The following is a 57,671-nucleotide window of genomic DNA, read 5'->3' on the forward strand; positions in this document are numbered from 1 at the left end:
AATCCGCAAAGAGCGGGTGCTTTGATATGAACGTGTAAATGATAAAGCTCAGAAGATCCACCATACAGCAAAAGACACTGACCGCAGGCCAGTGTCTTCTTCATGTTCTGAAGCAGGAACATACTTATTAATGCATCAAGTCGTTAGGAACAGCGCTAGCAAAAACACTCTGGTTGATCCGGAGGTTCATTTTGCTGCACGTCGTCTGGGGAAGCTGTTGTGGTGTCATATGCAACTACTGCATGGGTGGCGTGACTGAGGATGGCACCTGCGCGAGTAGTCGTTGCTACGAATACAGCTTCAAGGATTTCTTCTCGTGTACCGCCTAATTGTTTGAATTTCTTCACATGAACGTCGATGCAATAAGGGCAACCTGTAACATGGGCGATGGCCACGGCAATCAGTTCTTTTGTCTTTAGCGGGATGTGATTGAGTGTCTGGTAGACGTCTTTTTCAAAGGCTAGAAAAGAGGCGGAGGCCTCGGGGGCAAGCTGCATAAGCTCGGGAATTTTCTTTAAGTTGGAAGAGTCGTAATAATGGGTCATAGCGGTCTCTCACCTGTCCCTCTCTTTATCCGGCAGGAATTGATCCCGAAAATACGGTTGATGAAGCAGATTCGAGTCAGGACATTAAACAATAAAACTAGCCCGATCAGACCGATGTACCTCCAGTTACTATCTAGATAAAAAAGAACAAACAGAAGAGGGAAACTCAGAATGAACCGGAATAACCGGTCGATACCACCGACATTTTTCATATCATACCTCCGCATCATTGGAATTAATTCCATCTTAGCGGGATATCGAATCCTTTTCCGTGACTAAGTCACGATAAGTATTGCTGGATGATCTCCTCTAGAGCCAATCGATCGGTAAGACGGATATTCCCTCTGGATAGCGACAGGATTCCTTGGTTTTGAAAGTCCTTTAGCATTCGACTAATGACTTCCCGGGCTGTTCCTAGCTCTACGGCTAACTGTTCATGCGTGATCTTCAATGCTGTTAGATCGTCATTCGTATTCGTATATAAAAAATGGGCAAGTCGATAGTTCATCGGTTTAAATGCAATGTCCTCGAGAAGGTTCGTAACGGCCGTTATTCTCTGCACAAATTGCTGATAAATAAATTGTCTAAGAGGTTTGTTATGATCCATCCATTCTCTAAATACGCCTACCGAAATAAGCAAAATTTCGCTTTCCACTTCAATTGAAGCCGAGGCTTCATATTCCGATTCTCCCAGAATACTTGCCATCATGAGCACGCAGCTTTGCCCGCCTTGGACTCGGTATAAGGTAATTTCTCTTCCTTGCTCACTAATCTTATGAATTCGGACGCTTCCCTTCACCATAAACATCGCATGCTGCAGCATATGGCCCTCTTGAATCCTATGCGGAGTAGAAGGGTCTATGGACACGAGCTCAGCGTGTTGCCAATCACGATGCGGAATCGTGGACAGGAAAGGGAGAACAGCGGTTATTCGATCAATTTCAGAGGGATTCATAGGGGGCTCCTTTTACAATTGAATTCAGCGTCGTAAACCTGGAAGTGTTAATTCTCATTATAGGCCTAATTAATATTAGATGGTGATTATATGTGATTTCAGGGAAAGTGAAAGGGTGTAACGCAGGCTAAGGCTTTGGCTTGTCGGGGCTGAGCTGTGGAATAGTGAAATGATCCCCAAACCTGTCGTTTGGGGATTCTTAATGAGGGGCATATGTAATGGAGGGTGTTTGAGGGCTGCAGGATGATTAGATAAACGACCCATGAAGTTCACGATTACTCACTTATGGTATCTAAGACCAGGGCCGTTAGCTGGTGCACGGTATGTTCGTTTAATGGACGTTGAATCTGGTACATAGCCATACTGCCGGACATGCGGGCCGTAATGTCAAAATGCCACTTCGTTAATCCGCTGCCGGATAGAAGTTGGTTTCGATAGGTATGACGATGCAACAGTGGCAGCTTCTCTAATTTATCAACCGCACGTATATGCAGTTGACGGCAATCCGTTTTAACGAGCTCAAAGATGCCAGCCAGCGGCAGGGGCTTGTTGGAGAATTGGGATGTAACGGGGATGGCGAACTTGGTTTCACGGTCGAACAAGGGCCGGAAATGACGGGAGTCCATTCCAAAAACTTCGAGGCTTTCCTGCCAAAGCTTTTGTTGAGGGTAAGCTGGCGTTACATAAGGAGTATTTTGCTGATCCAGCGTCACAGCGATGACATCATCCGTTACCAATTGATATCCTTTCTGCAGAAAGGCAGAGGCCAGCGTCGACTTCCCGTGTCCCGAGTGGCCGATGAAGGCATAGGCTTTATGGTCAATGACTACCGCACTGCCGTGCAGGGGGAGTATTTTACGCTGCAGTAAAAGGGCACCCATACAAGATCCAAGCACGTACAGCCGGATTTTATCCTCTGCAGCGCCCTTCTCTGGGGAGACAGAAATGGTCGTCCCGCCCTCTATTGCAAAAACAGCGAGTTCAGGTACTCTGAACATGACCCTATCTTCGGTACATAAGAATGTTTTATTTGACTTATCAGGTCTTCCAAGCCATCTTTCGGTCAGATCAGCATAACGGATGACAATATCGGCAAAAGCATCCGGGAGGACGACGGGCTGTAACTCAGGCAGGGGAATGTCACTATGGATGGAAAACCCGAAGGCCTTATATGCGGTTGGCTTATACGTTTGAAGCATGGTCCTCACTCCAATGATTAATATGCGAAAAAAAAGATAGCCCATATACCCGATCAGGCGTATAGGGGCTCTTTTTATCAGAACATGATGACTTTATATGTTAGCTGGTGTGAACCATTTCATCCGGATCCGGTTGCACTGCATCCGGAATCGCACTACCAGGACCAGCCATGGTCATTTTGATGTCAAGAACCTCCAAAGCAGGTACGCTCCATTCCTTTTTCATATAGATTCACCTCCTTTCAGAAATTTTTTTGTAGGAATCGATACAAAATTACGCTGCGCATAAGCAGTTTAATGGCGGGATTGTAGGCTTGATTCGGGCTGATCCCTTGGCGGGCTTCTGCTAAGGCATCGTGTATGACAGGCATGTTGATGATCTGCTGCATTCGGGAATCGTGGGATACACGGTCCAGTTCTGCTAAAAACACAGGCCAGTCACTTAGCATTCGGTGGATTGAATCTGCTGCTTGAATCCCTCTTGTTCGATGGTTGAGACGGATGGAATCAGGGAGCCAGCCTTTAGTAGAACGACGAATTAAAGCACGGTCCATCCCTTTCTGAACGAATTGCTCCATGGGAGTTGATAAACAGAAGCGGATAACCCTTAGATCATTCGAGGGATCATGGCTCCATAAAGAGTAACGAAGAGAAAGTTTACAATTACTTGTACCGGTTGCACTCCACATGTTGACTCTTTCGAAATGCACTCTTCTCGCTTCCAAGGGGTCGTCAGGCAGATCGTCTGTCGAGCCGATTCCCGTAAACGTAAGGTCATGGAGTTTCTCATAAATACCCACTCGTTTGGCGTAGTCGGAATTGATTAATTGTGGGAAATCGCCGGAAGCGATTGAAGAGCTTCGCTGTTTCAATACCGGGATAGCTTTACGACCGACAATGGAATATAGCCGTCTGCGACCCACTCCGACGTACCTGCTATATCGTTTAATTTCCTGCGTTAGCTGAAGCCACTTGAGGTTCTTCAGGAGTTTGGTGTAATATTCGATCGCAGGTCCCCAAGAGATGCTGTAATTTCCTCTGGCTCCATTAAGCAGAATCCCGATATCTCGTTGTTCTGCATGCTCGAAAATGCCCCTAAGCCAAAACGAATTATCAAAAAACTTATATGGAGACTCCAGGATGTCAATCCAATCATCGATTTCCGTGAAAGCACTTCTTCCGGAGAAATCCAAATAGTGGTCGTTAATGTTCCCCACGAATTGTACCGTTTGCTTAATGAGAGGTCTCTCGTCTGCAAGTCTGTGCTTCGGCGTCCAATCCACAAATCCGGTTTCTGGCACGTAACTGAAGGTATGTAACGAACGTTTTTCATGCTCTAACGCTCTGGCCGCAAAACTAACCACCGAACCTGAATCCAATCCTCCGCTGAGATGAGCTCCGACGTTTCGCTTCGTTCGCCGAAGCCGTGCGGTTACGGCATTGTTGAATATTTCCCGGAAAGCCTCCTCATACTCTTCTGATGATGCCAGTTGCAAAGGAATGACATCCGAGAGGCTATGGTATCGGCTAATCGATACGTTATCATTCTTAATGATGATTTTATGAGATGGCGGTAGCTGAAGGATGTTTTTGTAAATCGTAGTGGATACATCCGGTGGTTCAAAAACGCCATGGATTGCCAGAAACTCAGCCAGCCATGTTTCATTGATTTCTTTATGTATAAAAGGTAATGAAAATAAAGGATTAATGGCCGTACAGAAGCAGATCTGCTGCTCATTATGATGGTAATAGAGCGTCCTTGCGCCTGAGAAGTCCCTGGCTCCGAAAAGGAGCTGCTTTCTCTCGTCCCAAATGATGAAAGCAAAGTCCCCGACCAACCGTTCCGGCATTCGTTCGGACCATTTCTCATAAGCAAGGAGCAGAACTTCACTGTCTGTCATATGTTGCCTCGAGTGATGCGGCACTTGCAATTGATCCATTAATTCATCGCGGTTGTCGATAATGGCGTCAGCCGTTATGGCAAGCCCCCGGTTCGAATCGTAGTAAGGTAAACATTCCTGGACGGATTGCTCCGTAATCCACTGTGCATGACAACCCAACATGACGTGATCCATGTTCCATAACCTGCTTTGGTTGGCCGGATATTGCCTCAAAGCCTCCATGATAAGTCCGCCATGTTCCGACTGGACCGCTTCCCCATTAAAACGATAAATACCGGCAATAGCACTCATTTGAATTTCCTCCAATTGGACCAGAACAATCACTGCTTGATACCTATTGTATCGTAGTCATTATATAACATGATACAATACGTATCAATGTTTTTTTTATTTATTATTTTTCTTGCTTGGAAAAGGATGTACAACCTCGATTAAAATTCTTTTATGTCTTGAGCTAGTGTTGAACAGGATTAAACAAAATAGATAAGCCAGTAGAACACCGAAGGAGTCGTTAATCACATCATAGATCCGGCCTCCCCGAAAAAAGAAAAGCTGAAGAATCTCCGTTAAAGCAGCGTAGATAATAGCCCAATAAAAAGCCGATTTATATTTCCCGAAATTTGAAGCGAGCAAGGCAAGAATAAAGAATCCGATAAGATGGCCTATTTTCCGTAAAATCCAGTCCTGGCTAGCCCATTGGAAATCAAGCCTTAACAACTCCGACCAATCGGGATTCGGATTGAGTTGGAAATCAATAATATGATATTGGATTAACAGATTGAAGTTAACGGAGCAAGTGAAGATAAACAGGGCAAGAGCCCAGATGATCGTAAGAACGATGCGCATAGCAGAGCCTCTTTTCATAAAAGCGCTTCAATATTGGGTGCATTCTTATAAAATGCAGGAACAGGAATGGCCGTTGATACATAATGTATCTAACTAAGGTTGTATATTATAGCAGCTCTACACTTATTTCAAGTTTAAAAACAGCTTTTTTGATAACAAGACAAGATGAATGCCTTCTATTCATCTTAGTTAAGCGTTTACAGAATGCATGTTTACCACTTGAAGCAAGGAGGATATCAGCATGGCTGACAAGTATACCCATTACATGAAGATGAATACATGGTCATCTAGCGATGAGATGCTCTTGGAAGACTTAAGCTTCAACTTTAACTTGCTTGATGAGGAAATGATGAGCCGGGGTATTAACGTTAAGTGGTTTGGGGCTGTAGGTGATGGTAAAACAGATGATACTGCGGCATTCCAGGCAGCGATGGCAATGTGTGATAAGCGTTATAAGCTGTTTGTGCCGGCAGGCAATTATCGGATCCGACAAACGATAGAGAACAATAGTCGTGGGATCTATGGAATTGCTCCTTATGTGGATAGCGGACAAATGGGGACTCGAATTATCTGGGATCCCCTCGACACTACAACGGATTTGCTCCCTTGTATTAGAATTGCAAATGCTGGAGTAAGAGCAGTTTTTGAGGATTTTGGAGTTTATGGGGTCTCGCAATATAACTCAAGACAACTCATCAACTGGATTAATAAGGAGTTATTTGAACAAAGTTTGTACGATATGTTTGCCGTAGGTCCAGCTGCGTTCGAAGTAGCAGGATCAGCGACACCGATATTTAGAAATATTGCTACATCCGGAGTAAAGGTTGGACAGCTTCTTAACAGTAACAATGGGCATGTATCCTCATACGAATGTTCCTGGAACGGATTAATTGGCGTATATTGCCGTATCAACACGGGGGATTATTTTTATCAAGGCGGCAGTATAACAGGAGCATTCTGCGGCATCATGTTCGGTACGATATTAGCGGCTGGACATCGCGGGGGGTTCAATGCCAATATTCATAGAACGCATCTTGGATTTTCACCGTACGCTATTTATCAGTGCATTGACAGTGGACTTGATGACTATAAGGCAGCTCCTGTAGTTATAGGATTAAGCGGCATCTACATGAATGCTCAGTTTGAGCAATGTGGAGAAGCTGCAATCAAACTATTGAGTAAATCTTTGACTTCGAATTTAAGAATATTCGGCTTCGGCTTTACTTGGTCAGTAACAAGTTATACAGGAAATCCTTCAAAGTGGGAGTACTCGATGCCGGATGAACTGATACCTGCTGGTGAAAAACAAAAATATGCAGCTTGGTTTGGAACCGTTACAGCTCCGGCGACATTTAATGACGAACTTGGAGTATTAAAGAAATCGAATGCTCAGGGTGCCATTGGAACAGCATATATTGATATTCTAACCGGGGATAAGGAATCCGATTTGACTGGTTTAGGAGCAGAGGATACGGTGATTCGCAGAAAGATTACTCCTTTATACAAAAGCGCTGACTTACAAGCTCGTATGAAGGAAAGAGAGCATCGCACGTTAATGCCGGTATCAGCGCCGAACCTGCTCAAAAATCCAGAAGTACTATCGAACTGGACGATAGTAAATGGAGGCGTACTTAGTCTTGTCACAGCAGACCAAGTGCCGATCCCTATTAGTAATGAGATGAAGCAGGTCATCGGTCCGCATCCGGTCATTTTAAAAATCACGCCAGATGGAGTACGGTCACCGATGATGGCGATCAAGTTCAATAGCCAGACACTGCCGTATCGTGGAGATGCAAACAGAAACTTGGCCATGCAATATTTCATTTTGCAAACGGAGTATGAAAGCGGCTCGTTATATAAATCAATGGGCCGAGTAGCTGCCCAGAATGCGGAGTATATTTTTAACGATGCCATCACTTGGCGTGAAAAAGGTTGGAAGCATCTTCGTGGGAGAGAGCTTGCAAGTCAAACAGGTTTATTGAATGAATTCAGCATATCTTTCATCCCCAAAGTGGGAGAAACCTATATTGCTGGGGTGATGGTGACGTGGGATCATATAGGGGCGTATTCTCCGTATCCACATAGCTATATGACCGATTCCCTGGAAATCGAGGGCCCAGGAAACGGAATTATACTGACGGACTCCGTAACAAGAGCCAGATATCAATTATCCATTGTCAACGGCAGTTTGCAGATTACCCCAAAATGATAACTGCTTCGTTAACAGATCCTCTTCGGTGAATCAGCTTTGTTGATCTTGTACATCAACATGGCTGATTTTTTTGTTGGATTAGAACGAAAAGTAGGTGATATATATGATACAAACTGTGTCATTTTTATGTAAATTCATGAAAATTAGCCTTGACATGATACAAAATGTATCGTAAATTATGGAATGTAAAATATACAGATTGTATCGAAGAGTTTGGAAATTCAAGGCATGTTTTTTAATCCAGAAATAAGCGGAGGTTTGCAGCCGAATGGAACTCAAACAATATTTTCGAGTTGTTCAGAAAAAATGGTGGGTGATTGTGGTCATTGTCATTATTGCGATGGTAGCAGCCGCTTTAAAAAGCTTTTATTTTACGACACCTGTCTACGCAGCGAACGCTAAGTTAATTGTAAACCAATTCTCGGGCGACAGAGCGGCATCACTCAATGCAAGCACGATCCAAACCAGTATTTTTTTGATCAATTCGTATAAAGAAATTATTAGATCCTCGGCCGTGATGAACAAAGTGGTTGAGCAGTACCCCGAGCTGGGGCAAAGCCCCTCACAAATTGCCGCGAAAATATCCGTTACCTCGGCGAACAATTCGCAAGTGATGAATTTGGTGTACGAGGATGTCTCTTATGCAAAGGCCGCGAGTGTCGTAAATGCTGTCTCCACGGTATTTAAAGAGCAAATTCCGAACATTATGAATGTGGACAATATAACCATTCTGAGCGAAGCGGATACAACCATATCTCCTGCACCTATTAATATTAATCCGGTGATGAACATGTTTATTAGTTTTGTTATCTCACTCCTTCTGGCGATCGGCTTTATCTTTCTGCTCGATTATTTGGACGATACGCTCAAGACCGAAGTGGAGATTGCAGAAATCATGGAAGTACCCGTGCTTGCCGTCGTAGGGAGGATAAGCCGAAAAGAGCTGAAGAAGTCCACAAGAGCGAAAACTATTCCAAAACAGGAGGCAGGTGACAGTCAATATGCGTCGATCCATCAATAACCATAATCTGATCGTGTCGGCCAATCCTAAATCGCCAATTTCAGAGATTTATCGACTGCTTCGAACCAAGATCCAATTTTTTTATAAGGAACAGGAATTGAAGACCGTTATGGTCACATCGTCGCAACCCGGAGAAGGCAAAAGTACCGCGATAGGCAACTTGGCGGTAGCTTATGCTCAGGAAGGCAAGAGTGTGCTTCTGATTGATGCAGACTTGCGCAAGCCCTCACTGCACCGGATGTTCTCGCTGCTAAACTCCCAAGGCTTAAGCACTCTGCTTGCGGGAGAAACAAATCTTCAGGAATCAGTTCAGGAAACGGCTGTTGAACGATTATCACTGTTGCCATCCGGACCGGTCCCCGCAAATCCATCGGAATTGATCGATTCACCGGCTATGCGGGAGCTGCTGGAGCTGTCAAAACTGCAATATGACGTCATTCTTATCGATACGCCATCGGTGCTTTCCGTATCGGACTCCGTGATTGTCAGTGCATTATGCGATGGAGTCATTATGGTAGCTGCTGTCGGGAAGGTAAAGAAGGATCATCTTAGAAAGGCGAAGGAGCAACTGGACCATGTGAATGCCCGAATGTTGGGGATTGTGCTGAATTAATCGAAGAGATCACCTATAAGGAACGGCTTTCAGGCTGGGATGATATTAGGCGAAGAAATGAGTAAGAAAAGGTAATGTCTGCTGCACCTCTATCACTGCAGACACTCGGTTACGCTGTGGGTCGTATCGACCTTAGACATGATTGTCGAGGGTGTAATGTGAGGACGGGTTCAATGCCCTTTTTTCATGAAAGGCTTAGCTATGTGCTTTTCTACAGGGAAGAGTATATAGCTGAGCGTTTCTGCTAAACGGACAATGAGCCTACCCGTTGTCTACATAAAAATAAGAGTTGGAGAGTGAATGGGTGATGAGGAGAGTAAAGAAAGCCATTATTCCTGCAGCGGGTCTTGGTACACGTTTTCTGCCTGCAACAAAAGCAATGCCAAAGGAAATGCTTCCGATCGTGGATAAACCCACCATCCAATACATTGTGGAGGAGGCCGTGGCATCGGGAATTGAGGATATTATCATAGTGACGGGTAAAGGCAAGCGTTCCATTGAAGACCATTTCGATCATGCGTTTGAACTGGAGCATAATTTGCTCAGCAAGGGGAAGTATGAATTGCTTAATGAGGTTCGGCGCGCTTCGAATGTTGAAATCCATTACATACGCCAGAAAGAAGCCCGGGGTCTAGGCCATGCCGTTTGGTGTGCACGTAATTTTATAGGAAACGAGCCGTTTGCTGTCCTGCTAGGGGATGATATTGTCCAATCCGATACACCGTGTACTCGGCAATTGGCGCAGCAGTTCGAACGCTTGCAGAAGTCCGTGATAGGTGTTCAAACCGTACCCGATGATCAAACGCATCGCTATGGTATCGTGGCTCCGCTGGGTAAAATGAACCGCTTGTATGAAGTGGATTATTTTGTAGAGAAGCCTCCTGCCGGTCAAGAACCGTCGAAACTAGCCATCATGGGCCGCTACATATTAACTCCTGAAATTTTTGATTTTTTGGAGCATCAAGAGGAGGGCGCTGGTGGAGAAATTCAGTTGACGGACGCGATCCAGAAGCTGAATGAAAGTCAGGGCGTATACGCCTATGATTTCGAAGGCACCCGATATGATGTAGGTGAAAAGCTTGGATTTATTATGACAACTCTTGATTTTGCACTTCAAAATGAGGAGCTCCGCAAACCCCTTCTACAAGGTATGGAGACGATTCTTGAAAGAGAGTATTCAAATTCAAATAAAAATTAATAGCTGAAGAGGTGTATCATCCATGTCTCCCAATCCGCAACGTAATGAAGTAGACGTTGTGTTCGAAGTAAATAAACGATATGCAAACGATTTGGCATTAGAGGCGGAACCTAGAGTTATGTATCTGGCAATAAAACGTGTCATGGATTGTGTATTGGCCTTCATCGGTCTTGTTCTGTTGTCGCCACTCTTTGTGATTGTGTCCATTCTTATAAAACTGGAGGACCCGAAAGGGTCTGTTTTTTTCTACCAGACACGCATCGGTAAGGATGAGAAGCCATTCCGAATGTACAAATTTCGCTCCATGGTATCGAATGCAGAAGAACTGCTTGAGGAGCTATTGGATCAAAATGAAGTCAGTGGTGCGATGTTCAAGATGAAGAATGATCCTCGTATTACGAAGCTTGGGAAATGGATTCGAAAGACGAGCATTGACGAGTTGCCTCAGCTTTGGAATGTTCTCTGCGGCGAGATGTCTCTGGTCGGTCCAAGACCGGCATTACCAAGAGAAGTTCAATTATACAGCAATTACGACAGGTTGCGATTGAGGGTAAGCCCTGGCTGCACGGGATTGTGGCAGGTGAGCGGTCGTAACAATTTAAGTTTTGATGAGATGTTGGAGCTGGATCTGGAGTATATCGAACGAAGAGGCTTGTGGATGGATCTGAAATTGATACTTCAAACCGTCAAGATCATGATCCTTCCGAATTCAGCCTATTAACTGAGGCGTGCTATTGGAATTTTTGAGGAAGATAGGGTGATTGGAAAATATGGAGAGGATCGCTGGATTAAGCTCTTGGAGAAGGAACGCCGCACGAACGATTCGTGGGTCGATACAGGTCGGGGTCATTATAGCGAGCGGTACTTTGATTGGATTGCTCAGTTCCATTGACACTCTGCATATTAAACTGCTGGAATTGGTATTCCTGGTCTTATGTATGCTGATCGGGCTGTATATCCAGTTTAAGAGCCCCCATGTTCTTATTCCATACTCACTTTTGATATGGACGATCAGCCCTGAGGTAAGACGCTTGCTCGACTGGTCGTTTCAGTCGTACAGCGATACATCGATTATCATGCTGACTCCGTATTCTGTTTCATTGATATTACTTATAACAACGCTCAAACACTTTAATCGGATCGATTCGAGAATAAGACTGATCATAAAAATCATTGGCGTGGCATTGATATATGGGTTTATCCTCGGTTTCATGAAATATGGGCTGTCTTCTGTATATGACTTGATAAGCTTATTTGTTCCATTCTTAGTGCTGCTATACGTGAGTGCCAGTCAGTTCGATAAGGAAGTTTGGGACAAATGGCTGAGAAGCTTTGCTTATCTTGCGGTCCTTGTTGGAGTTTACGGCATTTATCAATACTTGGTTTTGCCTCCTTGGGATCATTTCTGGATGACAACCGCGGATATGAACTCAGTCGGAATACCGGAACCTCAGAAATTCCGGGTATTCTCTCTGCTGAATTCACCGGGACCAGCAGGCATGTTTCTTGGGTTTGCACTAGCCATTATGATTGTGCAAAAAAAGTGGAGAGCGTTTGGCATTGTAGGCATCATGATCGTCGCGTTTGCGCTTCTGCTCACTCTGGTTCGGGTTGGATGGATTACGTGTGTAATAATGATCGTTGCCTATTTTGCCCGTTCCCGATTAAAGAGCAAAGTGCAGTTGGTAGCCTTAGGTGTCATTATGGTGCTGGCGTATACCTTTATTCTTCCGCTCTTGCCGGGGGCCAATCAGGTATCCTCGCGCATTAGCACGTTCGAGTCATTGGAGGAGGATCACTCTTTTAATGAGCGGTTGGACTTTGCTAAATATATTATCTCGGATGTGATATCCAATCCCATTGGAAGAGGACTGGGCAGTTCGGGACTGGGGGTCAAGCTAACCCAGAGTTCGAATACAGTGGCTGTATTTGATAATGGGTATTTAAATTTGTTTTATTCATTTGGTTTACCCCTGGGACTGGCCGTTATTTTTTTATTAGGATATCTGTTCGTGATTCTCTTCAAGATCAGCAAAACAGAGAAGGGTTATGCTCCGATTTCCTTTGCAGCTATCAGTGCGATTCTATTTCTGTTATTAGGAAGCAATGTATTGAGCGGATTAAGCGGATATATTCTGCTGCTGATTATCTCACTCGCATTTCCATATGCGTCTACAAATCGGAGGGAATTATAGCATGTTAATCGTTTTTTTAGGCGACTCCATTACGGAAGGATTAGGTGTCATTCGCTCCAATACCAATTATGCCAACTTGTTGCAGGCACAGCTCAAGTCACTGCTTTCCCAGCCTGTTGATATCATGAATTTCGGCTCCAGCGCCATGCAGGTAAACGAATCAAGGGCGAAGTATGAACAGCGTATTATGGAGCTGCAGCCGGATTTCATCGTGTTTGCCCACGGCATTACGGAATCCATTGTACGGGAACAGAAACAGTATTTGAATTGGCTGCCCAGACGGTGGCGAAGGCCCGGTTGGATGGACCCAAGACCTTATTTTTCGACTCGAACAACGCGGAGACTTATGGAAAAGGTGGAATCGGCGATTCGATGGAGAGTAAAGGTGACCCTGATTAAAGTGTTCGGCGGCAGACCATGGATGAGTCTCGAGGAATTTAGACAGCATACGACCGAACTTATTCTGAACATTCTGAATAACAGCCCGAAGACCAAGGTGGTGCTGCTTACTCCCAGTGATATCGAGGAGAAATATTTTCCGGGATCTGTAGAATCAATGAAGCGGTACAGAGGTATATTGCACGATATTTGCGAGAACAGCCAAGATTCAAACCGGGTATATCTGTGCGACACATCCCAAGTCTTAAATAAATGGAGTGATTACTTGGAAGATCGGTTTCATCCGAATGAACTGGGACACAGTAAAATTGCTAAAGCGTTGCTCAGTGCCATTCGTGAGGATTCCCTTGCTGCACAACCATGGATGAAAGAGGTACAACGATGAGAATCTGTTTTGTTACGCACAAGGTGAAGAAGGGAGACGGACAAGGCAGAGTCAATTATGAAGTTATTGTGGAGGCCTTAAAGCAAGGGCACGAAGTGATCGTGATATCCTCAGAGCTGTCGGAAGACCTCCGAAATCATTCCCAAGTGGAGTGGATTAGGATCAATGTTAGCAAAGTCCCGATCGCCTTGCTGCGAAATCAGTTATTTGCTATCGTTTCCGCATGCTCAATCTGGCTTCGTCGAGCCCGTATTCAGCTAGTTGTGGTCAATGGATTCATAACTTATGCCCGGTCTGATATCAATTGTGTGCACTTAGTTCATAGCGCGTGGGTGAAATCGAAGTATCATCCGTTTCGGGAAAAGAAAACGATAAGAACGTTTTACCACTTCGTCTATAACGGGATCAATGCCGTTCTGGAGCGAATCGCACTGAAGAAAACCCGGCACATTATTTCCGTATCTGAGCAGGTGAAGCAGGAGCTTGTCCGGGATGCAAAATTAGGCGGTCGGCGCATTTCAGTCGTTCATAATGGCGTTGACACGAGTGAATTCTATCCATGGCCGATCAATAGAGCCGATTATAAGCTGGATGAGCATACAGTCTATGCCTTGTTTGCAGGAGATTTGAACTCAGGCATAAAAAATCTGGATACAGTGCTTCGTGCGTTATCCGAAGTGGAGCATGTTCATCTGCTGGTTCTAGGAAATGCAGAAAGGAGCCCATATCCGAACTTGGCCGAACAATTAGGAATTTCGAACCGTGTTCATTTCCTCGGGTATCGGAAGAATATCGCAGATTTTATGGCGCTAGCCGACTTGTTTGTTTTTCCTTCAAGGTATGAGTCGTTCTCGCTTGTCATTTTAGAAGCGATGGCATCAGGCCTGCCTGTGATCATGAGCAACCGCTGCGGCGTGGTTGAGCTTCTGTCTGACGATGCAGCCATAGTCTTGGACAATCCGGATGATGTCCAGACTCTGACCAATGCAATCAGAGAACTATCCTCCAATCCGGAACAATTAAGAAGGATGGCACGAAGAGCGAGGGAACATGCGCTCCAAAACGACTGGGAGGCCATGGCGATCAAATACATGGAAATATTCAGAGAGACGATGAACGCTCAGTCAGGCATCCTGCCGATCGACAGGCTTGAAGGGAAAGAACGGTATGTTGAAAATACATATACTCAAAAATAAAAGAAGTTGGGGCAGTCTTGGCAATGTGATGCAAACATTTGCATCCAATGTGTTAATCCTCGGTGTCAACGTATTGACAGGTATTATTATCGCGAGGACTTTAGGCCCTGAGGGCCGTGGAGAACAGGCAGCCATGATTATGTGGCCGCAATTCTTGGCGTACTGTTTAACTTTAGGCATTCCGTCAGCGCTGGTCTATTATATGACAAGAAAAGATGGGAACCAGGGCTCGCTCTATATCACCGCGTTGATTATGTCGTTGATTCTTGGATGCGTGGCCATAGCGATCGGTGCTGCACTCATCCCGTTCTGGATGAAGGAATACTCACCGGAAGTCATTGAATTTGCCGTGTGGGCACTGGCAGTTTCGCCGCTTGCCATACTAGGCACCATTAATATAGCAGCCTTACAGTCTAGGGAAGAATACCTCTTGTATAATTTCATGCGATATATTCCGGTCCTGGGTACACTGATTCTGCTCTGTGTTCTCGTTGCAACCGGGAATGTTACGTCATTTTATACATCGATCGTATATCTTTTTCCCGCTATCCCAATCACCATATGGATAACAATCAAGCTGGTCTTGCATTATAAAATGAAGCAGAGGAACAAGTTGGAATCCGCCAAAAAGCTGCTCAGTTATGGGGTCCGTTCCTATGGAACCGATGTGGCCGGGACCTTTTCCGGTTATATTGATCAGATTTTGGTAGTAGGGTTACTATCGCCGGCCAGTCTTGGCCTATATGTTGTATCGCTGAGCCTGTCAAAAATTTTAAATACGATTCAGACTGCGATTACCTCAGTGTTGTTTCCCAAGGCGTCCGGACTTCAACAGGCGGAAGCCATTCGACTCACGTTCAAAGTTTACCGCGTTAGTATGCTGGTGACCCTTCTTGTAGGTGCCTCGGTATTTCTTATTGCACCGTATCTGTTAATTCTCCTGTATGGACAGTCATTCACGGATGCTGTTCCGATATTCCGAATTTTAATCTTCCAAACGGGGATTGCGAGTCTTTCATGGATTCTTTCACAAGGCTTTATGTCTACTGGCAAGCCGGGGGTAGTTACCATCATTAGAGTATCAACCCTTGGGCTTAATATTGTGCTGCTGAATATTCTTATCCCGATGCTGGGAATTGAAGGTGCGGCAATTTCGCTGTTGATTACATCCGTCGTGGAATTTGTTCTGATCTTCCTGCTCTATACGCTGAAGCATCATATTAAACCACGGGACTTTATCTTGACGAAGAAGGATATCGTATGGCTGCTTCAGCGTATTCGTATTCAATTGAGCGGCTAAGGAGTCATACTGTGCCAATTGAGCTAGCTTTACCGTTAAATCTTATTGAAGAAAAGAGAGATTATGATGAATATACTTACAACTGGAATGGGTTGGATCGATATTCAGCATGGCGGGTTAAACCGTTATTTTGCGGATTATATGAAAGCTATGAAGGAGTATGGCCATACCGAGCTTGGACTTGTCGTGGGTCCACAGGGGGCTAGTATACAGACTGATCTTAATATTATCAATACTACGGAAGGAACAACAAATCACGATCTCCTATCTCGAATGAGATCTGTACAGAAGCGCTCCTTTCAAGCGGTAGGCAGCTTCCAGCCGGATGTGTATAATCCGCATTTTGCACTCTATTCGGCTATGGTTACTAGGAGGAAAATTCCGCCGCATGTCCCGATCGTTACTCATTTTCAAGGGCCTTGGGCGCTGGAATCCAAGATTGAGGAGAAGAAGCAGAGCGGAGTCATGACAGAGGTGAAGTGTTGGCTGAAGAAACAAGTAGAACAAATAAGCTATCGTCGTTCCGACAGCTTCATTGTTTTGAGCCAATATTTTAAACAGATGCTTGCAGAGAACTATGATGTGAACGAGCGGGACGTTCATGTTATACCAGCAGCCGTGGATCATGAACGCTTTCGTCCTCATCCCAATCGGGAGCAATTAAGAAAACAGCTGGGTATGTCAGCTAATCAACCTATACTCTTCTGTATAAGAAGATTAGTCCGCAGGATGGGAATTGACAGGCTGATTCATGCCATGGTAGATGTGATCAAGATACATCCTGAATCTCGCCTGTTCATTGGTGGAGATGGACCCATGCGTGCGGAATATGAAGCGTTAATCGGTCGGCTTGGACTCTCTTGGCATGTTAAATTGCTTGGAAGAATTTCCAACGAAGAGCTTGTTCAATACTATCAAGCTGCGGATATCAGTGTTGTTCCGACACTTACCTTAGAGGGATTTGGTCTTATTACTGTTGAGTCTCTTGCATGTGGAACGCCTGTGTTAGGAACTCCATATGGGGGGACCAAAGAGATTTTGCAGCAATTGTCGAATGACTTACTGTTCAAAGACGGGACATCTGAAGCCATGAGCGAAAAAATTATTGATGTACTCAATAACAATTCATTTTTGCCAACCCGGGAAACATGCAGGCAGCATGTGATGAATCGGTATACATGGAACAGGGTGGCTGAGGCTGTGACCGGGTTATTTACAGAAGAAATCGAGAAGAGAAAGGTACTTAGAACATGAAGATTGCCTTCTACAATCATACGAGTACCGTGAGCGGGGCCGAGATTAGCTTATTATTGACCGCCAGGCATTTAACCAAAGCCCATCCGATATTGTTCGCGCCAGAGGGGGAGCTTCTTCAGAGGGCCCGCAGTCAAGGGCTTGAAGCAGTCGGTATACCAAGCTTTCGTGCAAGGTTAACTAAGAATCCCCTTCTTCTTGTTATATACGTTTTCGGTATGTTATGGGCAGGTTGGAGGCTAGCTCTTCTTATGAAGCGAAGCCAGGTAGATCTTATTCATGCCAATTCGATTCGTGCTGGTATGATGGCATCATTATTCGGTTGGTATCATAGGCTTCCTGTCGTATGGCATTTGCGAGATATGCCGCCTAAGGGACTCATTGGAAAACTTATTCAAAAATTAGCCGTTCATACGACGCAGGCCCTCATCGGTATTTCAGAATCGGTTATTCATAGCATGGATCATCCCTCCTTACAAGAGAGGTGCCATCTCGTGCATAACGGAGTAGAACTGGTTCATTTTAATGCGGGGGAAAAAGACGAGATAAGAGCACGTTTAAGGTCGGAGTTCCAAACACCGCGGGATGCGAAAGTGCTAGCCATAATTGGTCAGATTGCCCCATGGAAGAGGCAGGAAGATGCGATTGAAGCATTTTCAAGGTTTGCGGTTGAAGAACCGGAAGCGGTTCTATGGATCGTTGGTGAGGCTAAATTCAGGCTGGAGAATGAACGCTATCTTGAACGTTTAAAGGCCAGAGCTAGAACGTTAAAGCTCGAAGATAAGGTTAGGTTTACTGGATTTAGAGATGATGTACTGGAGATCTGCTGTGCAGCAGATCTCCTTTTATTATGCTCAGAGAATGAACCGTTTGGGCGCGTAATTATTGAAGCTATGTCACAAGGTATGCCGGTTGTTGGCAGTCTTGGAGGCGGTGTGCCTGAAATTATCCAGAGCGGTGAAAGTGGGCTGCTGTATGAGACGGGAAACATCGAAGAGCTTACACGCTGTATCCGGCAGGTACTAAAAGATAAACGAATGTGGTTGGCACTTAGCCATAACGGGCAAGAACGCGTCCGAGATCACTTCTCGATTAAGCAGACATCTCAAAAAATTGAGCTGATCTATCAACAGCTGTTGTCTAAGCCAGGAATGAAGCAGGTGGAGCAACAGCATGCAAGGGAGCTGGTATAATGCGGGATTTGAAAATAGCCATTGTGCATGATTACCTCAATCAAATGGGGGGAGCCGAACGTGTGGTGGCTGTATTACACAAAATGTTTCCCGAGGCACCAATCTACACAACCATCGTCGATCGTAACAAACTACTGCCTGAGTTACAGGACGCCGTTATCCATACGACTTGGATGCAGCGAATCCCGGGGATATTGAATAAATTCAAGCTTTATTTCTGGCTGTACCCATTCTCAATAAGGTCTATAAACGTGAAGAGCTACGATCTTATTCTTAGTTCCAGTAGTGCTTATGCGAAGGGGGTTCGGAAGGGTAGGCAGAGTCTTCATGTCTGTTATTGCTATACACCGATGCGCTTTGTCTGGGATTTCGATACGTATATGGAAAGCATTCAGGTACCCCGTTTGGTTAAAAGAATTGCGAAATGGCTGATCTATCCTTTGAAGAGATGGGATAAGAATAACTCTGAACACGTGGATCGTTTGATCGCTATTTCCACAATCGTGAAGGAGCGAATTAAACAGTGTTATGGAGTAAATGCTCCAATCATATTTCCTCCGGTAGAAGTTAGCCGGTTTAGCGTCAAGGAAGGGGTGCCGGAGGATTATTTTCTTGTCGTCTCTCGATTGGTGTCTTACAAAAAAATAGACTTGGCGATTGAGGCGTGCACACAGAGTGGTAAGCGTCTGATCGTAATTGGAGATGGACCGGATCGGAAAAGGCTGGAGCAGCTTGCTGGAGACACGATCACTTTTCTTGGAAGAAAAAGTGACGAGGATGTTGTCCGCTATATGCAAAATTGCAAGGCATTGATATTTCCCGGTATTGAGGATTTTGGCATAACTCCTCTTGAAGCCAATGCGTGTGGCAGACCGATTATTGCCTACTATGGAGGCGGAGCGCTGGATACCATTATAGCTGAACAGACAGGATTATATTTCGAGGAGCAGTCGATAAACTCCTTGGTGAATACGATTAACCGGTTCGATCAATATCATTGGGACCCACAGTATATAAGGCAGCATGCAGAACAATTCAGCGAACACGTATTTATCGAACGGATGCAGTCCATCATTGAATCTTCGCTGAAATCAAGAGAGATCAAATCGACTATTCCAGAACCGGAGGGGAGTTATTAGCAAATGCATATTGTTCTATTGTCAGGAGGTAGCGGAAACCGATTGTGGCCGCTGTCTAATGAGACACGCTCCAAACAGTTTCTTAAAATACTGAATAACGCAGCTGGCCAACGTGAATCGATGGTACAGAGGGTATGGAATCAGCTTGGCAAGATGAACTTGACTCAGACCGCTGTTGTCGCAACCGGAAGATCGCAAGTTGAACTGCTTCAAAATCAGCTTGGACACGAGGTGGAAATCGTTGTTGAACCTGAACGAAGAGATACTTTCCCGGCAATTGCCTTAACTGCTGGTTATTTATACTCCGTGAAGGGTGTCAGTCTGAATGACGTTGTCATTGTGCTCCCCGTTGATCCTTTTGTAGAGGATCACTTCTTTGAGAAAGTAATGGAACTGGAAGCATTAATGCTTGAAACGGAAGCGGATCTTGGATTAATGGGGGTTTCGCCAGATCATCCCTCCTCGAAATTTGGTTATATCGTACCGCAGTCTGTATCGCAGTTAAGCAATGGGGTGGAATTCTACAAGGTTAGCCATTTCGTTGAGAAGCCTGAAGAACAACACGCTCTTCAGCTGCTGGAGCAATCCGCCCTCTGGAATTGCGGCGTATTTGCCTTTCGGCTCGGTTATCTCATCAATCATCTTATAGAGCAGTCTCTTCCCATTCAATATGATGAATTACTTCTGCAGTATAATCGAATGCAAAAAACGAGCTTTGATTACGCTGTGGTGGAGAAAACAAATAATATTGTGGTTATGCCTTATAGCGGCTTGTGGAAAGACTTAGGCACATGGAATGTGCTGACAGAGGAAATCAAAAACCCCTTAGTGGGGCGGGGCACATTGAGCGAGGATTCTTCCAACACACATGTTATTAATGAGCTGGATATTCCAATAACCGTCATAGGTGCTCGGAATTTGATCGTTGCTGCTAGTCCAGACGGGATTCTTGTATCTGAGAAGAATGCCAGTATGCGACTTAAAGAGGTGGTCAAATTTGGAGATCAACGGCCCATGCATGAAGAGCGCCGCTGGGGACGCTACCGTGTACTTGACTATACTAAATATCCGAATGGCTGCGAGGTATTAACGAAACGTATCTGTATTCATGAAGGGCAAAACTTAAGCTATCAATACCATATGCTGCGCAGAGAAGTGTGGACGGTAATATCCGGAGAAGGTGAAATGATACTAAATGATGATGTCCGTCATATTAAAGCTGGCGATGTCATTGTCATTCCGATCGAAGCGAAGCATAGCATAAGAGCGATAACAGAGCTAGAAATTATTGAGGTTCAGACGGGTAGTGAGCTCATTGAAGACGATATTGTGAGACTGGCCACCAGGTGGGAGGAAATCATTCATATTGTTTCTGTGTAACAGAGATTTTCACTACTCATGGGAGTGATAAGAGATGAAATTAACGGTAGTTGGAACCGGGTATGTCGGATTGGTCTCGGGCGTATGTTTTGCTGAGCTTGGGAATGAAGTTATATGCGTCGATAAAATCGAACAGAAGATCATGCAGCTTAATCGTGGAGAGGTCCCCATATATGAACCAGAGCTTCAACAATTAATCGTTACGAACCAAGCAGCAGGCAGATTAAACTTTACAACAGACCTAAATGAATCGGTCAAGAGCTCGGATATTGTAATTATCGCAGTGGGAACGCCATCCTTGCCTAATGGTCATGCCAATCTGAGCTACATCGAACAGGCGGCCAAAGAGATCGGGCGAGCCATGAATAGTTACAAAATTATCGTAACGAAGAGCACGGTTCCGGTTGGAACCAACGAGAAGGTCCGGGAGATCATTTCGGAATATACGAATGAATCGTTTGATATCGCATCGGTTCCTGAATTTTTACGTGAAGGAACAGCGGTCTATGATACGTTGAATCCTGATCGTATCATCATTGGAACCGACAGCGAGAGAGCGGAGAGACAACTGGTTGATCTTCATAAAACGTTGACCTCGGATATCATCGTAACCGATATTCGAAGTGCCGAGATGATTAAATACGCCTCGAATGCTTTTCTGGCAACCAAAATATCTTTTATAAATGAAATTGCGAATATATGTGAAAAAGTTGGAGCTGATGTGACGAAGGTAGCCTCTGGTATGGGCTATGACAGACGCATCGGCTCTTCATTTTTGAAAGCGGGCATTGGTTATGGCGGGTCCTGCTTCCCTAAAGATACACAAGCACTTATTCAAATAGCGGGACAGATGGATTATGATTTCAAGCTCTTGAAGTCCGTTGTTGAGGTTAATCGTGATCAACGATTTAATGTGGTCCGCAAGCTCGAGACTTTACTGGGTAATTTATCCGGGGCGACAATCGGCATTTGGGGGTTAGCGTTCAAGCCAGAGACTGATGATGTTCGCGACTCTCCCGCGTTCGAAATTATTGCTGCCTTGCAGGAGCGGGGGGCCAGAATTAGAGCTTATGATCCTATTGCATCCGGCAATTTCAAAAATCACTCAGATTTCAAACAGATCGTTTACTGTCAAGAAGCGAAGGAAGCGGCTTGGCAGGCAGACGCACTGTGCATTCTGACCGAATGGAAGGAATTCGAGCGTATCTCGTTAACCGACATTGCCGAATGGTTGAATTCACCTTATCTGATTGATGGAAGGAATATATACACAGAGGAGCAGTTGGCTAATACCCAGCTTGTTTATTACTCGGTTGGCAGGCCCAATATGCGGGGCGGGATTAAGGAAAAGGCACCATCTCTTGCCTTGTAGGTCAATGATTGTATGTAAAACATGTACTCACCATCAGTATTATAAATTATGGATAAAGGGGAAAATTTATCGTGACTAAGAATGCACTCGTTACTGGAATAACTGGACAGGACGGCTCTTATTTAGCGGAATTACTGCTGGAGAAGGGCTATAAGGTTTATGGACTGCGTAGAAGAACTAGTACTCCAATCATGGAGAATATCGAACATATTCAGAATGAAATTGAATTTATCGATGGTGATTTACTGGATCAGGGTTCACTGTTTAATGCGGTGCGCATTTCGAATCCAGACGAGGTGTATAATCTGGCAGCCCAATCTTTCGTAGGCACTTCATGGATTCAGCCTATACTGACAGGACAATCAACAGCGATTGGTGTCACCAACATGCTCGAGGCTGTACGCTATGCAAAGCCAGATGCAAGATACTATCAGGCATCGAGCAGTGAGATGTTTGGTAAAGTGGTGGAAACGCCTCAGAAGGAGACAACCCCATTCTATCCGCGCAGTCCTTACGGTGTAGCCAAGGTTTACGGGCACTGGATAACCGTTAATTATCGCGAAAGCTATGATATGTATGCTTGCTCCGGCATTCTGTTCAACCATGAGTCTCCTCGCAGAGGCGTGGAATTTGTGACCAGAAAGGTAACGGACGCGGTGGCAAGAATTAAATTGGGACTCCAAACAGAGTTGCGTTTGGGCAACCTGGATGCCAAACGTGATTGGGGATTTGCAGGCGATTATGTAAAGGCCATGTGGCTCATGCTGCAGCAAGACAAGGCAGAAGATTTTGTTATTTCAACAGGAGAAACCCATACCGTAGAGGAACTTGTCGCCATTGCCTTTGGTCATGTGGACCTCAACTGGAGAGATTATGTTGTTATTGATGAAAAGTTCGTTCGTCCAGCTGAGGTGGACTTATTGCTAGGGGATTGTTCAAAAGCGAAAGAGAAGCTCGGATGGAAGTTGGAGGTTGGATTTGAGCAAATGGTTAAGATGATGGTCGATAACGATTTGCAGAAAATCTCCAGCAATAATAATTATTTGGTACACCAATGAAAGCCTTAGTTACCGGAGTTAGTGGTTTTGTTGGCAGGCACCTAGCTCAAAACTTAGTTGATCATAGTTATGAAGTATGGGGCGCATCACGTGGGGCGCCTTCTTCCATGCTAGAAGGAGTGCATATCCTTAAAATTGACTTCTATGATAAAGAAACGATAACGAATGTTATAGAAGCAGTAAAACCGGATGTTATCTTTCATCTATCGGGTCAAAGCTCAGTTCAGTATTCATGGGGTCATATTAATGAAACCTTTCAATCAAATGTAATGGATGCTATCGGACTATTTGAGGCTGTCAAGGACTCCTCCATAAAAAGCAGCGTAAGAATTATATCGATAGGCTCGTCGGAAGAGTATGGATTAGTTAAAGATTTACCGATCGTGGAGGACGCAGATACGAATCCAGGCAACCCTTACGGGTTGTCCAAACTTACTTTGAGTAAGTTGATACTCTCATATTGTAGTGTTTATCAAATAAATATCATTCACGCCCGAGCCTTTAATCATATAGGCCCGGGCCAAGCCCTGGGTTTCGTAACAAGTGACTTTGCCAACCAACTGATTAAGATAGAGTTGGGTAAAGCTGAGCCGGTAATCTCTGTTGGGGATTTAAGCAGTAAACGAGATTTTACAGATGTGAGAGATATCGTAGAGGCGTACCGGTTGCTTTTTGAAAAAGGTAAATCGGGAGAAGTCTATAACGTGTGCTCCGGTAAATGTGTCTCCATCCAAGACATCCTTACGCTGCTCGTATCCTTTTCATCCAAGCCAATCGAGGTTGTGATAGACAAAGACAAATTAAGACCAAATAATGTTCCTGAGTATTATGGCTCGAATGGTAAGTTGACGGAGGCGACCGGGTGGACCCCTTCAATCTCTTTAGAAAATAGCTTGAGGGATATTTACATGTATTGGAAGGAGCGGCACTTATATATATCTTCTGAGGAAGTGCAACTGACATTAGAAAGTCAGCAGATCTGATTGGAGGACTTTTACGCTTACCAATTTATATAGATAGGGGGTGGATACCTTGATTATTGAAGATGCCGTTAAGCTGGACCTGAGTGATATCTCCAAAGAGCTGTCTTTTTTACTCTATCTTCTCCGCAATAACACGCATGAAGAAATTCTCATAAAGCAATATGCATCGGATATCGATTGGGATATGTTCATGAAACTCGCGCTGCACCACCGGGTTTATCCGCTTGTATATCTGCGACTTAAAGGGGTGGATGCATCCCTCATTCCATCCGAGGTTATGGCGTCTCTCCAGCAGCATTATCATAGTAACGTGATGAAAATGCTTCATTTAAGCAGGGAAATGAGCCAGCTTTGTGAGGCGCTCAAGGATACTGGGGTGCGTACACTTTTGCTTAAAGGCCCTATACTAGCTACGCAGCTCTATGGGGATCTGGCACATAGGACTTCGAAGGATTTGGATATCTTGGTGGATGCGGATGACGTGGAAAGAGTTGAACGGGTGCTGGTACAGCTTGGGTACGAATTGCAGGATGAACGTATCTTGGGAAATTGGAAGAAAACAAGCCATCATTTGTCCTACGAGCATAAGAAAAATTCAGCGCAGATCGAAGTTCACTGGCGTCTGAATCCTCATTATAACAAGTCATTTTCCTTTGATTTATTGTGGGAGCGCAGGAATGATGTGATGCTGTCCCATCAGATTTATCATTATCTGGGAAATGAGGATTTGCTAAACTATTTGGCCGACCATGGTGCCAGGCATGGTTGGTTCCGGCTGCGTTGGCTGATGGATATTGCAAGGCTGCTTCCCATGATAAACAGCAACGATATGAAGGCCCACTTTGAGCGATATGGGGGACAGCAATATGTAGGGCAGGCCTTTATTCTTTTATCGCGACTGTTCTCAGTCGACATTCCGCACGATATGACTGTATTAACGATAAACTCCAAAGCCCACCGCCTTGCACAAAGTGCACTCTACTATATTAAAAGGATCGTCAAATTGAACCCGGTGCCGGAGAAAAGCGTGGCATGGCGTTATAACCGTTACCTATTCTCGTTAATGACGGGAAAACAGAAAGTTTTGTATATATTGAATAAGTTTCTGCCCAATTCGCGGGACGCTTCGGTACTGCCATTACCCAAATCACTGCACTTTCTGTATTATCCGCTCCGGCCATTTCTCTGGTTCTGGCGGCGTATGAAACAACCATCGATTTAAGGGTGCATCATCGCTTTTATCATTGGATCACAATCACAATCCATTTTGTAGAAGCGGGTATCATCAGAATATTCTCAGGCCAGTTTATATAGCTGAAAAAAGGGGGGTTCTATCCATGACTACTGAATTAATCACGACAGACGCTCTCGTTGTACAATCCGAAGGTTTCTTGGTCAGTGATATGGATGGCGAGAAGGTGATGCTGAGCATCGAAAACGGCAAGTATTATAATCTGGGACGGATTGGCGGGCGGATATGGGAACTTATTTCGTCTCCCGTCACGATCTCCAATATGGTGGATCAATTGGTATTGGAATATGAGATCGAACCGGAGCTCTGTGAGCAGCAGGTACGATTATTCCTCAAGCAGTTAGCCACAGAAGGCCTTGTTCAGGTGGATAAATAGCAATGAGCCTGTACCGGAAAGCACGCCGATTCATGTCTTATCCTGTAAGCATGAAGCTTATGTTGGCAGAAGCTTACTTGTATCTGGCTTGGGGAAGAGTGTTCAAGCTGTTCCCTTTTCAAAAGGTATCTCCGTCTCTGGGAGAACCTATGAAGGAGACACCGTATGTGGGCTATACGGAGGAGGAGCTTTCGCTTGTCCGCCAAATCTCCAGAGCCGTCCATACCATGAGCCGTGTCACATGGTGGGAAAGCCAATGCCTGGTTAAAGCCGTTGCCGCGATGAAGATGCTGGAGCGAAGAGGGATTCCGAGTACACTTTATCTGGGAAGCGGTCGGGACGATAACGGAATGATGGTTGCCCATGCCTGGCTCCGCTTCGGCTCTTATATTGTAACGGGAAGAGAAGGGCATGAAAGGTATGCCGTTGTCGGGATATTCGGTAAGGATATGGGGACCGAAGGTTTGAACTTGAAGCGGTCATCCGATAAGGAGTTTTTACATTGAAGGATCTCTTTTATTTTATCCGTAAAATGCATGGGATGGCCGGGTTTAAGCTCTACCTCAATATGGGTATGATCCTGTTCATCAGTGTTCTGGACGGCATCGGCATCTATTTGATCGTCCCTCTGCTCGGTGTCATTGGTGTATTCCAGACCGATTTGAGCGGGGTGCCGCTTGTCTCAACCTTGATGGATCTAGCTGGTTCATGGTCATTGCAGTTCAATTTGCCGATGGTGCTGGTCCTCTATGTGGTGATTGTGGGCGGGCAAGCCCTGCTGCAGCGCAGTCAGAACCTGTTGAATGCAAAAATATTGCAGCGATTCATTCGCAAACTGCGCATGGAAACGTATCAGGGGTTGCTGCATGCCAAGTGGGAGTTCTTCCTGCGCCACCGCAAGTCGGATTTCAACCATGTCATGACCAATGAACTCGGGCGCGTGAATCAAGGCACGTTTCTGTTCTTGCAGATGGTTTCGTCTTTCTTGTTCACGATAATTCAGATTGGGCTTGCTCTATGGCTTGCCCCGATGCTGACCCTCATCGTCCTGATGAGCGGTGGGCTCCTTGCCCTGTTTGGACGCCGATTCATCCGGCGGTCGAAGCGGATCGGCGAGCAGACGACAGAGCTTTCGAAATATTATTTTGCGGGCATCAGCGAACATTTCAACGGCATAAAGGATATTAAGAGCAACCGGTTGGAGCCATTTCATATGAACTGGTTTGACAGGCTGTCGCGAAAAATGGAGCATAATTTTATCCAATTTGGCAAGATCAATTCCTTGTCCCAGCTGATCTATCGGCTCTCGTCTGTATTGCTGGTTGCCGGATTTGTGTATTTGGCGCTGGAAGTGCTGCGTACGCCTGCTGAACAGCTGCTGATGATCGTTCTTATCTTTTCGCGCCTATGGCCTAGATTTATCAGCATTCAATCGAGCACCGAGCAGCTCGTGTCGAATTTCCCGGCCTTCCGGGCGATACGCGAGCTGCAAGCGGAATACGAGGTAGACAGGGAGATCGCCGGATCGATTTCGATGACAGGGGGCGAGCGACTTCAGCTGCAGCATGGAATCGATTGTACTCATGTGGACTATCGGTACGATGGCGCTTCCCCCGTCTATGCTTTGCGAAATATCAACTTACATATTCCTGCTAATCGCATGACGGCCATCGTCGGCAAATCAGGGGCGGGCAAGAGCACCCTTATCGATCTTCTTATGGGACTGATCCAACCGGAGAGCGGGCAAGTTCTTGTGGACGGCGTGTCTATGGAGGACGAACGTCAGTTGATGTCGCTCCGAGGGGGTATCGGATATGTGGCGCAGGATCCTTTTCTCTTCAATGAGAGCATCCGGGATAATCTGAAGCTGGTTGCTCCCGATGCCTCGGATAACGAGCTGTGGGAAGCGCTGAGGTTTTCAGCCTCCGACGAATTCGTACATGGGCTTCCGCTAGGCCTCGACACCGTCATTGGTGACCGCGGTATCCGCCTGTCCGGTGGAGAACGTCAGCGGATTGTGCTGGCGAGAGCTATCTTGAAAAAGCCTTCGATTCTGGTGTTGGACGAAGCGACAAGCGCACTCGACAGTGAGAACGAGCAGCGGATACAGGAAGCGTTGGAACAGCTGAAAGGGAGCATGACGATCATCGTGATCGCCCACCGACTGTCCACCATTCGCCATGCCGATCAGGTCATCGTGATGGAGCAAGGGCGGGTTATCCAGCAGGGGGGGTATCAGCAGCTTTCCCAAGATCACAAAGGCACTTTCCGGCAGCTGCTGAGTTATCAGACAGGTGCTCAGATGTAACCTCTGATTGGATCGCATAACACTGCTGTATGTGCAAGACGTGTTGTTTAAAGCTGCAACCCTACGGCCATTTCCCGGTATTTCACCGGGAAATGGCCGTTTTTTTTTGCGGAAGCATTTCTTGAGCTAGCAGATTATACTTACACCGGGCCTCCTTATCAACATCCCTTTAGCGGCCATTTGTTTACATTCAGCTTACCCTTGTCTTTTTATGAATTGTACATAAGAAATAAGACGTTTGCTATTTTGGAACGGTTGGGGTATAATAAGTTTATTGGGATTTTGACCTGAGATTCACATATTGCAGAGGGTTATTATTTTGATCAGGAACCTTGTGCAATATGTGAATTTTTTGTTTTTAACCAAAAATGAGAAAATCATATAAATTTAGGAGGTGTTTCTATGCAAACAGGAACAGTGAAATGGTTTAACGCAGAAAAAGGATTTGGTTTCATCGAGGTTGAAGGTGGCGAAGACGTATTCGTACACTTTAGTGCAATCACAGGTGACGGCTTCAAGTCGCTTGATGAAGGACAACGTGTTGAATTTAACGTAGTCCAAGGCAACCGCGGTCAACAAGCTGAGAACGTTGTAAAACTGTAGATTTTTGAAAAGATCCCCAAACGTACCGTTTGGGGTTTTTTTTATAATAGAGCTCAAAACAGCATGAAGGCGTTAAAAATGTAGCTAAGGGGGAAGTTCATTGTCTTATTCTTGGAATAAACCACTGGAAAATCTGCCGGAAGAGATGACTGCGATCTGGTCTTGTACGAAGGAAGGGTGTAACGGTTGGATTCGAGATAGCTTCTCGTTCAAGGAAGTTCCCGTTTGTTCACAGTGCGCGTCGTCCATGGTCAGCAGCAATAAAGTCTTGCCGATCCTTGTTTCGTCGGATCAGCAAATCAAGCTTTACCGTAAGAATCAGCGCAAGGACACCAAATCGTAAGGGGCTGCTCTCACGGCTCCTTAACCATTTTGTTTTAGTCGTTGCGTTAAAGAAAGGTTGAGATCTCATGCAGGTGTTCGAAGATTGGAATTTAAAGGTGAAAAAAACGTTTAATGCAACCAGTAATGAAGAAGTATTAACCGTTTCTGAGGCAGGTCAATTGTTAGGTCTGTCCAAAGATCAAATGAAAAGATATGTCGATCAGAATAAGCTGACCAAAGTTCCGATCATGAGAAGCGTGCATCGATACCTTTTGTTGAAGAGTGAAATCGATCATATTGTGAAAAACGGTAGGTCTGCTCACCCCAATATATAACTGAAACGGGCACCCATTCGGGTGTCTTTTTTATCGTGCTAAATTTCGCGTGAACATAGTTTTATTGGGAAGCATGGAAACGAAACAGTTTGAAGGTCAAAAAAGGTCAAATCGAAAGATCGAAACCAATTCATGCGAAAAATCGGCTGAAAATACGATATTTTAGTCCTGTTTTCTTTATAATCGGTTTTGGCATTTATGCGTGCAAGGCATATAATAAAGGCGTAAGGTCAAAAAAGGTCAAACAAGAAAGGGGAAATCTATGATGTTTGATTTGATGCCATTTGGAAAGCGCAGAGAGGATGCCTTCGGGCAGTTGGTGAAGTCATTTCACGATGTCTTTAACGATGCGTTTCAAGATGAGGTGTTTGCACCGTTCAAAGGTTCGATGATGTCTTTCAAAACAGACGTTAAAGAGACGGAGCGCGCTTATCTGGTTGAGGCGGAGCTTCCAGGTTTTCAAAAAGACGACATCGAAATCAGCTACGCTGACCCTTACTTAACGATCAAAGCCGTTCGCAAGGAAGATAACAGCGTGGAGGATACGAAGCAGCAAATCGTCCGGAAGGAACGTCGTTATGGCGAGTATGTGCGCAGATTCTACGTTCAGAATATAGCAGAGGACCAAATTGCCGCTTCCCTGAAGGATGGGGTCCTCAAGCTTGAAATACCGAAACAGCCGGACTCTGGTAAGAAACGCATCCAGATCCGGGATGATATCTAATAAACGTACCCTCCGATCTATATGGTCGGGGGGATTTTTTTGCCTAGCATTAGTTATATTTTTACATATATTCCATCAAATTTCGGCATTTGAAACCTTTTAGCGGTATGTAGGGTATTATAGGTTAAATGTAAACTTTTCGAGGGGGAAACTCATGGTGGGAATCTTATCGAGGTTTAAGGATGTTATGAAGGTGAATGTGAACGCACTGTTGGATCGGACGGAAGATCCGGAGAAAACAGTTGACACGTATATGCGTAGCTTGAATACGGACTTGGGTCAGGTGAAAGCGGAGACGGCTTCCGTGCTTTCGGATGAGCGAAGAGCGAAGCGGGCCCTTGATGAGTGTGGTGCCGAGATCAAGAAGTTGCAGCGATATGCAGAGAAGGCCGTAGAAGCGGGAAATGAGGATAATGCCCTGAAGTTTCTGGAGAGAAAAGCAACCCAGGCCCAGAAGCTGAACGAACTGCAGGCAGCATACGAATCGGCATCCGCAAACGCCATTAGGATGAAACAAATGCAGGATAAGCTGGTGTCGGACATGAGCCAATTGGAGGCTCGCTATGCCGAGTTGAAAGGGAAGATGGCGGCTGCCAAAGCCCAGCAGGATTTAAACGCCAGCCATTCATCCTCGGGCGGTGCGAATGCGGCATTCAACACGATGGAAGAGAAGGCAAACCGTGCCTTGGATGAAGCGCTGGCCCTGGCTGAGCTTCGCTCCGGAGCGAAGGAAGACGATCTGGACGATCTGATCGCTGAATTGGAGAAGAATATGAGGAAGGACGGAGCTGCTCCAATGGAGACTCTCCCTGCCCAGGATGAACTGGAAGCAATCAAAGAAAAGCTGAAAGAGAAGGAATAATCATTTCATTGTTATCGAGGTGAGGAAATGCCGGTTATCGAATACAAGTGCCCGAACTGCGGCAGCAGCATGGTTTTTGACGGCGATACAGGAATGTTGTCTTGCCTGAGCTGCGGAAGAAAAGATAATATCGAGGAAATTCCCGACCCGCTGAAAAAGCAGGTTTTCGTCGAAAACGAAGTGAAGGAGTATCACTGCAACAGCTGCGGGGCCGTCATCGTGACAGAGCCGGAGACCAGCGCCACGACCTGCAGCTTCTGCGGATCCGCCGTTGTACTCAGCGACCGACTGAGCGGCGATCTGGCTCCGGTCATGGTTATCCCTTTTTCGATTACCAAGGAAGAAGCGATGAAGGCTTTCAAGAAATGGTGCAGAAATGGCCTCCTGACACCAAGCGGATTTATGACAGCAAACCGGATCAAGGAAATTACCGGGATATATGTACCTTTTTGGCTATATGAGTTACATAATCGGGTTGAAGTTCATGGCCACGCCACCAAGGTGAGAACCTACACACAAGGAGATTACCAGTACACGGAGACCCAGCATTTTGACATCTACCGGAAGATTCGCTTGAACTATATGAAGGTGCCGATCGATGCTTCGGAGAAAATGAACGATGAGTTGATGGATAAGCTGGAGCCTTTTCCCTATCAGCAGCTGAAGGAATTCAAGACGCCTTATCTCGCCGGGTACATTGCCGAAAAATACAGCAATGATGAGCAGCAGCTCCTTCCGCGTGCCAAAGATAAGATCAGCTCCTACATTGATTCGTATATCTCGTCAGCCGTGTCAGGATACACAACCGTAAATTATACCAACAAGCAGATCGATACCACCTTAAAGCAGGCGGATTATGTCCTCCTTCCGGTATGGATGGTGCACTATGATTACAATAAATCGGAGCATACCTTTGCGATGAACGGCCAGACGGGAAAAGTGGTCGGCAAGCCGCCGATCAGCAAAGCGAAAGTAGCTGCGTGGTTTGCAGGCATTTCGGGCGTCTCGTTACTGTCATTGAAGCTGATCTCCTGGGCGATGGGAGGAGGTTTCCTGTGAGAAGAAGATATGTATTAGGTGCTGTTTTGTTCTTCCTGGTTGCCTATTTGATGGTTCCGGCCTTGATGGTCAAAGCTGCAGATGATAAGCCATTGATCTTTGATGAAGCCAATCTGCTCAGTCCGGAAGAACGAGAAGAGCTGAATGCCATGGCTAATGAGTATGGCGCCGAGCGCGAGACAGACTTTATGATACTTACGGTTAACAGCGTTCCGAATGACGATTATGAGACATGGACGGAAAACTTTTACGATGAGTACGCCCCCGGGTATGATAAGTCGCACGGCAATACCGTTATTTTGACCATAGTAATGAGTGCTCGTGACGGTTCTCGTAACGTGCATCTGGAAGGTTATTATAAAGCTGAGAAGTATCTCGATTCCGGGAGACTGACCAAAATACGCAACAAGATTACGCCCGATTTATCGAGAGGTAATTATAAGCAGGCGTTTGAAAAATACATCAAAACCGCTCATCGTTACATGGGCTTTGAGCCGGACATGAACCCGGATAATATTCTGTTTAATCTTTGGTTTCAACTGGGATCTGCCGCTGCCATCGGCGCTATCGCCGTGGGTGTCATGGCTTACCGTTCTGGAGGACGGGTGACTGTCAATTCTCGCACCTATGAGGATACCAGCACATCGGGGATACTGAACCAGCAGGACCGTTATGTTAGAACAACGGTAACGAAGCAGAAGATCGAGCGAAACACGAGCAGCGGCTCAGGCGGCGGAGGCGGTGGCAGCGTCAGCAGTGGCGGACATTCGCATAGCAGCAGCAGCGGGAAATTTTAAGGGAAGGGATGAATAACATCGATGGGATTTTTCAAGAACCAATTCTCTAATGTCGTGGAATGGGAAGAGTTTAGGGACGATATGATTTTCTGGAAATGGAGCAACCGGGAGATTAAAAAAGGAAGTAAGCTGGTCATCCGCTCCGGTCAAGACGCGATTTTTGTCAATAATGGCAAGATCGAGGGGATTTTTGAGGATGAAGGCGTATATAACATCGACTCGGATATCATTCCGTTTCTTTCTACTTTAAAGGGATTTAAATTTGGCTTTAACAGTGGCATGCGCGTGGAAGTACTGTTCGTGAACACGAAGGAATTCACCGTCAGATGGGGGACGCAGAATCCAGTCCTCATTCCGACGCCGCAGCTTCCGGGCGGTATGCCGATCCGTGCCAACGGCACGTTCAATTTTAAAGTGAATGATTATGTGACGCTGATCGACAGAATCGCCGGGATGAAAGAGAGCTATCTTGTGGACGACGTCAAGATCCGGATCACTTCGGTGCTCGATCAATTGTTGATGAAATGGATCAGTCGCGAAGGCAAGGACATGTTTAATCTGCAGGCGAATGCCTCTGAAATCGCGAGAGGGATTCGAGAAGACCTGGACATGGAAGTGATGGACAACGGAATAACGATCACCGGCTTCCAGGTGATGAGTTTCAACTATCCGAAGGAAATTCAGGATATGATCACCAAGACGGCTTCCCATGAAATGATCGGCAATCTGCAAAAATACCAGCAGGTCAGCATGACGGATGGGATTGCATCCGGCAAGGTGCAAGGCGGCGGTGCGGCTTCGGATATGGCCGGCATGATGATGGGAATGAACATGGCTAATGAAATGATGAAAAATATGAATCAGAACCAGAACCAAAACAATTCGAATCAAAGCCAACAGCCTCCGGCTGCGAAGGAGCCATCCGCCCCGGCGGCTGCATCCGCTTCCGAAGGAGGCAAGAAGCCCAATTTCTGCCCGAACTGCGGCGCAAAGAATGAAGGGGCGAACTTCTGTCCGAATTGTGGGCAGAAGCTGGGTTAAGTTGAATTTGTGACTAGCCGCGCTAATAAATGTACAAGATTTGATACAAAGTTCGATGCCATCATTGGAATGACGCAAATGGTGGTGGCGTTGAGCGAACGTAAAAACTCTTATCAAAACAGCACCCCTCGCTTTTAAAGCGGAGGGTGCTGTTTTTCTATGTTCGCTGTTTCCTTTAACTAGTTATGTATCCACCTATACTGTTTGTACCTTCTTAGTTATCTTTCGTTCTCCACGTTCCTCCAACACGTTACTTCCAGCTCTGCAACCCTCTCTTCTCATATAGATTCACTTCTCTGTCTGTTCCAACTCCTGCACAAAAAATGTGATTCCTACATGAAAATGATTACGACCCATTCGATCAAATTCCTAATGAAGCTGGTCCAGCGGGCGATTGAGAACTCGCCGGGCCAAAAACAACCGGTGGAACCCGTTTGATTCGGCCGCGCGAGTACCGAATCCGGCCAATGAGAACTAGGCGTGCTGCAGCGGTGAATGCTACGATGGCTCCGTTCGAATCCTGCAATCCTCACAAGAAAAGGAGGAATGTCTTTAAGAGCAACGGAGAACGTTCGGTGGGCCGTTTGTCGAGCTGTCGCGGAGCTGCCGGCGCTGCCCGGCACATGCGAAAGAATAAGCAAAAAGGAGGTATTAAAGAAATGAGTATTAAAAGCAGGAAGCAATGGCTTTTCGTTGTTGTGCTTGTTTTCGTTGTTCTCTTGACGGGGTGCACAAGGGGCGGAGGGAATTCCGCCGACGAGCCGAAGCCGGAACCTCAGATGGCCGTGACAGAGCAGGAGGATGAGCAGCCAAAGAGCGGGGAAGAGCAGCAGGCGCCTGAGGAGGAGCAAACGATTGACATGCAGGGAAAACCGGTGCGCGTCATATCGTGGGGCTATGCCGGAGGCGAGAAGGGCACAGAAGCAGGTGAGCAGCGAATCGCCCTCGAGCAGGAATTGGAAAAGAAGTACAATACAAAGTTTCAATTCGAGCAGATTCCCTGGGGTGATATCCAGGATAAGATTACAGCGTCCATCGTAGCCGGCGAGCCGATCGCGGATGTCTTCCTGCTGGAGCGGTATCGGGCATTCCCTGCGATGGTGCAGAAGGATTTCCTGCAGCCGATTGATGGCATTCTGGATATTAACAACGAAAAGTGGCCTGCTGAAATGCGGATGACCGGCAGCTTCGATGGCAAAGTGTACGGCTTCTCGACGGCTGTAGGCGGCGGGGGCGGCATTTATTACAACAAGGCGATATTGAAGAAGGAGGGTTTACCAGATCCACAAGAGCTGCATGAGAAAGGGGAGTGGAATTGGGATACGTTTCTGGATATAGCGAAGAAGTCGACCAAGGATACAAACGGTGACGGGAAAATTGACCAGTACGGGCTGGCGCTTACCTCAGTAAACTTCGTACCGGCATTTATCGCGTCGAATGACGGAGACGTGACAAAGGTGGTCGACGGTAAGCTGGCGTTCACCGGGGACGACGAAAATGCGATGGAAGCGCTGCGGTTTTATAGCGATTTGAGTAATGTGCACAAAGTCGTCAAGCCGAACCAGACTGACAATTGGGAAGATTACATCAACGCCTTCAACGAAGGCATCGTCGCGATGCGGTATGGAGAAGGTTGGGAGGGAGGCGGTATTCAGACGAACCTGGGGAATGATTACGGCTTCATCTTCATTCCGAAAGGGCCGAAAGCGACCGCTTACCACAACGCGATGCAGCCGACGCTCTGGTTCGTGCCGAAGGGTGCGAATCCGGATGCTGTCCGCATCTACGCCGAGTACCTGCTCGGCTACATGCCGAAGGAGGGGGAGTTGGACGCTTGGACGGAATCGCTGTTTGCCGATCAGAAGAGCCTCGACAACTACATGGAGATGGGAAAAATTATGAAGCCGAAGGATTGGGAGGGAATCCCTAACTTTGGTCAGGAAATCCGCAAGGTCTGGGATAATATCGGTGCAGGCAAGGAAACGCCGGAAACGGGCATGAAGAGCGTACGTCCGGTGCTGGAAGGGCTGCTCGATGCAGCGCAGTAATCATAGCGATACTCCGCGGTGCCCGGGCTTCGGGAAGTCTCCCGGATGCCGCACAAGTTCGCGAGCAAAGAGGGGAGTGGCGGATGAGAGTTCGAGCCATCTGGAAACGAAGCTTGTTAGCCGTCCTATGCGGAGTGCTTGGCTGGGCCACACTGCTGCTGTTGCCTGATGGAAGCTTCGCGCCGCTAGCGGCAACGGACGCGGCAGTTAAGACTGTCTCTCCAGAGGAAGCCTTCGAGGGGAAGGAGGGCTCGTACGCCCGCTATCTTCAGGACCATGCAGACGAGCGTCTTCCCTCAGACGAGATACGGATTGAAGCAGAGCGGCAGCCGATCAGTGGTTCCGGCGCTGTCGTTGCCATGGAGCGCGAGGGGGCAGAAGGAAGCGCCGCTCTGTCCGGAGAGAGCGGCGAGATCAGCTGGGACGTCGACATCGAAGAGGGCGGCCTCTATCATCTCTACGTGCGCTATTACCCAATGGAAGGCCGAAGCGAGGCGATTGAGAGGGCGCTGCTCATCGACGGTCAGCTTCCGTTTACCGAAGCAGAGCGGTTGCTGTTTCCACGTGCTTGGGGCAACAAGGAGGAGCGCATCCGGCAGGATGCGAACGGAAACGACATGAGGCCGTCCCAGGTGGAAATCCCGGCATGGGAGGAGGTGGCGCTCTCCGATGCGGACGGCTATTATGAGGAACCTTACCGGTTTTATTTTGCCAAGGGAAAGCACAGGATTACACTCCGCTCCGTACGGGAGCCGATGCTGGTCGATTATTTGGTACTGCGCCCGGTCAAGGAAATACCCGCTTACGCCGACCTGCGGGCATCGTACGAGCGGCTCGGATACGGCAAACCGGCGGAAGGTACCTTGATCTCCGTGCAAGGTGAAGACGCTGCGGTCAAATCGAGCCCGACCTTGTATCCGCTTGCTGACCGGTCCAGCCCCGCCACCGAGCCGTTTCATCCAAAGGAAATCCGGCTGAATACGATTGGCGGCAACAATTGGCGCATCCCGGGACAATCCATTACGTGGACGTTCGAAGCGCCACAGGATGGACTGTACAAGATCGCCGTGAAGTATAGGCAGCATTTTGTCCAGTCCCTCGAAGTTTCACGGCGGCTCAAGATCGACGGCCAGGTTCCCTTCGCAGAAGCAAACCGTATCGGCTTCAAGCCGGGCGGTGGGTGGCAGATGATGCAGCTGGGCAATCCTGAAGAGCCTTATCTGTTCTATTTGACGAAAGGAAAGCACAGGCTATCGCTCGAAGTGACATTGGGCGAAATGACGCAGCATATCCGCAGCGTCGAGCAAGCCGTGCTGGAGCTGAACCAGCTGTACCGTAAAATCATTATGATTACTGGCGGGTCCCCTGACCCGTTCCGCGATTATGAGCTGCAGAAGCGGATTCCCGAGCTGCACGAGACATTCGAGGCGGAGGGCCGACGTCTTCAAGGCGTGATCGGAAGCATGGAGCAGCTGTACGGAGGCAAGGGTGAGCGGATGGCGGTGTTGAATATGGTCGCCTTTCAGCTGCTAGATCTGGCGGAAGACCCGGAATCGATCGCCAAGCGTCTGGATGCGTTCAAATCCAATATCGTCGCCTTGGGGACGTGGATGTTGACGGCGAAGGAACTGCCTTTGGAAATTGATTATTTGATCGTCGCTTCAGAAGAAGCCCGGCTTCCGCAAGCGGACGTATCGTGGCTGGTTAATGCGGAACACGGCGTCCGGCAGTTCCTTCTGTCGTTTTTCACCGATTACGATGCAGTCGGCGCGACCGACGAGGAGGCGGAGGCGGTAGACGTCTGGGTTACAGGGGGGCGGGATCAGGCCCAACTGATCAAATCGATGATCGACACCTCATTCACCCCGCAGACTGGCATTCCCGTCAATTTGCGGCTAGTCGACCCGGCGGTGCTGCTTCCAGCGACGCTGGCCGGCTCCGGGCCTGATGTGGCGCTCGCGTCTAGCAATGTCATCGATTTCGCCATGCGTGGCGCTTTGCAGGACCTGTCGGTCTTTGACTCGTTCCAGCATGTGAAGCAACGGTTTGCAGCCAGCGCGTTCGTCCCGTTCGAGTACGAAGGCGGGGTGTACGCTATCCCGGAGCAGCAGACGTTTCCGATGCTGTTCTACCGAAAAGACGTGCTGGAAGAGATCGGCGCAGAGGTGCCGCAGACATGGGAGGAAATGTATGCGCTTATCCCGGTGCTGAACAAGCGACAGCTGTCGATCGGATTGACGCCGGATGTGACAATGGACATTCTGTTGTACCAGAACGGCGGCTCGTATTACAAGGACGGAGGCAAGGTGTCGGGATTGGATGCAGAGGAAGCATTGTTGGCTTTCAAGCGGTGGACGGATCTATATGTCAACTACAAGGCACCGCAGCAATTCGATTTCATCAACCGGTTCCGCATCGGAGAGATGCCGGTGGGCATCGCGGACTACACAACCTACAATTCACTGGTCGTCTTCGCTCCGGAAATCCGCGGCTTATGGGCTTTCGCTCCTGTCCCGGGAACACCGGAAAGCGAAGGCGCAATCCATCGCGAAAGCGCGTCCGTCACGCTCGGCTCGGTCATGTTCAAGCGTGCGAAGAATAAGGAGAACGCCTGGGCGTTCATCGACTGGTGGACCGGCAAGGAAGCCCAGCTGACGTTCGGCCGGGAGCTGGAGGCGCTCATGGGCGCTGCAGCGCGGTATCCGACGGCCAATCTGGAGGCGCTGCGGGAGCTGCCTTGGCCAGCTGACGATTTTGAGCGGCTGATGGAGCAGCTGGAATGGGTACGCGGTGTTCCGGACGTGCCCGGTGGCTACTTCACGAAGCGCCATCTGAACAATGCGTTTTTCGAGGTGCTGAACAAAGGGGCCAATCCGCGCGAGACGCTGAAGGATTACGCGCGGACGATCAACCAGGAAATTACGGTCAAACGTCGCGAATTTCATTTGCCAACGGATTAGAGAGGAGGATGCATCATAAGCGTACTGTCTAAACAGACGAAGGCAGGCGCGGCGCCGTTTCGGACGGAGCGTCCGACTCGATTCCGCAGGCTGCTGCTCGAGTTGAAGGCGAGCCGGAAGGATTATATGATGCTGGCGCCGTTCTTCGCCATCTTCTTCACATTTACGGTCCTGCCTGTTCTCATGTCTATGCTGCTCAGCCTGACGGATTTCAATATGCTGGCGTTCCCGAACTGGGTCGGGCTTAACAACTATGCCCGTTTGTTTATTAACGACGAAGTGTTCCTCATTGCGGTGAAGAATACGATCCTGCTCGCGACGATTACCGGCCCGATCAGCTATCTGGCCTGTTTTGTCCTGGCCTGGCTGATCAACGAAGTGTCGCCGAAGATCCGCGCCTTCGTCACGCTTGTGTTCTACGCCCCGTCCTTGTCGGGCAACGCCTTTATCGTCTGGAAGCTGCTGTTTGCGAATGATTCCTACGGCTTCATCAATGCCTTCCTGCTGCGCAACCGTATCATTATGGAGCCCATATTGTGGCTGTCCGACATCAACTACATCCTGCCGATTCTGATCATCGTGCAGCTTTGGCTCAGTCTGGGCACAAGTTTTCTGGCGTTCATCGCAGGACTGCAGGGGATGGACAAAACGCTGTTCGAAGCCGGCGCAATCGACGGCATCCGTAACCGTTGGCAAGAGCTGTGGTATATCACACTCCCGTCAATGCGTCCGCAGCTTATGTTTGGCGCGGTTATCCAAATTACAGCTTCATTCGCAATTGCCGAGGTTTCGACCCAGATCGCCGGGTTTCCGAGCGTGCAGTACGCAGGCCACACCATCGTCACCCATCTGGACGATTATGGCGGTATCCGGTACGAGATGGGTTATGCATCGGCGATCGCGACCGTGCTGTTCGCCTTGATGCTGGGCTCCAATTTGCTTGTTCAAAGACTGCTCAAGAAAGTCGGTGAATAAAGTTGGCGACGATACGGATTCGACGTAATCGAAGATGGAACCGTTCGCTTGCCGTCGACCTTCTGCTGTTTCTGGCGCTTGCTGGCGTCGGCGCCTTTATGGTGCTGCCGCTGCTGTTTGTCGTCAGCAACGCGTTTAAGCCACTCGACGAGATCTTCCGGTTCCCGCCGAGGTTTTTCGTCCGGTACCCGACGCTGCGAAACTTTACGGAATTATATTATTTGCTGTCCTCATTCTGGGTGCCATATACGCGCTATATATTCAACACTGTCTTTATCGCGGTCGTCGGCACGGCGGGCCATGTCATACTGGCGTCTTTGGCCGCTTACCCGCTGGCCAAACGCCGCTTCCGGGGGCGAGGCGCGCTTTTTACCATCGTTGTCCTTTCCCTCATGTTTTCCGGGCATGTGACAGCCATTCCCAACTACATGACGATGTCGTGGCTCGGCCTGCTGGACAGCTATTGGGCGGTCATCATCCCGGCGCTCGGCTCTTCGCTCGGACTGTTCCTGATGAAGCAGTTTATGGAGCAAATGGTACCGGACGCGCTGCTTGAGGCAGCCCGCATCGACGGCTGCAGCGAGTATCGGATCTTATGGCGGGTTGTGATGCCGATCGTCAAACCGGCCTGGATGACGCTCATCATTTTCTCCTTCCAAGGGTTGTGGGGCGCGGGCGGCACCGGCAAAATCTACATCTACAGCGAACAGCTCAAGACACTCGATCATGCGCTCGGGCAAATATTGGCGGGCGGCATCGTGCGCACGGGACCCTCGATGGCTGCAACGCTGCTCATGATCTCAGTGCCGATTGCGATCTTCATTATCTCGCAGAGCAACGTTATCCAAACGATGTCGACATCCGGTATGAAAGATTGAGAGGGGGGGGGACAAAAGGAATGAATCGGATATGGCTGCCGCTTCTCGTTATGCTTGTCCTTGCTCTGGCATCGCCCCCGCTAGCCGATGCGGCTCCCTATTACGGCTATCATTACTCCTCTGACGGAGAGGCCGTTCCGGCTCCGCTGCCGTATATGCCGGATAAGGTCATCTATGGCTCGACTGTGAATGCGGAGGCCTTCAATAATCCGGAGGATCTGTTTGTCGGGCCGGACAGGCGCGTCTATATCGCGGATACGGGCAACGACCGCGTTGTCGTGGTGGACGAAAATTGGCGGCTCGTCCGGATTATCGATTCCTTCCAGCGCGAAGGCAAGGCCGATGCGTTCAATAAGCCGCAAGGCGTCTTCGTCGACAAGGAGCATCATATTCACGTGGCAGACACGCAGAATGGGCGGATCGTCGAGCTGGACGGGGAAGGGAAGCTCGTGCGTATCGTAGGGCCGCCTGAGTCCGAGACGCTTCGCGCGGATTTTAAATTTTTGCCAACAAAGCTGGCACTCGACTCTGCGGGGCGGCTGTTCGCGGTCAGTCAGGGGGTGTTCGACGGCATCGTAGAATTTGATGCGAATGGGGCTTTCAGCGGCTTTTTTGGCAAAAATCCGGTCCGCTTCAACGCGGCAGACCTGTTCTGGAAGCAGCTCGCGACCGATGCGCAGCGCCGGCAAATGGCGCTGTACGTCCCGATCGAATTCAACAATCTGGCTATCGACGCCGAACAATTCGTCTATGCGACGGCAACGGAGAACCGAACTACGATTGATATGGTGAAGCGACTCAATCCATCGGGTATCAACGTTCTAAGGCAGGATGGCATGATCCCGGTTATGGGAGATTTGCGCTCGACGCGTTCCGGCAGCTTCGGTGGCAGCTCTACGCTGATCTCCATCGATGTTGACGCCGACCAGATCTACCTGGTACTGGACTCCAAGCGAGGCCGCACATTCGCCTACGATTATGACGGGAATCTGCTGTTCCAGTTCGGCCAAATCGGCGATAAGGTCGGCAATTTCCGCGGGCCGGCGGATGTAGCCTGGTTCGGACGGGACATTCTCGTGCTCGACCGCGCACTGAACAGGCTTACGTTGTTCAAGCCGACACGCTACGGCTCGCTTATGCTTGATGCGGCATCGGCTTACTACAATGGCAAGGAAGAGCAAGCGGCAAGGCTGTGGCGCGAAGCGAGCAAGCTTAACGGCAATCTTGAGCTTGCCCATATCGGCATAGGGAAGGCCCAACTGGAGGAGGGGAACTACGAAGCGGCGATGGCGAGTTTCAAGTTCGGCGATTCGCGCCCGTATTTTTCCAAGGCGTTCGCCGGCTACCGCAAAGCGTTCCTGTGGAACAACTTTGCCTGGCTGTTTGCTTGCCTCGCCGCTACCATCGCGGTCTTTGTCCTCGTCAAGCGTTTCGCGCCAAAGCGATCATCGGATGACGAGTATGGGCCAGTCCGCACCGCGCTGCTTACGACCGTCAGACCGTTCAAGCAGTTCTGGGAATTGAAATATGAAGGGAAGGGTAGGCTCTGGGTCGCGTTGACTATCGTCGCGCTAGTCGGCTTCATCTTTGTCCTGCGCGCCTTCTACTCCGGCTATCTCGTCTCGGGCGGGCATTGGGAACGGATCAACAGTGTGAAGGAATTCGCCTTCATCGTTATACCGTTTCTGGTCTGGTGCGTGGCCAACTGGTCGCTGACGACGCTTATGGACGGAGAAGGGACGTTCAAGGAGATCGTTATCGCGAGCGGTTATGCCATGCTGCCGTTGCTGCTGGCCAGCACGCTGCAGCTGGCTTTCGGCTGGATGATTACCTTGCAGGAGTTGAGCTTCTACTCGTTATTTGGAACGATCGGCGTACTGTGGTTTGCCGGTCTGCTGTTCGTGGCCACGCTGACGGTGCATCAGTACACGCCGCTAAAGACTGTCGTGACGATGGTTTTGACGGTCGTAGTTATTGCCATCATCGTTTTTTTGGCCCTATTGGTGTTTAGCTTGATTCAGCAACTGGTTGTCTTTATTTTGACGGTCTACCAGGAATTATCATTACGGATATGAGGGGAGATGCGCTTGATGCGAATGAGCATGCTTTGGCGACGGTTCGTTATCATCACGGCCGGGGTTTCGGCGCTTGCGCTTGTGGCCGCCGTTGTCTTGTCTTCGCTGTCCGCGCCGGACGACCCGGCTGCCGTAATTGCTGAAGCGGAAACCCGGCTCGAGGCGAGCCGAACGGCGGCAGCCGCTTCGGCGCCCGCGCTCCCCTGGATTCAGGATCGGGGCGCCGTTCCGGATGGGATGGAGAAGGCGGCCGAAAACGGCCGGCTGACGCTGTTCATGGACCGGCAGACGACGTCGTTTGCCGTCAGGCACAAGGAAAGCGGCCGATTGTGGTACTCCAACCCCACGAGCCGCGAATCGGACCCAATCGCGTCAGGAGTGCATAAAGATCGGCTGTCATCCCTGTTTTTCCTGTCCTACTTGCTGGATACGGGCCAGGAGCAGGAGTACGACAGCTATGCGGACAGTGTCGCGCTTGGACAGTTCGAAACGGAGCCGATCGAGAACGGGGTGAAGGTGACGTATACGGTCGGTCAGGTCGTCCGCGGGATTGAGTCTATACCGCGAGTGATGACCGGGAGTCGTTTCGAGGAGCGGATTATCAGCCGATTGTCGGACGAACGGGCCGTAAGCGAGATGAAAAAGCGGTTCAAATATGAAGCAGACCGCGATGTGTATACGCGGCGGGAGTTGCCCAGTTTGGCGGTGTCTGCCGTGCTCGACATTTTAGATCAGGTCGGATACGGGGAGGAGGATCTGGCTTACGACGATGAAGAGAATGGTCTGGAGCCGGAAGCGGGCTCCGGACGGCCGCGATTTTCGATTCCGGTCGAATACAGGCTCGACGGGGAGCAGTTTGTCGTGCGCATTGATGCAGGAGCGATTGAGAAAACGGGGACAATGCCGCTGCATACCATAACGCTGCTGGAGTTTTTCGGGGCGGCCGATTCATTGCAGTCCGGTTACATGTTCGTCCCCGACGGGTCAGGAGCGCTGATACGGCTGAACAACGGGCGGACCGTCGAACCGCCGTACCTCGCTCCGGTGTACGGAGAGGACGGAGCGATCGCCAGGGATGAGAAGCTGGCGGAGCATGAGACGGTCCGACTGCCTGTATTTGGGCTGAAGGCGGGTGACGCGGCTTGGCTTGGCATCATTGAGCAGGGTGACGCGATTGCATCCATCAAGGCTGACATCGCCGGCAGGCTGAACGGCTATAACTATATTGCTCCATCATTCACGCTAGCGAGCAGGGATAAGGTGATCATCGCCGGAAACTCGGCGACAAGCACGAATCCGGTTCACCAGAAAACGCCGTACGGAGGGGACATCGTTGTTCGTTACGGATTTCTGGCGGGTGACAAGGCAGACTACTCCGGGATGGCAGCTTTGTATCGCGACTATCTGGCCGAACATAACCGGCTGCGGAGGCTGGAACCTGCGGCGGACACTCCGTTCGTGCTCGAGCTCGTCGGCGGGATGGAAACGCGCAAATCGATGCTGGGCGTGCCGTATGATGCGGTCACGCCGCTGACGACGCTCGATCAGGCGCTGGAGGTGCTTGCCGACTTGCGCAAAGAACAGGTAACAGCCGTCAAGCTGCGTTATATGGGCTGGTTTAACGGCGGGACTCAACATCGTTACCCGTCGCGGGTGGTGGTTTGTGAAGAGATTGGCGGACGGGCGACATTTACCGAGTTCGCGCAGAAGCTGCACGGACAGGGCGTCAGGTTCTATCCGGACGCGGCCTTCCTGAACGTTTATACGGACGGTCACGGATTCCGCGCTGGACGCGATGCGATCAAATACATGTCGCAGAAGATTGCGAGCGTGTACCGTGTCGACAGGCCAAGCTTCATCCTCGATGGGGAGTCCTTCTCCCACTACCCGCTGTCTCCTGTCCGGCTTCCTGCGGTTGTCCGCAGCTTCACCAAGGCAGTGAAGCCGCTCGGCATCGGCGGACTGTCGCTGCGGGATTTGGGCGACACGCTCTATTCCGACTTCGACCAGAAGAAGCCGGCAGACCGGCAGCAGAGCGCAGCGATCGTCGAATCTCAGCTGATTGAGCTGTCCGCGGACTTTCCGGATCTGATGGCGAGCGGCGGCAACGCTTATTTGCTGCCGTATGCGCAGACGATCGTGAATGCGCCTGCAGCTTCGAGCGGATTTAACCTGGAGGACGAATCGGTCCCTTTTTATCAGATGGTTCTTCACGGTTACGCGGATTTGGCCGGCCTGCCGTTCAACCAGGCGGACGACCAGTCTGCCCGAAAAAATATTTTGAAGGCGATTGAGACGGGTTCAAACGTTTACTATCGCTGGGTGTACAGCATGCCGTCCGAGCTGAAGTCTCCCGCAGCCCGCGAACTGTATGCGGCCGGCTATGCGGACTGGGTCGAGGAAGCAGCCGCAGCCTACAAGGAAGTGAACGAGGCATTGAAGCCGGTCCGGCACCTGCGAATCTCCCGGCACGAGAAGCTGTCTGAAGGAGTCTACCGGACCACGTATGAGGACGGCACGGCAATTACGGTCAATTACAACGACAAACCGGTTTCACCGGGCGGCTATGCCGTCGGTGCGCTAAGCTATCGGATAGGAGGGAAGTGACATGCGTCATGTCCGTTTCACTCTTCAGCGCAAGAGTGTGCTGATGGGCATGCTGTTTACGCTGCCGTGGCTGATCGGATTCATTTTCCTCTTTGCTGTCCCGCTGGCCCAATCTTTTCAATTCAGCCTGCATGAGCTCAAGCTGGGGGAAAGCGGCCTAGAGCTTGAATATTTGGGTTGGGACAACTACAAGAACGCCTTCTACGTCCATGCGACGTTCAACCGAATACTGACCGAGTCGGTCATCGGAATGGCTGTGAACGTACCGCTTATCATCTTTTTCAGCCTGTTTATCGCCACCGTGCTGAACCAGAGGTTCAGGGGCCGGTCGATCGCGCGCATGATTTTCTTCCTGCCGGTTATCGTGTCCACCGGCGTCATCTCCAGCCTGGGATGGGCCGATTACATGTCACAGGCGATCGGGCAGACGCTCGCTGAGGGCGGCTTCAGCAGTCTCGGCAGCTTCGAGCTGAAAGGCATCCTGTACGATATGGGCATGAACCGGGGGCTCGTCAATTATTTGGCGGACGCAGTCGATCGAATCTATGACATCATCAGCTCGTCCGGCGTGCAAATTCTCATTTTTTTGGCAGGGCTACAGTCGATCCCCCCGTCTCTCTATGAGGCATCGCGAATCGAGGGCGCCACAGGGTACGAGAATTTCTGGAAAATTACATTTCCGATGATGGCGCCGCTCATCCTGACCAACGTGATCTATACGATCATCGACTCGTTCCTGAACAGCCGGATGGCCAGCCTACTGAAGGAAACGTCGTTCAAGCTGTTTGATTTCGGCTTGAGCGCTGCAATGTCCTGGATCTATTTCGGCGTCATCGTGCTGCTGCTTGGTTTGTTCACGGCCGTCATTTCACGCAGGGCGTTTTATTACGATTCATAGCGCTGGCTGCCGAATCGGAGCTGCTGTGAGCTTTAGCCAGCGTGGAAGCTTGAACGGTGCTTGAAGGGAGCTTCCGCAGCTACACTATATTTGGAGGAGGGGCATCATGCTTGTAACAGCCGCCGGCAAAATCAAGGCTTGGTCATGGGCATTGTTCCGCACAGTCCTCGTGATGGGCATCGGCTATGTCATCTTGTATCCGATCCTGTTGAAAATTTCACTTGCCCTTCGGGGAAAAGAAGATATTTACGATCAAACGATCATTTGGTTTCCGAAGCATGCCACCCTCGACAATCTGGCGTTCGTGCTAGACAAAATGAATTACATGGATGCGCTGCTCAATACAATCGGCATCTCGGCCATGGCTGCCGTCCTGCAGACGGCTTCCTGCGCCCTGGCGGGTTACGGCTTCGGGCGCTTGAAGTATCCTGGGCAAGGCCTCCTATTTATGCTCGTTGTCTTCACGATCATCGTCCCGCCGCAGACGATTATGATTCCGACGTACATGCATTTTCGGTATTTCGATCCGTTGGGGCTTGTAGAGCTGTTTACCGGCAGACCGGGTGTCAGCCTGCTTGATACCCATTGGCCGTTTGTCTTGTCGTCCATTACGGCGACGGGGCTAAAAAACGGGCTTTACATTTATATTTTCAAGCAATTTTTCCGCTCACTTCCCGGAGAACTAGAGGAGGCCGCTCTCGTGGACGGCGCAGGTATATTCAAAACTTTCTATCGGGTTATGCTGCCGAACGCGATGCCGGCGATCATCACCGTCGTGTTGTTCTCATTCGTCTGGCAGTATAACGATTCATTCTACGTTTCGATGTATTTGACGGATACAAAAGTGCTGTCGATGCAGCTTGCGTCTTTGCCCGGTTTGCTGGCTGCGGACTCGCCCGAATATATGCTGACCTCTATTCGGTTGAATGCGGGCACCGTACTGGTGATCATTCCGTTGATGATCTTCTACTTGTTCTTGCAGAAGCATTTCGTCGAAGGAGTCGAACGCTCGGGCATCGTCGGCTGATCGAATGTCATGATGGATACACCCACCGTATTCCGGCTCTGAATGTCGGGTCCAGAATTTATAGGGAGGTAATCTGATGTTTACGAAAAAAAATGGATTTATACTCACGATCATTACCGTCATGCTGTTTACCCTTACTCCAAGTGCACTGGCCCAAGAAGAAACTGAAACACCAAGGAATCTGGCGGCTGAATCAAGCTATCAGTTCTCCGCGGCTCCGAATGAAAGTTACCCTGACTCCGGAAACGAGTTGACCGATGGGGTATACGAGCCTTTGGAATATGTGAATCCCGGCTGGCAGGGACATCTTCGCGGTATCACAAGAGAAGTGGTGTTCGATTTGCAGGATTTCAAATCCATTAACGCCATCAAAGCGCATTTTATGCAGGACAGCAATGCGGGAATATTTTATCCCGTAACGGTTTCGATGTACGTCTCCGATGATGGCCAAAACTGGGGGACGCTGGCACATCGAAATACACAAATTCCATTGTGGGAGCCGGGACCGGCAACCGAACAGTTCTATATATGGGACGCAGCAGCGGACGGATTGCCGCATCCGAACAAGAACGCTTCATCGGCATATGCGCGTTATGTAAAAATTACGTTTACGACGCAAACGTGGACATTCCTCGATGAAATTGAAATTTGGGGCAAGGACGGCAAAGCGAAGCATGCGGTTCGGATCAAGCATGAAGAGCCGGCTTATTTGGAACCGGGCAAAGATACGAACGGCATCCGCGATCTTGTGTTGCTGTACAATGGCTGGTATCCAAACGGAGAAGGCATTTGGACGAAAGATAAAATTATCCCGTACATTAGTTATGTCGACCAGCAAGGTGAACCGACCGATTGGTTTTATGATGGCGTCCTTTACCTTGGTTTGCTGACCCCAGGCGGGGAACGAAACTTTGGCAGCACGGCTTTATTTGAAGATTGGCAGTGGTACTTGGACACCACGTTTGGCGCGGACGGCGACATGAAGCATTTGAACGATGCGACTGCAGAAGTCGGTCAAAAACTCGGCGATCCAAAGCACCGTACGAAAGTCGTGCTGATGATTCCTAACCCGGACACCGCTACGACGGATTTTGGCGACGTTGATGGCGATGGCATTTCGGAGAACTTCAATCCCGACCAGGTAGGCGCGGAAGCGGCTCTCCATAACAGACAAAAAGCAGTAAGCTGGTATATGGATCAAGTTAAACAAAGATGGTCAGCGGCGGGCTACTCCAATCTCGAATTGTCTGGCATGTACTGGCTCGCCGAAAGCGCGTGGCTCGGTGAACAATTTGATGAACCGTTGATCCGGTATACGAGCGATCTTGTCCATAGCAATCACAAGCAGAAGTTTTTCTGGATTCCGCATTTTTACGCAAACGGCAGCTTCGCTAAGGAACAGCTTGGCTTTGACGCCGTGGCTCTGCAGCCGAATCATTTCTTCAACGAAACAGAAGCGACGCGTCTCGAGGATGCGGCCGGGCTTGCCCGCCAGTATGGGATCGGCGTTGAATTTGAAACGGATGAACGGATGAATACCGATCAGGAGATGCGCAAGCGATTCATCGAATATTTGAATGGCGGCGTCGATTACGGATATATGACCCGTGCCTTCAAAGCTTATTATCAAGGCAATACTTCCCTTCTGGACAGCTCAAGAAGCAGCGATCCGACCGTGCGTTCGAATTATGACTTTATGTATCAATTCGTAAAGGGTACTTATGTGAAGCAAACGGTGCCCGATCCGGCGGAATGAGCGTTGATTTCATACGATACGTTATCAATTTGCTCATCCCACTCTCATATCACGCTCGGCTTGATCAAGTGTCGTCAATATTGCAGCTTTGAGATGCACGCCTGAAGTGATGGTTCAAAAAATCATTAGAAAAGAGGTTGGTTGCATGATGGTATGCACCCTCCAAACCTTGTTTCATCGTCACAAGCGGGTCCGTATTGCAGTTGTTGTTGCTGTTTGCAATGCAGCGGTGAAGCTGCTGGCCGGGTTCAGCACTCCAGCATTAGCTAAAGCAAACGTTACAAGTGCGGTGCATGAGGAAACGGTTGATCTGAAGGTTATGACCTTCAACATTTGGCTTGGGGGAGGCGTTGTGTCTTTCGATCAAACCGCCGAGGCGATCCGGACAGCCGGAGCCGATATCGTCGGCATCCAGGAGCCAGGTGGCAATCTTGCCGCGCTTGCGCAAAAGCTCGGTTTTTATTATGCCGAAGGCCATAACATCATGAGTCGGTTTCCCATTATCAACGCACACCAGCGAGAGTATGTTTACATCGAGGTCAGGCCGGGCAAAGTGGTTGCGATGAGCAACGTGCATCTGTCTGCGTATCCGTACGGGCCTTATGACATACGGGACGGGAAATCTATACATGATGTGCTGAGCAACGAAAAAAAATATCATATGGCGGAGATGAAGAGTCGGTTCGAAGTGCTGCCGAACCTTGCGAGCCGCGGACTATCGGTATTTCTTACGGGCGATTTTAACGTGCCGTCCCACCTCGACTGGACGAATGCAACAAAAAGCAATCATTTTGGCGTTTCAATCCAATGGCCCGTGTCTGCGAAGCTGCAACAGTTGAATTTCCGCGACTCATACCGTGAAATTCGCTCGAATCCGGTTAAGCATCCTGCCAATACGTGGACGCCGGGGGAAAACGGACAAATCGGCACGAATGAAGTACATGACCGCATCGATTTTGTGTATGCGTCGGGACCATCGACTACGCTTGGCAGCAAAATCGTCGGCGAAAACGGGCCCTATTCGGATATTGTGCTTGCGCCTTGGCCGTCCGATCATCGTGCAATTGTCTCCACATTCCGCGCGCAGCTCGCTCCGACCCCCCATTTGTCGGACAGAGTAACGATATGTACGGATAAGCCGGCATATGCTCAAGAAGAAACTGTGCTCGTAACATATACGAGCGCATCGGGCAGCAAGGATTGGATCGGCATTTACCAGGAAGGCATAATTCCGGGTATCAGCAATCCGTCGATCGTTTGGAAGTATGCAAGCGAAGGGCAGCAGCCGAACGGGACGATCAGCTTCGACTCCTTGAGCCTATCGGCCGGAACTTACGATGCCATACTGCTCGCCGACGACGGATATACTGAATTGGCGCGAACGACATTTACAATCGGGTCGAACGCAGGGCGATGAAATGGTGCAGAACACTTACGTTGCATTGAGCTGTTCCAAGGTTTCTCGAACTGGAACGTCGATAATCTAAGCTTTATTGCCCTCATCTTGATTACCACGGAGTAACTTACTCTTGTTGCCACGGACAAAACACCTTCAAGATTGTTTCCATATCTGACGATATGGTTGCATTTACTTGAAGGTGTTTTTATTTGTCTCATTCCCTGGGGCCAGTCCTACTGTGTATTCCTGCACTTACTGCAGATCGTGGACGTATGCTGCAGGCGAATCCGGAAAAATAGAACTTGACGGACAAATGAGAACTAGGCAAACAGAAAAGGGGTGCATTATGATAGGACATATTAGTCATAAGAGAACTGCCATTGACGAAGGGGGACTGAGGGACATTATGTTCAGATCGACATCCTGGCGCATATTTGTGATAAGCGGCATCTTTTTTGCAATGACCATCATACCGCTCTCGTTGTTTCTGGCCAACCGATTTTCGCATTACGCTTATTCCCAGATGGGAACGTTTAATCAGGACCGCATCAACGAAATGGCGGAGCGGGTCGAGTACATCCTGGCTAAGCTGAAATGGTACAGTCTGACCATGTACGAAGACCGTACCGTGCAAAACTGGATGTATGCTTCCGCCGACGATCTGCTGCAAAATGCCAGCGCGATGGGGGTGTTGACTAAATATTTATCTAACGAACCTTATATTGAAACCGCTTACTTATTTAGCTTTCGCAAACGTGAGGTGATCGACTCCAAAGTTGGGTTGATTCCGTTCGAGGAATTTGCCGATCAGCCGATGCTGCAGCGAATTGAGCGTACTCCCGGGGCCTTCCTGCGTTATTTTGACCACCAGATAGGAAATAAATCGTATTTGGCTCTTCAGCTACCCTCGACTCCTGTGCAGAAAAACCGCGATGGGTATCTTGTTGTCCTGTTCGACAAGAAGGAGCTCCAGAAGCATTTGATCTCAAGCGGTGAAAGAGCGGATACGCTGCTTACTATTGTGGATGATCGAGGAAAATGGATTCTGGGGGAACAGGATGAGCGGCTTGAGGAGACCATCTATAACATCCAACCGGGAGTGAAGGAAGGTTCATTCGAGTTGAACAGAGCGGGAGGGGCAGCGTTCGTCAACTACGCCCGAATGGAATCGTCGGAGTGGACTATTATATCTGTCACTGAAATGAAACAATTTCGCGAAAAGGCAGGGGCATTTAAAACCGTCATCATCGCCTGCTCGCTGCTGCTGCTCATCGCGCTGCTTCTGGTCGCCTATTGGAATTCGCGCCGTTTCGTCGGACCATTCCGTCGGCTGGCGGATCAACTGCAGCGGAAGCTAGGCGTGAAGGGGGAGAACGATTACGGCGTCATCGAGCAGGGCGTCGTTATGCTTCGCGATCATTATCCGCTGATCAAGACCGAATATTTGCGGCAATGGCTGTTGCAGGGCAGGCTGACTGACGGCGCCAGAGCGGCGATTGTCCGCGAATCTTGCCTGCTTGACTATGAGTGGCTTCGATTGGCTGTTATCAAGATCGACTCCTATTATGAGATATCCGAGCGGTATGATTTCGTCTCTCGCAAGCTGCTCAAGTATGCAATCGGCAATATCGCAGAGGAGCTGCTGGGCACACCTGAACGGCCGATCGAGGTGGTCGATTTTGGGACCGACCATCTGGTCGTGCTGGTTGGCACTGTTAGCTCCCTCCCTGATCCCGAGTTGACTAAAGAGCTGAAGGAGCTTAGTCGTCAAGTCACCCGTCACGTAAAGCTGGACGTGACGATCGCCGAAAGCTCAGCGCGGCGTGTGCATGATGATTTACGCAAAGTATACGACGATATGAACGAGCTGACATTATTCAAGTTTGTCAGTGGTGATGACAAAATCTACGTTGAACAAGACTTTGAGCGGTATGCCGATTTACAAGCGCCGATCGACTCCGCCGTGCAAGAAAGCTTGATCCAGACGATTCGCAGCGGCAAAGAGGAGAAGGTGCTGGCCATGCTGGAGGGGGTGTTCACGCGCCTGCAGACGATGAAGTATACCGAGTGCCAATTCCAATTGAAGCTGCTTCTGTTTGCGATCGTCAAGTCGTTCAGCAAAATGATGTCTATTCAGAGTGTTGAAGGGATTGAGCGCCATTTGAGGCAGTTCGCCACGCTTACCGAGGTCCGCGAATGGCTGAAGGACGAGACTGGGCGGATTATCCGGCAACTTAGCGACCAAAAGGGATTCAGTCGCAAGGAAAAGCTGATTGGGGAAATCATCGAGTATGTCCGCTATCATACCCATGACCCGATGCTGTCGGTAGATGATATCGCTGACCATATCGCTTTGTCGGCCAAATACGTCCGGCAACTGTTTCACGAACAATATGGCATGCCTCTATCGAATTTCATCTTGAACGAGCGGCTCGGAAAGGTTAAGGAGCTGCTGGAGCAGACCAGCATGCAGATCACCGAGATTGCAGAGCAGTCCGGTTTTCAGACGAAAAGCCACTTTTTCACCGCATTTAAGAAAGCGACCGGCATGACGCCAAGCCAATACCGCGACAGTAAGGCGAGCGAGCGGTTGGAGCGGACGACGCGGCAGATGGGCGGGAACTCTGCGAATTAGCAGGCGGGGTGGCGGCGATTGAGAACTGGCCAGACCAATAACAACCGGCGAACGCTCGCGATTTTAGCCACGCGAGAACCCAATCCGGCCAATGAGAACTAGGCAAGCCGCGCCGTGAATGCTACGATGGCTCCGTTCGAATCCTGCAAGCCCACAAGAAAGGAGGGACGCTTTTTGGAGCGACGGAAAAGGTTCGGGTGGCCGATTGTGCGTGAGCTGTCGCGGAACCGGTATTTGTACTTGCTTGCGCTGCCCGGCATTGCGTTTTTGGTCGTATTCGCGTATATGCCCATGCTGGGGCATCTGCTTGCCTTCCAGAATTACCGGCTATCGGATGGAATATGGGGGAGCGAATGGGTTGGATTTAAAAACTTCGAGTTTTTCTTCAATGGGAAAGACTGGCTACGGGTGACGCTGAATACCGTTTTCCTGAATGCGCTGTTTCTTCTATCCGGCCTCGGCAGCGCGGTCGTGCTGGCGATCTTCCTGAACGAAATCCGAAACAGGCTGTTCAAGCGAATCACGCAATCCTTTATTTTTTTACCGTATTTTATTTCATGGCTTGTCGTCAGCATGATGGCCTTGACGCTATTCAGCACATCGGAGGGACTGATTAACCGCGCGCTTGTCGCCCTTGGCTACGAAGGAGTGGACTGGTATTTGTCGCCTGGCGTATGGCCGTATATCTTAACCATGATTAGCGCCTGGAAGATGGCCGGATATAATTCCATTATTTTTTTGGCCGTCATTACGGGCATCTCCGCAGAATATTATGAGAGCGCCCGAATTGAAGGTGCGAGCCGGATGCAACAGATGCTCTACATAACGCTGCCGTTGATGCGGCCGACGGTGATGGTATTGGCGCTGCTTGGCATTGGCCGTATTTTTTACGGCGATTTTGGCATGATTTACGCGATTATCGGAGATAACGGCGTACTCTTTCCGACGACAGATGTCATCGATACGTATGCATTTCGGGCGCTGCGGCAGCTGGGTAATTTCAGCATGTCGTCTGCCGTCATCGTGTACCAGTCCTGCATGGGGCTCGTCACGATTCTGATCTTCAATGCGATCGCGCGCAGGGTGGACGCGGATTCAAGACTATTCTAAAAGGGTTCGGCGAAACGGGCAGTGGCCCGGTTCGCCGGGTCATGTAAGGTGTGATCGACATGAGAGAACGGTTGTTTCTTATTCTGATGTACGCGGTGCTGGGCGCGTTTGCGCTGTTTTGCTTCATTCCGTTCTGGATTGTGTTCATCAACTCGTTCGCTGATGAATCGCTTCTGCAGACGGCGGGGTACCAGTTGCTGCCGAGCAAATTCAGTCTCCATGCGTACAAATTTCTGCTCTCCGGCAAGCAGGTGTTTCTAAGCTACGGCATCACGATTATCGTGACGATCGCCGGCACGGCGCTGGGTGTCCTTTTGACAGCTGCCTATGCGTACACGCTGAGCCACCGGAAAGTGAAATATCGCAACATTTTATCGTTTCTGACCTTCCTGACGATGCTGTTCGGTGCAGGGCTGGTCGGCTTCTACATGCTGATTGCCAACTGGCTGCACCTGAAAGACTCGGTTTGGGCGCTTATTTTGCCCTATCTGCTTAATCCGTTCTATGCCTTCATTCTTGTCTCCTACTACCGGACGCTGCCGTATGAATTGAATGAAGCTGCGACTGTGGACGGAGCCAATGATATCTTTATTTTCTTTCGGATCATCTGGCCGATTTCGCTGCCTGTAATCGCCACGGTGAGCCTGTTCTACGCACTGCAATATTGGAACGACTGGTATTTGTCATTGCTGTTTATCGACAATTACAAGATGCTGCCGCTGCAGATGATGATACGCCAGCTTATGTCCAATTTGAATGTTATGGCTTATGTGAGCGGGAGCCAGACGCAGTACAACGTCGTCGTGCCGACCTATGGCATGCAGCTGGCGATCGTCTGCGTTACCATCGGCCCGATCGTGTTCGTCTATCCCTTCATACAGCGCTTCTTTATTAAAGGTTTGACACTTGGATCGGTAAAAGGGTAGAGCGGCAAGCGGGAAGCGCGTTTGACCGGTTCGAGCTTTCGAGTGCTGCCGTTTTCGAACCGGCCCATCCGCCTTTTTTTCTATTTTTTGAAACAGGGGGAATGAACAATGAAAAGACTCTTGTCCATCGCGCTCGTGTTATTGATCGCGCTTGTCGCGATTGCAGGTTGTTCGGGCAAGAACGAAGGGGAAGGGAAGACGCCCGGACCGTCGGGTCAGACCGGAGATGGCGTGAGCGGTGACGCCAAACTTGAAGAGGTCACCTTGAAAATCATGATTCCTGGCGACCGGCCGCCGGATATGGATTTAGTCATCGCCGAAGCAGAGAAGCGAATGAAGGATACGATCAATGTCAAGCTTGATATCGTGTTCGTGCCTTGGTCCGATCTGGCGCAAAAGACACAGGTGACGCTCGCTTCCGGCGAAAACATCGATCTTATCTTTGATGCGCCATGGCTGCACATCAACCAAATGATTGCAAGCGGTTTCTATGAACCGCTGGATGACCTGTTGGCCCAGTACGGCCAAACGGTGCTGGAGAAACGGCCGCAGCAAATGTGGGACTACAACAAATACGGCGGCAAAATTATGGCCGTCCCGCTCGGCGTCAGCTACATGTCCGGCAATTCCTACATGGTGCGCAAAGACATTCGCGAGAAGCTCGGCATACCGCCGATCAAGACGTATGATGAACTGATTGCATTCGCCTACAAGGTGAAGGAACAGAAGAAAGACATCATTCCGATGAGCGCAGGTTCTTACACGTATTCATTCGTCAATCACCATGCGCTGAACGATTACGAAACTCATGTCAGGCCGACCCACGCGCTCGGCAACAGCTTGATGCTCTACTATAAGAACAACGACGGGAAAGTATACAATTTGCTGGAGGATCGGGAACCGATCGGAACGTGGCTGGCGAACACGCACAAATGGTTTAAAGACGGACTGATTTTCAAGGACATTTTGACGACGAAAGATTTCCACCAACCGATCTCGGCAGGCAAAATAGCAATCGTCACAAACGGCGCGTTCGGTATCGGCGATTCCTTCAAGAACACATTTAAGAACAATGTACCGGACGGCGAGCTGGAAACGGTCACCTTCTTTAACCCGGAAAAAGGCGCGAATCTCACCAATTTTAAGCAGTGGAATTTCCTGGCTGTTCCGAAGGTAAGCAAAAACAAGGAGCGGGCGATTATGTTCCTGAACTGGGCGAATGAGAAGGAAAACTACGACCTGCTCTCTTACGGAATTGAAGGGAAGCATTGGGAAGCGGCAGGAGAAGACAAAATGAAAAACCTGGATACATCCGGCTACTCTGCATTCGGCTATGTCTGGCTATGGAATCCGGTCGATGAGCGCAGTGTTGTGGGTGGCGATCCGAAGAATGATGAAATGGATGCCGTGCTTCGCGATGCCGATATGTTCACCACCGATATTTTGGCCGGTTTCGAATTTGATAGTGCCCCGGTGCAAAACGAAATCAGCCAGTACAATACAGTCGATGGACAATACTACACGGCGCTGTTCAACGGGGTGATCGATCCGGACGAAACATTGAAAAAATTCGAAGCGGAAGCTGGCCCTGCCCTCAAAAAAATTCAGCAGGAACTGCAAAAGCAAATCGATGAGTTCCTGGCGGCAAAAGCGAAATAGACCAGAATCAGTACGTGGTGGTGACGGCTTCCTCTTTTGGAGGAAGCCGATCTTATACGCGCTGCTGCTTGCGTATGCCAGATTTCGCGAAAGGGGGGATCCAATTTAGCGTTCACCCGGAACAGAAATAAGAGTTTAAAGGTTTTGATATTTCTGTACTCGAGAATAAAGAAAAGGAGCTGGCCTTGATGAATTTGAATAAAAACTGGATATCCGGATTTATGGCAGCCGTATTACTAATGGCTCCGGTCTCTGCGGTTCAGGCGAAATCGCTTGTTCCGGATGTGACGGACCTGCAAGCGGCAATTGAAGTCAATCAACCGACGAAAGCTGGTGAACCGGAAGTGGAACAGGCACCACTAGCAAGAGACGAGAATCAAGCAGCAGCATCTTCGGAAGTAGAGGAGACGCAATTCCGCAATCTTGCGGCCGGCCTCCCGTACGAATGGTCTGAAGCTCCGGAAGCTTCGCATCCCGATGACGGATACAAGCTTACAGACGGTAAATACGGCGCATTGGATATGAACGACCCGGCATGGGTAGGGCATCAGCACGGAAAAGCGCGCGAAATCGTATTTGATCTGGGGGAGGAAAAGTCGGTCGGGAAGATAACCGCTCGTTTTCTCCAGGATTATCCGACGAACTCGATCCTCGTGCCGCTGTCGGTATCGATGTATGTCTCTGACGATAAGG

General features: G+C 48.9%; 50 protein-coding genes (1 of these 50 cut by a window edge). 43 read left to right on the top strand and 7 right to left on the bottom strand.

Features of this window, described 5'->3' with window-relative positions:
* Positions 1–155: 155 nt before the first annotated feature.
* From NYE54_RS01705 to NYE54_RS01735, 7 genes are all read right to left on the bottom strand, one after another.
* The gene (locus tag NYE54_RS01705; RefSeq protein ID WP_339269545.1) at positions 156–545 is read right to left on the bottom strand and encodes a carboxymuconolactone decarboxylase family protein; all 390 of its coding nucleotides are present in this window, start codon (positions 543–545) and stop codon (positions 156–158) included.
* Positions 542–790, bottom strand: coding sequence for a DUF2892 domain-containing protein (locus NYE54_RS01710; RefSeq protein WP_339269546.1), 249 nt, complete (start codon positions 788–790; stop codon positions 542–544). The genes NYE54_RS01705 and NYE54_RS01710 overlap by 4 nt, the downstream gene beginning before the upstream one ends.
* 35 nt (positions 791–825) lie before the next feature.
* Complete coding sequence (locus tag NYE54_RS01715; RefSeq protein WP_339269548.1) at positions 826–1,500, bottom strand: Crp/Fnr family transcriptional regulator; 675 nt, start codon at positions 1,498–1,500, stop codon at positions 826–828.
* A 275-nt stretch (positions 1,501–1,775) separates the two neighbouring features.
* Entirely contained in the window at positions 1,776–2,699 is a 924-nt protein-coding gene (locus NYE54_RS01720; RefSeq protein WP_339269550.1) for an aldolase, read from the bottom strand.
* Between the two features lie 100 nt (positions 2,700–2,799).
* A complete protein-coding gene (locus NYE54_RS01725) occupies positions 2,800–2,925 on the bottom strand; it encodes a paeninodin family lasso peptide (RefSeq protein WP_114149298.1) in 126 nt (41 codons plus the stop codon).
* A 16-nt stretch (positions 2,926–2,941) separates the two neighbouring features.
* A complete protein-coding gene (locus NYE54_RS01730) occupies positions 2,942–4,891 on the bottom strand; it encodes an asparagine synthase-related protein (protein WP_339269552.1) in 1,950 nt (649 codons plus the stop codon).
* Positions 4,892–4,987: 96 nt separating this feature from the next.
* Entirely contained in the window at positions 4,988–5,446 is a 459-nt protein-coding gene (locus NYE54_RS01735; protein WP_339269554.1) for a VanZ family protein, read from the bottom strand.
* A 241-nt stretch (positions 5,447–5,687) separates the two neighbouring features.
* Between NYE54_RS01735 and NYE54_RS01740 the strand changes: the two genes are divergently transcribed.
* The 43 genes from NYE54_RS01740 to NYE54_RS01950 form a co-directional block, all read left to right on the top strand.
* Positions 5,688–7,655 (top strand): glycosyl hydrolase family 28-related protein, encoded by a 1,968-nt coding sequence (locus NYE54_RS01740; protein ID WP_339269556.1) that lies wholly within the window; start codon positions 5,688–5,690, stop codon positions 7,653–7,655.
* A 271-nt stretch (positions 7,656–7,926) separates the two neighbouring features.
* Positions 7,927–8,679, top strand: coding sequence for a Wzz/FepE/Etk N-terminal domain-containing protein (locus NYE54_RS01745; protein WP_339269558.1), 753 nt, complete (start codon positions 7,927–7,929; stop codon positions 8,677–8,679).
* A complete protein-coding gene (locus NYE54_RS01750; protein WP_339269560.1) occupies positions 8,660–9,292 on the top strand; it encodes a CpsD/CapB family tyrosine-protein kinase in 633 nt (210 codons plus the stop codon). Before NYE54_RS01745 ends, NYE54_RS01750 begins: the two co-directional genes overlap by 20 nt.
* A 307-nt stretch (positions 9,293–9,599) precedes the next feature.
* Positions 9,600–10,490, top strand: coding sequence for a UTP--glucose-1-phosphate uridylyltransferase GalU (gene galU, locus NYE54_RS01755; protein WP_339273360.1), 891 nt, complete (start codon positions 9,600–9,602; stop codon positions 10,488–10,490).
* A 22-nt stretch (positions 10,491–10,512) separates the two neighbouring features.
* Positions 10,513–11,211 (top strand): sugar transferase, encoded by a 699-nt coding sequence (locus tag NYE54_RS01760; RefSeq protein WP_127594056.1) that lies wholly within the window; start codon positions 10,513–10,515, stop codon positions 11,209–11,211.
* Positions 11,212–11,260: 49 nt separating this feature from the next.
* On the top strand, positions 11,261–12,685 hold the full coding sequence (locus tag NYE54_RS01765; RefSeq protein ID WP_339269563.1) for an O-antigen ligase family protein: 1,425 nt from the start codon (positions 11,261–11,263) through the stop codon (positions 12,683–12,685).
* Position 12,686: 1 nt separating this feature from the next.
* On the top strand, positions 12,687–13,469 hold the full coding sequence (locus tag NYE54_RS01770; RefSeq protein ID WP_339269565.1) for a GDSL-type esterase/lipase family protein: 783 nt from the start codon (positions 12,687–12,689) through the stop codon (positions 13,467–13,469).
* The gene (locus tag NYE54_RS01775; RefSeq protein ID WP_339269567.1) at positions 13,466–14,665 is read left to right on the top strand and encodes a glycosyltransferase family 4 protein; all 1,200 of its coding nucleotides are present in this window, start codon (positions 13,466–13,468) and stop codon (positions 14,663–14,665) included. Before NYE54_RS01770 ends, NYE54_RS01775 begins: the two co-directional genes overlap by 4 nt.
* Complete coding sequence (locus NYE54_RS01780; RefSeq protein ID WP_339269569.1) at positions 14,637–15,965, top strand: oligosaccharide flippase family protein; 1,329 nt, start codon at positions 14,637–14,639, stop codon at positions 15,963–15,965. Before NYE54_RS01775 ends, NYE54_RS01780 begins: the two co-directional genes overlap by 29 nt.
* A 66-nt stretch (positions 15,966–16,031) precedes the next feature.
* Positions 16,032–17,219, top strand: a complete 1,188-nt coding sequence (locus NYE54_RS01785; protein ID WP_339269570.1) for a glycosyltransferase family 4 protein — start codon at positions 16,032–16,034, stop codon at positions 17,217–17,219.
* Complete coding sequence (locus tag NYE54_RS01790; RefSeq protein ID WP_339269571.1) at positions 17,216–18,412, top strand: glycosyltransferase family 4 protein; 1,197 nt, start codon at positions 17,216–17,218, stop codon at positions 18,410–18,412. The genes NYE54_RS01785 and NYE54_RS01790 overlap by 4 nt, the downstream gene beginning before the upstream one ends.
* Positions 18,412–19,551 (top strand): glycosyltransferase, encoded by a 1,140-nt coding sequence (locus NYE54_RS01795; RefSeq protein ID WP_339269573.1) that lies wholly within the window; start codon positions 18,412–18,414, stop codon positions 19,549–19,551. The genes NYE54_RS01790 and NYE54_RS01795 overlap by 1 nt, the downstream gene beginning before the upstream one ends.
* A gap of 3 nt (positions 19,552–19,554) precedes the next feature.
* A complete protein-coding gene (locus NYE54_RS01800) occupies positions 19,555–20,931 on the top strand; it encodes a sugar phosphate nucleotidyltransferase (protein WP_339269575.1) in 1,377 nt (458 codons plus the stop codon).
* Positions 20,932–20,965: 34 nt separating this feature from the next.
* On the top strand, positions 20,966–22,303 hold the full coding sequence (locus tag NYE54_RS01805) for a UDP-glucose/GDP-mannose dehydrogenase family protein (RefSeq protein ID WP_339269577.1): 1,338 nt from the start codon (positions 20,966–20,968) through the stop codon (positions 22,301–22,303).
* 71 nt (positions 22,304–22,374) lie between these two features.
* Positions 22,375–23,361 carry a GDP-mannose 4,6-dehydratase gene (gmd, locus tag NYE54_RS01810; RefSeq protein WP_339269579.1) on the top strand — a complete coding sequence of 329 codons (987 nt, stop codon included), beginning with the start codon at positions 22,375–22,377 and terminating at the stop codon, positions 23,359–23,361.
* Positions 23,358–24,344, top strand: a complete 987-nt coding sequence (locus tag NYE54_RS01815) for a GDP-mannose 4,6-dehydratase (RefSeq protein WP_339269581.1) — start codon at positions 23,358–23,360, stop codon at positions 24,342–24,344. The genes gmd and NYE54_RS01815 overlap by 4 nt, the downstream gene beginning before the upstream one ends.
* A gap of 49 nt (positions 24,345–24,393) precedes the next feature.
* Positions 24,394–25,566, top strand: a complete 1,173-nt coding sequence (locus tag NYE54_RS01820; RefSeq protein ID WP_339269583.1) for a nucleotidyltransferase family protein — start codon at positions 24,394–24,396, stop codon at positions 25,564–25,566.
* Between the two features lie 115 nt (positions 25,567–25,681).
* On the top strand, positions 25,682–25,972 hold the full coding sequence (locus NYE54_RS01825; RefSeq protein ID WP_076322552.1) for a lasso peptide biosynthesis PqqD family chaperone: 291 nt from the start codon (positions 25,682–25,684) through the stop codon (positions 25,970–25,972).
* A 2-nt stretch (positions 25,973–25,974) separates the two neighbouring features.
* The gene (locus NYE54_RS01830) at positions 25,975–26,478 is read left to right on the top strand and encodes a lasso peptide biosynthesis B2 protein (RefSeq protein WP_339269586.1); all 504 of its coding nucleotides are present in this window, start codon (positions 25,975–25,977) and stop codon (positions 26,476–26,478) included.
* Entirely contained in the window at positions 26,475–28,280 is a 1,806-nt protein-coding gene (locus NYE54_RS01835) for an ABC transporter ATP-binding protein (protein WP_339269588.1), read from the top strand. Before NYE54_RS01830 ends, NYE54_RS01835 begins: the two co-directional genes overlap by 4 nt.
* 402 nt (positions 28,281–28,682) lie before the next feature.
* Positions 28,683–28,883: a cold-shock protein gene (locus NYE54_RS01840; RefSeq protein ID WP_006207692.1), complete on the top strand. Its 201-nt coding sequence runs from the start codon at positions 28,683–28,685 to the stop codon at positions 28,881–28,883.
* 100 nt (positions 28,884–28,983) lie between these two features.
* Positions 28,984–29,226: a cold-shock protein gene (locus NYE54_RS01845; protein ID WP_076322548.1), complete on the top strand. Its 243-nt coding sequence runs from the start codon at positions 28,984–28,986 to the stop codon at positions 29,224–29,226.
* Positions 29,227–29,293: 67 nt separating this feature from the next.
* Positions 29,294–29,542, top strand: a complete 249-nt coding sequence (locus NYE54_RS01850) for a helix-turn-helix domain-containing protein (RefSeq protein ID WP_339269591.1) — start codon at positions 29,294–29,296, stop codon at positions 29,540–29,542.
* A 265-nt stretch (positions 29,543–29,807) separates the two neighbouring features.
* Positions 29,808–30,266: an Hsp20/alpha crystallin family protein gene (locus tag NYE54_RS01855; RefSeq protein WP_098741486.1), complete on the top strand. Its 459-nt coding sequence runs from the start codon at positions 29,808–29,810 to the stop codon at positions 30,264–30,266.
* 157 nt (positions 30,267–30,423) lie between these two features.
* On the top strand, positions 30,424–31,128 hold the full coding sequence (locus NYE54_RS01860) for a PspA/IM30 family protein (protein ID WP_339273362.1): 705 nt from the start codon (positions 30,424–30,426) through the stop codon (positions 31,126–31,128).
* Positions 31,129–31,155: 27 nt separating this feature from the next.
* Complete coding sequence (locus NYE54_RS01865; RefSeq protein ID WP_339269593.1) at positions 31,156–32,187, top strand: TFIIB-type zinc ribbon-containing protein; 1,032 nt, start codon at positions 31,156–31,158, stop codon at positions 32,185–32,187.
* Complete coding sequence (locus NYE54_RS01870; RefSeq protein ID WP_339269595.1) at positions 32,184–32,984, top strand: TPM domain-containing protein; 801 nt, start codon at positions 32,184–32,186, stop codon at positions 32,982–32,984. The genes NYE54_RS01865 and NYE54_RS01870 overlap by 4 nt, the downstream gene beginning before the upstream one ends.
* A 21-nt stretch (positions 32,985–33,005) precedes the next feature.
* Positions 33,006–34,025 (top strand): SPFH domain-containing protein, encoded by a 1,020-nt coding sequence (locus NYE54_RS01875; protein WP_339269597.1) that lies wholly within the window; start codon positions 33,006–33,008, stop codon positions 34,023–34,025.
* 659 nt (positions 34,026–34,684) lie between these two features.
* Positions 34,685–36,073 carry an extracellular solute-binding protein gene (locus NYE54_RS01880; RefSeq protein WP_339269599.1) on the top strand — a complete coding sequence of 463 codons (1,389 nt, stop codon included), beginning with the start codon at positions 34,685–34,687 and terminating at the stop codon, positions 36,071–36,073.
* Between the two features lie 83 nt (positions 36,074–36,156).
* Positions 36,157–39,033 (top strand): extracellular solute-binding protein, encoded by a 2,877-nt coding sequence (locus NYE54_RS01885; protein WP_339269601.1) that lies wholly within the window; start codon positions 36,157–36,159, stop codon positions 39,031–39,033.
* A gap of 24 nt (positions 39,034–39,057) precedes the next feature.
* Positions 39,058–40,008, top strand: a complete 951-nt coding sequence (locus NYE54_RS01890; RefSeq protein ID WP_339273363.1) for a sugar ABC transporter permease — start codon at positions 39,058–39,060, stop codon at positions 40,006–40,008.
* A 2-nt stretch (positions 40,009–40,010) separates the two neighbouring features.
* On the top strand, positions 40,011–40,886 hold the full coding sequence (locus tag NYE54_RS01895; RefSeq protein ID WP_339269602.1) for a carbohydrate ABC transporter permease: 876 nt from the start codon (positions 40,011–40,013) through the stop codon (positions 40,884–40,886).
* Entirely contained in the window at positions 40,883–42,961 is a 2,079-nt protein-coding gene (locus NYE54_RS01900) for a YIP1 family protein (RefSeq protein ID WP_339269604.1), read from the top strand. The genes NYE54_RS01895 and NYE54_RS01900 overlap by 4 nt, the downstream gene beginning before the upstream one ends.
* Positions 42,962–42,976: 15 nt before the next feature.
* On the top strand, positions 42,977–45,568 hold the full coding sequence (locus tag NYE54_RS01905; protein ID WP_339269606.1) for a DUF5696 domain-containing protein: 2,592 nt from the start codon (positions 42,977–42,979) through the stop codon (positions 45,566–45,568).
* A gap of 1 nt (position 45,569) precedes the next feature.
* Complete coding sequence (locus tag NYE54_RS01910) at positions 45,570–46,466, top strand: sugar ABC transporter permease (RefSeq protein ID WP_339269608.1); 897 nt, start codon at positions 45,570–45,572, stop codon at positions 46,464–46,466.
* A gap of 106 nt (positions 46,467–46,572) precedes the next feature.
* Entirely contained in the window at positions 46,573–47,493 is a 921-nt protein-coding gene (locus NYE54_RS01915; RefSeq protein WP_339269610.1) for a carbohydrate ABC transporter permease, read from the top strand.
* A gap of 76 nt (positions 47,494–47,569) precedes the next feature.
* A complete protein-coding gene (locus tag NYE54_RS01920; protein ID WP_339269612.1) occupies positions 47,570–49,249 on the top strand; it encodes a DUF4855 domain-containing protein in 1,680 nt (559 codons plus the stop codon).
* Positions 49,250–49,394: 145 nt separating this feature from the next.
* Positions 49,395–50,666: an endonuclease/exonuclease/phosphatase family protein gene (locus NYE54_RS01925; RefSeq protein WP_339269613.1), complete on the top strand. Its 1,272-nt coding sequence runs from the start codon at positions 49,395–49,397 to the stop codon at positions 50,664–50,666.
* Positions 50,667–51,054: 388 nt separating this feature from the next.
* The gene (locus NYE54_RS01930; protein ID WP_339269614.1) at positions 51,055–53,283 is read left to right on the top strand and encodes an AraC family transcriptional regulator; all 2,229 of its coding nucleotides are present in this window, start codon (positions 51,055–51,057) and stop codon (positions 53,281–53,283) included.
* A gap of 174 nt (positions 53,284–53,457) precedes the next feature.
* Positions 53,458–54,393 carry an ABC transporter permease subunit gene (locus NYE54_RS01935; protein WP_339269616.1) on the top strand — a complete coding sequence of 312 codons (936 nt, stop codon included), beginning with the start codon at positions 53,458–53,460 and terminating at the stop codon, positions 54,391–54,393.
* 59 nt (positions 54,394–54,452) lie between these two features.
* Entirely contained in the window at positions 54,453–55,319 is an 867-nt protein-coding gene (locus tag NYE54_RS01940; protein WP_339269618.1) for a carbohydrate ABC transporter permease, read from the top strand.
* A gap of 108 nt (positions 55,320–55,427) precedes the next feature.
* Positions 55,428–56,978 carry an extracellular solute-binding protein gene (locus NYE54_RS01945; RefSeq protein ID WP_339269620.1) on the top strand — a complete coding sequence of 517 codons (1,551 nt, stop codon included), beginning with the start codon at positions 55,428–55,430 and terminating at the stop codon, positions 56,976–56,978.
* 188 nt (positions 56,979–57,166) lie between these two features.
* Positions 57,167–57,671: the 5' end (the start) of a DUF4855 domain-containing protein gene (locus tag NYE54_RS01950; protein WP_339269622.1), read on the top strand. The gene runs 2,351 nt beyond the window's last position; 505 of the gene's 2,856 nt are visible here — the first part of the coding sequence; its start codon is at positions 57,167–57,169; its stop codon lies off the right edge, out of view.

Source organism: Paenibacillus sp. FSL K6-1330 (genome assembly GCF_037976825.1).
Classification (GTDB): domain Bacteria; phylum Bacillota; class Bacilli; order Paenibacillales; family Paenibacillaceae; genus Paenibacillus_AQ.

Excerpts from the sequence above, each read along its gene's own strand:
- NYE54_RS01875 (WP_339269597.1), top strand. The coding sequence starts at position 33,006 with ATGGGATTTTTCAAGAACCAATTCTCTAATGTCGTGGAATGGGAAGAG.
- NYE54_RS01790 (WP_339269571.1), top strand. The coding sequence starts at position 17,216 with ATGAAGATTGCCTTCTACAATCATACGAGTACCGTGAGCGGGGCCGAG.
- NYE54_RS01730 (WP_339269552.1), bottom strand. The coding sequence starts at position 4,891 with ATGAGTGCTATTGCCGGTATTTATCGTTTTAATGGGGAAGCGGTCCAG.
- NYE54_RS01720 (WP_339269550.1), bottom strand. The coding sequence starts at position 2,699 with ATGCTTCAAACGTATAAGCCAACCGCATATAAGGCCTTCGGGTTTTCC.
- NYE54_RS01825 (WP_076322552.1), top strand. The coding sequence starts at position 25,682 with ATGACTACTGAATTAATCACGACAGACGCTCTCGTTGTACAATCCGAA.
- NYE54_RS01715 (WP_339269548.1), bottom strand. The coding sequence starts at position 1,500 with ATGAATCCCTCTGAAATTGATCGAATAACCGCTGTTCTCCCTTTCCTG.
- NYE54_RS01780 (WP_339269569.1), top strand. The coding sequence starts at position 14,637 with ATGTTGAAAATACATATACTCAAAAATAAAAGAAGTTGGGGCAGTCTT.
- NYE54_RS01815 (WP_339269581.1), top strand. The coding sequence starts at position 23,358 with ATGAAAGCCTTAGTTACCGGAGTTAGTGGTTTTGTTGGCAGGCACCTA.
- NYE54_RS01775 (WP_339269567.1), top strand. The coding sequence starts at position 13,466 with ATGAGAATCTGTTTTGTTACGCACAAGGTGAAGAAGGGAGACGGACAA.
- NYE54_RS01850 (WP_339269591.1), top strand. The coding sequence starts at position 29,294 with ATGCAGGTGTTCGAAGATTGGAATTTAAAGGTGAAAAAAACGTTTAAT.
- NYE54_RS01920 (WP_339269612.1), top strand. The coding sequence starts at position 47,570 with ATGTTTACGAAAAAAAATGGATTTATACTCACGATCATTACCGTCATG.
- NYE54_RS01800 (WP_339269575.1), top strand. The coding sequence starts at position 19,555 with ATGCATATTGTTCTATTGTCAGGAGGTAGCGGAAACCGATTGTGGCCG.
- NYE54_RS01765 (WP_339269563.1), top strand. The coding sequence starts at position 11,261 with ATGGAGAGGATCGCTGGATTAAGCTCTTGGAGAAGGAACGCCGCACGA.
- NYE54_RS01855 (WP_098741486.1), top strand. The coding sequence starts at position 29,808 with ATGTTTGATTTGATGCCATTTGGAAAGCGCAGAGAGGATGCCTTCGGG.
- NYE54_RS01745 (WP_339269558.1), top strand. The coding sequence starts at position 7,927 with ATGGAACTCAAACAATATTTTCGAGTTGTTCAGAAAAAATGGTGGGTG.
- NYE54_RS01785 (WP_339269570.1), top strand. The coding sequence starts at position 16,032 with ATGAATATACTTACAACTGGAATGGGTTGGATCGATATTCAGCATGGC.
- NYE54_RS01925 (WP_339269613.1), top strand. The coding sequence starts at position 49,395 with ATGATGGTATGCACCCTCCAAACCTTGTTTCATCGTCACAAGCGGGTC.
- NYE54_RS01930 (WP_339269614.1), top strand. The coding sequence starts at position 51,055 with ATGTTCAGATCGACATCCTGGCGCATATTTGTGATAAGCGGCATCTTT.
- NYE54_RS01795 (WP_339269573.1), top strand. The coding sequence starts at position 18,412 with ATGCGGGATTTGAAAATAGCCATTGTGCATGATTACCTCAATCAAATG.
- galU (WP_339273360.1), top strand. The coding sequence starts at position 9,600 with ATGAGGAGAGTAAAGAAAGCCATTATTCCTGCAGCGGGTCTTGGTACA.
- NYE54_RS01915 (WP_339269610.1), top strand. The coding sequence starts at position 46,573 with ATGCTTGTAACAGCCGCCGGCAAAATCAAGGCTTGGTCATGGGCATTG.
- NYE54_RS01770 (WP_339269565.1), top strand. The coding sequence starts at position 12,687 with ATGTTAATCGTTTTTTTAGGCGACTCCATTACGGAAGGATTAGGTGTC.
- NYE54_RS01910 (WP_339269608.1), top strand. The coding sequence starts at position 45,570 with ATGCGTCATGTCCGTTTCACTCTTCAGCGCAAGAGTGTGCTGATGGGC.
- NYE54_RS01885 (WP_339269601.1), top strand. The coding sequence starts at position 36,157 with ATGAGAGTTCGAGCCATCTGGAAACGAAGCTTGTTAGCCGTCCTATGC.
- NYE54_RS01945 (WP_339269620.1), top strand. The coding sequence starts at position 55,428 with ATGAAAAGACTCTTGTCCATCGCGCTCGTGTTATTGATCGCGCTTGTC.
- NYE54_RS01740 (WP_339269556.1), top strand. The coding sequence starts at position 5,688 with ATGGCTGACAAGTATACCCATTACATGAAGATGAATACATGGTCATCT.
- NYE54_RS01865 (WP_339269593.1), top strand. The coding sequence starts at position 31,156 with ATGCCGGTTATCGAATACAAGTGCCCGAACTGCGGCAGCAGCATGGTT.
- NYE54_RS01805 (WP_339269577.1), top strand. The coding sequence starts at position 20,966 with ATGAAATTAACGGTAGTTGGAACCGGGTATGTCGGATTGGTCTCGGGC.
- NYE54_RS01705 (WP_339269545.1), bottom strand. The coding sequence starts at position 545 with ATGACCCATTATTACGACTCTTCCAACTTAAAGAAAATTCCCGAGCTT.
- NYE54_RS01940 (WP_339269618.1), top strand. The coding sequence starts at position 54,453 with ATGAGAGAACGGTTGTTTCTTATTCTGATGTACGCGGTGCTGGGCGCG.
- NYE54_RS01880 (WP_339269599.1), top strand. The coding sequence starts at position 34,685 with ATGAGTATTAAAAGCAGGAAGCAATGGCTTTTCGTTGTTGTGCTTGTT.
- NYE54_RS01905 (WP_339269606.1), top strand. The coding sequence starts at position 42,977 with ATGCGAATGAGCATGCTTTGGCGACGGTTCGTTATCATCACGGCCGGG.
- NYE54_RS01725 (WP_114149298.1), bottom strand. The coding sequence starts at position 2,925 with ATGAAAAAGGAATGGAGCGTACCTGCTTTGGAGGTTCTTGACATCAAA.
- NYE54_RS01710 (WP_339269546.1), bottom strand. The coding sequence starts at position 790 with ATGGAATTAATTCCAATGATGCGGAGGTATGATATGAAAAATGTCGGT.
- NYE54_RS01840 (WP_006207692.1), top strand. The coding sequence starts at position 28,683 with ATGCAAACAGGAACAGTGAAATGGTTTAACGCAGAAAAAGGATTTGGT.
- NYE54_RS01760 (WP_127594056.1), top strand. The coding sequence starts at position 10,513 with ATGTCTCCCAATCCGCAACGTAATGAAGTAGACGTTGTGTTCGAAGTA.
- NYE54_RS01750 (WP_339269560.1), top strand. The coding sequence starts at position 8,660 with ATGCGTCGATCCATCAATAACCATAATCTGATCGTGTCGGCCAATCCT.
- NYE54_RS01735 (WP_339269554.1), bottom strand. The coding sequence starts at position 5,446 with ATGCGCATCGTTCTTACGATCATCTGGGCTCTTGCCCTGTTTATCTTC.
- NYE54_RS01830 (WP_339269586.1), top strand. The coding sequence starts at position 25,975 with ATGAGCCTGTACCGGAAAGCACGCCGATTCATGTCTTATCCTGTAAGC.